General features: G+C 37.4%; 57 protein-coding genes and 1 pseudogene (1 of these 58 running past the window's edge). 12 read left to right on the top strand and 46 right to left on the bottom strand.

Going from position 1 to position 57,671, the window contains the following annotated elements:
* Together pucL and uraD are read right to left on the bottom strand one after the other, a co-directional pair.
* Positions 1-95: the beginning of a factor-independent urate hydroxylase gene (gene pucL / locus J2Y67_RS19005; RefSeq protein WP_310176494.1), read on the bottom strand. The gene continues 859 nt to the left of window position 1, outside the view; 95 of the gene's 954 nt are visible here — the first part of the coding sequence; it begins with the start codon at positions 93-95; its stop codon lies beyond the left edge, outside the window.
* Positions 96-617 (bottom strand): 2-oxo-4-hydroxy-4-carboxy-5-ureidoimidazoline decarboxylase, encoded by a 522-nt coding sequence (gene uraD / locus J2Y67_RS19000; RefSeq protein ID WP_310176493.1) that lies wholly within the window; start codon positions 615-617, stop codon positions 96-98.
* Positions 618-1,141: 524 nt separating this feature from the next.
* On the opposite strand from uraD, the gene J2Y67_RS18995 reads away from it, so the two are divergent.
* Positions 1,142-1,612, top strand: a complete 471-nt coding sequence (locus tag J2Y67_RS18995; RefSeq protein ID WP_310176492.1) for a nucleoside deaminase — start codon at positions 1,142-1,144, stop codon at positions 1,610-1,612.
* 450 nt (positions 1,613-2,062) lie between these two features.
* On the opposite strand, the gene J2Y67_RS18990 is transcribed toward J2Y67_RS18995, so the two are convergent.
* A complete protein-coding gene (locus J2Y67_RS18990; RefSeq protein WP_310176490.1) occupies positions 2,063-3,172 on the bottom strand; it encodes a YheC/YheD family protein in 1,110 nt (369 codons plus the stop codon).
* 288 nt (positions 3,173-3,460) lie between these two features.
* On the opposite strand from J2Y67_RS18990, the gene J2Y67_RS18985 reads away from it, so the two are divergent.
* Complete coding sequence (locus J2Y67_RS18985) at positions 3,461-4,603, top strand: YheC/YheD family endospore coat-associated protein (protein ID WP_310176488.1); 1,143 nt, start codon at positions 3,461-3,463, stop codon at positions 4,601-4,603.
* Between the two features lie 474 nt (positions 4,604-5,077).
* Here J2Y67_RS18985 and J2Y67_RS28050 read toward each other — a convergent pair whose 3' ends face one another.
* From J2Y67_RS28050 to J2Y67_RS28180, 3 genes are all read right to left on the bottom strand, one after another.
* On the bottom strand, positions 5,078-5,161 hold the full coding sequence (locus tag J2Y67_RS28050) for a hypothetical protein (protein WP_396954106.1): 84 nt from the start codon (positions 5,159-5,161) through the stop codon (positions 5,078-5,080).
* 31 nt (positions 5,162-5,192) lie between these two features.
* The gene (locus J2Y67_RS18980; protein ID WP_310176486.1) at positions 5,193-5,348 is read right to left on the bottom strand and encodes a hypothetical protein; all 156 of its coding nucleotides are present in this window, start codon (positions 5,346-5,348) and stop codon (positions 5,193-5,195) included.
* A 111-nt stretch (positions 5,349-5,459) separates the two neighbouring features.
* Positions 5,460-6,554: an Ig-like domain-containing protein gene (locus tag J2Y67_RS28180; RefSeq protein ID WP_463675866.1), complete on the bottom strand. Its 1,095-nt coding sequence runs from the start codon at positions 6,552-6,554 to the stop codon at positions 5,460-5,462.
* 808 nt (positions 6,555-7,362) lie between these two features.
* On the opposite strand from J2Y67_RS28180, the gene J2Y67_RS18960 reads away from it, so the two are divergent.
* From J2Y67_RS18960 to J2Y67_RS18950, 3 genes are all read left to right on the top strand, one after another.
* The gene (locus J2Y67_RS18960; protein ID WP_310176478.1) at positions 7,363-7,647 is read left to right on the top strand and encodes a hypothetical protein; all 285 of its coding nucleotides are present in this window, start codon (positions 7,363-7,365) and stop codon (positions 7,645-7,647) included.
* A gap of 32 nt (positions 7,648-7,679) precedes the next feature.
* Entirely contained in the window at positions 7,680-7,868 is a 189-nt protein-coding gene (locus tag J2Y67_RS18955; RefSeq protein WP_310176476.1) for a hypothetical protein, read from the top strand.
* 612 nt (positions 7,869-8,480) lie between these two features.
* The gene (locus tag J2Y67_RS18950; RefSeq protein WP_310176474.1) at positions 8,481-9,407 is read left to right on the top strand and encodes an alpha/beta hydrolase; all 927 of its coding nucleotides are present in this window, start codon (positions 8,481-8,483) and stop codon (positions 9,405-9,407) included.
* A gap of 106 nt (positions 9,408-9,513) precedes the next feature.
* On the opposite strand, the gene J2Y67_RS18945 is transcribed toward J2Y67_RS18950, so the two are convergent.
* From J2Y67_RS18945 to J2Y67_RS18925, 6 genes are read right to left on the bottom strand one after another with little or no spacing between them, the layout of a single operon-like run.
* Positions 9,514-11,139, bottom strand: coding sequence for an amidohydrolase (locus tag J2Y67_RS18945; RefSeq protein WP_396954105.1), 1,626 nt, complete (start codon positions 11,137-11,139; stop codon positions 9,514-9,516).
* 51 nt (positions 11,140-11,190) lie between these two features.
* The gene (locus J2Y67_RS28040; protein ID WP_396954104.1) at positions 11,191-11,367 is read right to left on the bottom strand and encodes a DUF3237 family protein; all 177 of its coding nucleotides are present in this window, start codon (positions 11,365-11,367) and stop codon (positions 11,191-11,193) included.
* Entirely contained in the window at positions 11,364-11,681 is a 318-nt protein-coding gene (locus J2Y67_RS18940; protein WP_310176472.1) for a cupin domain-containing protein, read from the bottom strand. The genes J2Y67_RS28040 and J2Y67_RS18940 overlap by 4 nt, the downstream gene beginning before the upstream one ends.
* 45 nt (positions 11,682-11,726) lie before the next feature.
* A complete protein-coding gene (locus tag J2Y67_RS18935; protein WP_310176471.1) occupies positions 11,727-13,145 on the bottom strand; it encodes an MATE family efflux transporter in 1,419 nt (472 codons plus the stop codon).
* A 49-nt stretch (positions 13,146-13,194) separates the two neighbouring features.
* Entirely contained in the window at positions 13,195-14,667 is a 1,473-nt protein-coding gene (locus tag J2Y67_RS18930) for an aldehyde dehydrogenase family protein (RefSeq protein ID WP_310176469.1), read from the bottom strand.
* Positions 14,668-14,680: 13 nt separating this feature from the next.
* A complete protein-coding gene (locus J2Y67_RS18925) occupies positions 14,681-15,967 on the bottom strand; it encodes an NAD(P)/FAD-dependent oxidoreductase (RefSeq protein WP_310176467.1) in 1,287 nt (428 codons plus the stop codon).
* 185 nt (positions 15,968-16,152) lie between these two features.
* On the opposite strand from J2Y67_RS18925, the gene J2Y67_RS18920 reads away from it, so the two are divergent.
* A complete protein-coding gene (locus tag J2Y67_RS18920; RefSeq protein WP_310176464.1) occupies positions 16,153-17,388 on the top strand; it encodes a MerR family transcriptional regulator in 1,236 nt (411 codons plus the stop codon).
* A gap of 186 nt (positions 17,389-17,574) precedes the next feature.
* Entirely contained in the window at positions 17,575-18,165 is a 591-nt protein-coding gene (locus tag J2Y67_RS18915; RefSeq protein WP_310176462.1) for a hypothetical protein, read from the top strand.
* Between the two features lie 109 nt (positions 18,166-18,274).
* On the opposite strand, the gene J2Y67_RS18910 is transcribed toward J2Y67_RS18915, so the two are convergent.
* From J2Y67_RS18910 to J2Y67_RS18900, 3 genes and pseudogenes are all read right to left on the bottom strand, one after another.
* Positions 18,275-18,790: a hypothetical protein gene (locus tag J2Y67_RS18910; RefSeq protein WP_310176460.1), complete on the bottom strand. Its 516-nt coding sequence runs from the start codon at positions 18,788-18,790 to the stop codon at positions 18,275-18,277.
* Positions 18,783-21,575 carry a DUF3289 family protein gene (locus tag J2Y67_RS18905; RefSeq protein WP_310176458.1) on the bottom strand — a complete coding sequence of 931 codons (2,793 nt, stop codon included), beginning with the start codon at positions 21,573-21,575 and terminating at the stop codon, positions 18,783-18,785. Before J2Y67_RS18905 ends, J2Y67_RS18910 begins: the two co-directional genes overlap by 8 nt.
* A 622-nt stretch (positions 21,576-22,197) precedes the next feature.
* Positions 22,198-22,473, bottom strand: a pseudogene (locus J2Y67_RS18900) (nitrilase-related carbon-nitrogen hydrolase); the annotation flags it as partial.
* Between the two features lie 272 nt (positions 22,474-22,745).
* Between J2Y67_RS18900 and J2Y67_RS18895 the strand changes: the two are divergent.
* The gene (locus J2Y67_RS18895) at positions 22,746-23,012 is read left to right on the top strand and encodes a hypothetical protein (RefSeq protein WP_310176456.1); all 267 of its coding nucleotides are present in this window, start codon (positions 22,746-22,748) and stop codon (positions 23,010-23,012) included.
* Positions 23,013-23,080: 68 nt separating this feature from the next.
* Here J2Y67_RS18895 and qoxD read toward each other — a convergent pair whose 3' ends face one another.
* The 13 genes from qoxD to J2Y67_RS18830 form a co-directional block, all read right to left on the bottom strand.
* A complete protein-coding gene (gene qoxD / locus J2Y67_RS18890) occupies positions 23,081-23,362 on the bottom strand; it encodes a cytochrome aa3 quinol oxidase subunit IV (RefSeq protein WP_310176454.1) in 282 nt (93 codons plus the stop codon).
* Position 23,363: 1 nt separating this feature from the next.
* Positions 23,364-23,960, bottom strand: coding sequence for a cytochrome aa3 quinol oxidase subunit III (gene qoxC / locus J2Y67_RS18885; RefSeq protein WP_310176452.1), 597 nt, complete (start codon positions 23,958-23,960; stop codon positions 23,364-23,366).
* A complete protein-coding gene (gene qoxB / locus J2Y67_RS18880) occupies positions 23,960-25,906 on the bottom strand; it encodes a cytochrome aa3 quinol oxidase subunit I (protein WP_310176451.1) in 1,947 nt (648 codons plus the stop codon). The genes qoxC and qoxB overlap by 1 nt, the downstream gene beginning before the upstream one ends.
* A 73-nt stretch (positions 25,907-25,979) precedes the next feature.
* Positions 25,980-26,885: a cytochrome aa3 quinol oxidase subunit II gene (gene qoxA / locus J2Y67_RS18875; protein WP_310176544.1), complete on the bottom strand. Its 906-nt coding sequence runs from the start codon at positions 26,883-26,885 to the stop codon at positions 25,980-25,982.
* Between the two features lie 95 nt (positions 26,886-26,980).
* On the bottom strand, positions 26,981-28,456 hold the full coding sequence (locus J2Y67_RS18870) for an aminotransferase class I/II-fold pyridoxal phosphate-dependent enzyme (protein WP_310176542.1): 1,476 nt from the start codon (positions 28,454-28,456) through the stop codon (positions 26,981-26,983).
* 40 nt (positions 28,457-28,496) lie between these two features.
* On the bottom strand, positions 28,497-29,240 hold the full coding sequence (hemQ, locus tag J2Y67_RS18865) for a hydrogen peroxide-dependent heme synthase (RefSeq protein WP_310176450.1): 744 nt from the start codon (positions 29,238-29,240) through the stop codon (positions 28,497-28,499).
* Positions 29,233-30,546, bottom strand: a complete 1,314-nt coding sequence (locus J2Y67_RS18860) for an aminotransferase class I/II-fold pyridoxal phosphate-dependent enzyme (RefSeq protein WP_310176448.1) — start codon at positions 30,544-30,546, stop codon at positions 29,233-29,235. Before J2Y67_RS18860 ends, hemQ begins: the two co-directional genes overlap by 8 nt.
* A complete protein-coding gene (gene hisC, locus J2Y67_RS18855) occupies positions 30,543-31,673 on the bottom strand; it encodes a histidinol-phosphate transaminase (RefSeq protein WP_310176446.1) in 1,131 nt (376 codons plus the stop codon). The genes J2Y67_RS18860 and hisC overlap by 4 nt, the downstream gene beginning before the upstream one ends.
* Before the next feature lie 210 nt (positions 31,674-31,883).
* Positions 31,884-33,320, bottom strand: coding sequence for a MocR-like pyridoxine biosynthesis transcription factor PdxR (pdxR, locus tag J2Y67_RS18850; protein ID WP_310176444.1), 1,437 nt, complete (start codon positions 33,318-33,320; stop codon positions 31,884-31,886).
* Positions 33,321-33,955: 635 nt separating this feature from the next.
* Complete coding sequence (locus tag J2Y67_RS18845; RefSeq protein ID WP_310176443.1) at positions 33,956-34,609, bottom strand: nitroreductase family protein; 654 nt, start codon at positions 34,607-34,609, stop codon at positions 33,956-33,958.
* Positions 34,610-34,684: 75 nt separating this feature from the next.
* Positions 34,685-35,812, bottom strand: a complete 1,128-nt coding sequence (locus J2Y67_RS18840; RefSeq protein WP_396954103.1) for an NADH-dependent flavin oxidoreductase — start codon at positions 35,810-35,812, stop codon at positions 34,685-34,687.
* 278 nt (positions 35,813-36,090) lie between these two features.
* Entirely contained in the window at positions 36,091-36,405 is a 315-nt protein-coding gene (trxA, locus tag J2Y67_RS18835) for a thioredoxin (RefSeq protein ID WP_310176442.1), read from the bottom strand.
* A gap of 419 nt (positions 36,406-36,824) precedes the next feature.
* Positions 36,825-37,244 carry an RrF2 family transcriptional regulator gene (locus J2Y67_RS18830; RefSeq protein ID WP_310176439.1) on the bottom strand — a complete coding sequence of 140 codons (420 nt, stop codon included), beginning with the start codon at positions 37,242-37,244 and terminating at the stop codon, positions 36,825-36,827.
* Positions 37,245-37,449: 205 nt separating this feature from the next.
* On the opposite strand from J2Y67_RS18830, the gene J2Y67_RS18825 reads away from it, so the two are divergent.
* From J2Y67_RS18825 to J2Y67_RS18815, 3 genes are all read left to right on the top strand, one after another.
* Positions 37,450-38,880, top strand: a complete 1,431-nt coding sequence (locus tag J2Y67_RS18825; protein WP_310176437.1) for a PQQ-dependent sugar dehydrogenase — start codon at positions 37,450-37,452, stop codon at positions 38,878-38,880.
* A gap of 469 nt (positions 38,881-39,349) precedes the next feature.
* The gene (locus J2Y67_RS18820) at positions 39,350-39,466 is read left to right on the top strand and encodes a YjcZ family sporulation protein (RefSeq protein ID WP_310176435.1); all 117 of its coding nucleotides are present in this window, start codon (positions 39,350-39,352) and stop codon (positions 39,464-39,466) included.
* Positions 39,467-39,522: 56 nt separating this feature from the next.
* Entirely contained in the window at positions 39,523-39,609 is an 87-nt protein-coding gene (locus J2Y67_RS18815; protein ID WP_310176539.1) for a YjcZ family sporulation protein, read from the top strand.
* Positions 39,610-39,656: 47 nt separating this feature from the next.
* Here J2Y67_RS18815 and J2Y67_RS18810 read toward each other — a convergent pair whose 3' ends face one another.
* The 7 genes from J2Y67_RS18810 to J2Y67_RS18780 all read right to left on the bottom strand — a co-directional run bounded on the left by J2Y67_RS18810 (position 39,657) and on the right by J2Y67_RS18780 (position 46,903).
* On the bottom strand, positions 39,657-41,090 hold the full coding sequence (locus J2Y67_RS18810) for an aldehyde dehydrogenase family protein (protein WP_310176432.1): 1,434 nt from the start codon (positions 41,088-41,090) through the stop codon (positions 39,657-39,659).
* A gap of 34 nt (positions 41,091-41,124) precedes the next feature.
* Complete coding sequence (locus J2Y67_RS18805; protein ID WP_310176430.1) at positions 41,125-42,759, bottom strand: acetolactate synthase large subunit; 1,635 nt, start codon at positions 42,757-42,759, stop codon at positions 41,125-41,127.
* A gap of 261 nt (positions 42,760-43,020) precedes the next feature.
* Positions 43,021-43,410 (bottom strand): cupredoxin domain-containing protein, encoded by a 390-nt coding sequence (locus J2Y67_RS18800; RefSeq protein ID WP_310176428.1) that lies wholly within the window; start codon positions 43,408-43,410, stop codon positions 43,021-43,023.
* A 150-nt stretch (positions 43,411-43,560) separates the two neighbouring features.
* On the bottom strand, positions 43,561-44,454 hold the full coding sequence (locus tag J2Y67_RS18795; RefSeq protein WP_310176426.1) for a C39 family peptidase: 894 nt from the start codon (positions 44,452-44,454) through the stop codon (positions 43,561-43,563).
* Between the two features lie 89 nt (positions 44,455-44,543).
* Positions 44,544-44,870: a hypothetical protein gene (locus J2Y67_RS18790; protein WP_310176424.1), complete on the bottom strand. Its 327-nt coding sequence runs from the start codon at positions 44,868-44,870 to the stop codon at positions 44,544-44,546.
* Between the two features lie 736 nt (positions 44,871-45,606).
* Positions 45,607-45,744 (bottom strand): hypothetical protein, encoded by a 138-nt coding sequence (locus tag J2Y67_RS18785; RefSeq protein ID WP_310176423.1) that lies wholly within the window; start codon positions 45,742-45,744, stop codon positions 45,607-45,609.
* 274 nt (positions 45,745-46,018) lie between these two features.
* A complete protein-coding gene (locus J2Y67_RS18780) occupies positions 46,019-46,903 on the bottom strand; it encodes a LysR family transcriptional regulator (protein WP_310176421.1) in 885 nt (294 codons plus the stop codon).
* Positions 46,904-47,005: 102 nt separating this feature from the next.
* Between J2Y67_RS18780 and J2Y67_RS18775 the strand changes: the two genes are divergently transcribed.
* Entirely contained in the window at positions 47,006-47,929 is a 924-nt protein-coding gene (locus J2Y67_RS18775; protein WP_310176420.1) for a carbon-nitrogen hydrolase family protein, read from the top strand.
* A gap of 167 nt (positions 47,930-48,096) precedes the next feature.
* Here the strand turns inward: J2Y67_RS18775 and J2Y67_RS18770 are convergent, their stop codons facing one another.
* The 11 genes from J2Y67_RS18770 to J2Y67_RS18720 all read right to left on the bottom strand — a co-directional run bounded on the left by J2Y67_RS18770 (position 48,097) and on the right by J2Y67_RS18720 (position 57,161).
* Complete coding sequence (locus J2Y67_RS18770) at positions 48,097-49,572, bottom strand: flavin monoamine oxidase family protein (RefSeq protein ID WP_310176419.1); 1,476 nt, start codon at positions 49,570-49,572, stop codon at positions 48,097-48,099.
* 531 nt (positions 49,573-50,103) lie between these two features.
* Positions 50,104-50,304, bottom strand: a complete 201-nt coding sequence (locus J2Y67_RS18765; protein ID WP_310176418.1) for a hypothetical protein — start codon at positions 50,302-50,304, stop codon at positions 50,104-50,106.
* 181 nt (positions 50,305-50,485) lie between these two features.
* Positions 50,486-51,427 carry a glycoside hydrolase domain-containing protein gene (locus tag J2Y67_RS18760; RefSeq protein WP_310176417.1) on the bottom strand — a complete coding sequence of 314 codons (942 nt, stop codon included), beginning with the start codon at positions 51,425-51,427 and terminating at the stop codon, positions 50,486-50,488.
* Positions 51,428-51,642: 215 nt separating this feature from the next.
* On the bottom strand, positions 51,643-51,819 hold the full coding sequence (locus tag J2Y67_RS18755) for a hypothetical protein (protein WP_310176416.1): 177 nt from the start codon (positions 51,817-51,819) through the stop codon (positions 51,643-51,645).
* 69 nt (positions 51,820-51,888) lie between these two features.
* The gene (locus tag J2Y67_RS18750) at positions 51,889-52,449 is read right to left on the bottom strand and encodes a thermonuclease family protein (RefSeq protein ID WP_310176415.1); all 561 of its coding nucleotides are present in this window, start codon (positions 52,447-52,449) and stop codon (positions 51,889-51,891) included.
* 2 nt (positions 52,450-52,451) lie between these two features.
* Entirely contained in the window at positions 52,452-53,441 is a 990-nt protein-coding gene (locus tag J2Y67_RS18745; RefSeq protein WP_310176414.1) for a replicative DNA helicase, read from the bottom strand.
* Positions 53,441-53,713 carry a replicative helicase loader/inhibitor gene (locus tag J2Y67_RS18740; protein WP_310176413.1) on the bottom strand — a complete coding sequence of 91 codons (273 nt, stop codon included), beginning with the start codon at positions 53,711-53,713 and terminating at the stop codon, positions 53,441-53,443. Before J2Y67_RS18740 ends, J2Y67_RS18745 begins: the two co-directional genes overlap by 1 nt.
* Positions 53,706-54,407, bottom strand: a complete 702-nt coding sequence (locus J2Y67_RS18735) for a conserved phage C-terminal domain-containing protein (protein WP_310176412.1) — start codon at positions 54,405-54,407, stop codon at positions 53,706-53,708. Before J2Y67_RS18735 ends, J2Y67_RS18740 begins: the two co-directional genes overlap by 8 nt.
* Positions 54,408-54,984: 577 nt before the next feature.
* Positions 54,985-55,989 (bottom strand): tRNA dihydrouridine synthase, encoded by a 1,005-nt coding sequence (locus J2Y67_RS18730; protein WP_310176537.1) that lies wholly within the window; start codon positions 55,987-55,989, stop codon positions 54,985-54,987.
* 177 nt (positions 55,990-56,166) lie between these two features.
* Positions 56,167-56,667 carry a CBO0543 family protein gene (locus J2Y67_RS18725; protein ID WP_310176411.1) on the bottom strand — a complete coding sequence of 167 codons (501 nt, stop codon included), beginning with the start codon at positions 56,665-56,667 and terminating at the stop codon, positions 56,167-56,169.
* Positions 56,664-57,161 (bottom strand): CBO0543 family protein, encoded by a 498-nt coding sequence (locus J2Y67_RS18720; RefSeq protein ID WP_310176410.1) that lies wholly within the window; start codon positions 57,159-57,161, stop codon positions 56,664-56,666. The genes J2Y67_RS18725 and J2Y67_RS18720 overlap by 4 nt, the downstream gene beginning before the upstream one ends.
* Positions 57,162-57,671: the final 510 nt, after the last annotated feature.

The following is a 57,671-nucleotide window of genomic DNA, read 5'->3' as shown; positions in this document are numbered from 1 at the left end:
GCTGATTCAGGGATGGACCGAACCGTTGTAAGTGGCTTTGCATAAGTACGATAAACCCAAACAGCTTCTTTTCCATAACTCATGATCCTTTGCATTTACTCATCTCCTTTTTCAAAGATATCGTTTAGACGGAACCCGGCGATTTTATAAACCTCATTTATTGCCGTAATACATTCAACCTCATAGTCACTGTCCACCCGTTCTTTCATCGCAGAAAGAATTGAATCTTTGTTTTGTCCCTTAACCGCCATGATAAAAGGAAACCCAAATTTCTTAACATATCTTTGATTAAGCGAAACAAACTCCTCGTATTCACCCTTAGAAAGTTTATCTAAGCCCACTCCTGCTTGTTCTTTTTGAGAAACCTCCGACATTTTTAATTTGGTACCGAGATCGGGATGGGAACGGAGCAGTGCTAATTGCAACGGTTCCTCTGCATTTTGGACCACTGTGGTCATGGCTTGGAAGAGTTCCTTACATGATTGAAAAGGCAGACAATCCCATGCTTTCTCTACCACCCATGGGGAGTGTTCAAATATCCAGCCAAAGGTGTTAACAAACTCTTCTTTATTCATTTGATTGACTTTCTGTAATGTTAACCTTCCTATATCATTCATCTCCTTATCTTTAAGCTTGAACATTTAACGGCACGAATGATCCCGCTAGCAATAAAGCGAGCATCCACCCCTTTCACCCCTTCATGCTCTTCCACCTAATCATTCCGCTATCTTACAAGGGCATTCACCTTTTAAAACTTTTTTCCTATAATAGCCAAAAGACGAACTATCGTCCACATTAGTGTCATATAATCTTACATAGAAATATCTTCATGTTTATTTACAAAAGGCGGAGAATCTGAAGAAAAGAATGAATTAGTGCTCGGACCAGTAAATTATTTCAATAAGGTGTATTATGTGAAGACTTTTAACGCGGTTATTTTAGAAATAGTCGGTCAGATAATCTGACAACAAGTGAAAAATTATGAGGCTGATATATAATAATTAGCTAAAGAAAAAGGAATGGGAACTCCATTTCTGGGCTGAGTGATATTAATAAATAAAACAAGATTGCCCCCTTTCATATCCAGGCGTTGTGTATGAATCGAAGGTTTACTTTAATATATAGAATAGGAGAGGTTGTTATGTCAGATTTTCCTTTTATGGAAAAAGCCATTGAGATCGCACTTCAGAATGTGCTCACTAGTCACGGGGGACCCTTTGGGGCGATTGTTGTGAAAGACGGGAAGATCATTGGGACAGGTCGGAATGAAGTAACGGCCTCGTATGATCCCACTGCTCACGCCGAGGTCCAAGCCATTCGAGATGCCTGTCAAAATATTAATGACTTTCAGCTGACTGACTGCGAGATTTATACCAGCTGCGAGCCCTGTCCAATGTGTATCGGGGCCATTTATTGGGCACGGCCAAAGGCTGTATATTTTGCCTGTACCAAACAAGATGCAGCTAAGATCGGTTTCGATGATCAATTCATATACGACCAACTCTCACTTCCAATCGAAAATCGAAAAATACCAATGAAACAAATTTACACGCCAAAAGGTGATTTACCATTTAGATCATGGGAAAAATCTAAGAATAAGATGGAATACTAATCTAACAAAAGAAGATGTTTAAAATGGAGAAATTTGTAAAACAAATCTCTGTAGCTGCCAGAAGAGAATTTCCGGATACGTTAAGCATCCAGATGATGACTTGATTGAACAAAAATAACCAATAATAGAATCCTTTCTACTGGTAGATTCATCGACAGTGTCGTTTAATTTATGTGTTTCCATGTGCAATGTACAAAAACACAAAAAGTGGAATAGTCTGAAAACAAAGAAAAGGCTCAAAACCTTAAGACTAAAGGATTTGAGCCTCTTTTAGATGATGATCTTTAAAAGGATCGAACCTGTGACCTCTACCCTGTCAATGATGGATATACTTTATGATTATAACAGTTTAATTATGAAAGTATTGGTATATTGAGGATTTCATTTAGTTCGTTTATGATTGAATTTTTGTTGTGGGAACAGTTTGTCCTAATTTGTCCTTCATGTCTTTTACCTCTCGTTCATTTTTTCCTGGGTCAACCACTTACTATATTCTAGAACATTACAGAACGCTTTAGAAACACTTTCTGGACCGTTTCCATGATATATCGACTTACGTCCTGGGGTAGTATTACTTTCAATCAGGTACAAATCGTTGTTTTGGCCTAACATTATATCAATACCCATTTCAACAAAAGTTCCGTATCTTTCTTCTACAGCAAGAAAAACTTCTTTTACTAATGTAGTTAATTCCTGTTTTAAGGCTTGCAGCTCGTTTTTTGAATAATTCAGTTGTTCTGAAAAGAAACTTTCTAAATTATATATCATTGGTTGAGAACGTGTATTTAGGATAGGAACTTTTTTATCCCCAACACGGACTGCTGTTCCGACAATTTCAATTTTATTGTGTTTATTTCTTTGTATCTCTACTCTCAAATCAATTTTATGATTTAGCGATTCAATTTTTTTCTGGATGATTGCTTTTTTTCCCTTTAATATTTTATTTAATATTTCTATAACTTCAGCCAGACTATCCATAGTATCTGTTATTAATTCACTTTTGTAATATTTGCACTGAAATTTATTATCAAGGGTTTGGATAACTTGGATTACTTGTCTGCCTTGTCCACTCCTAGTACCCTTTACATAAACCTCTTTGTACTTGTTTAACATTGTCCTTAAATTTTCTTCCGAAAAAATGACTGTATCAGGGAGATATTTTTTAAGAATATGATTTGCTTTAAAAATACTATACTGGTCCCATTTATCTATACGTGCGACTGGATTTAAAAAGATAACTTTTTCTTTTCGAAAACTATCTCTAATAAACTTATATTCCTTTCTGTCCATTTTCACATTTCTATTGTATATAACATCAGGATATGGAAAAATCTTTTGTGTCCATTCGCCACTTTCTTTGTCGTAAATGTAACCATTAATACATTTTCTGGCTATGTCAACGTTCTTTTTTGTGAAAAAATATAAAGTAGCCTTAGTACTCTCATTTGCTTTAAGCAAATTGCTATGGTAAAGAGAAGATTTATTTATTATTTTATTCAAAGAATAGATAAAAACACCAATTATCGGTTTTGGAAGGTTTTCTATTTGAGGTTCACTCATTTTTTAATGATCTCCATTCATAAAATTATATATATATATTTATTTATGTAGTTCCGATTTTAACTGTAACGGCTTATGCCTTGTTGTTATTTCAGCAATCGGTAAATGACCAGAATAATTGTTCAAAAAAATGGGTAAGGAAAATTTTCATAAATACAAAAGGAGTACTTAAGAGGATTTGCTGCGGATGCAAAAGAAAAACCATCTTTTAGAAGGGCACTTGCCATCGCGTTTTAAAATAAAAACCATAATATAAACTAGAAATTATACGATAAAAAGGAGATTAATATGGATTTTGATAAATATGATTCAGATAATAACTCCCCTTATATTGGCGTACATGTTAAAAGCAAGGTTATTAACTCTTTAATAAAACAAAAAGTAAGTCGCAATAATAAGAGACTCCAAAAAATGAATAAGATAGCCAAAACAAACCTATATTTTTTTTCAGAAATAGATGTAGACTATATCAGTAAAAAAATTAAAGGTGTCTTTTATAATACTCAAACAAGAAAATGGACTGTCGCTGATTTCCCATTTCCCGATGTATATTACAACCGGAGAGGAGAAAAAAAAGATAATAAGGATGTACAAACCGTGAGGGAAACATTCGAAAAAATGGGTATAGCAAAAATAAACAGTAATCATTTTTATAATAAATGGTATTCTCATCAAGAATTAGATAAAAATGAAGAATTACGTCCTCATCTGCCTAAAACAATTTTGTATAAAACTGAAAGTAATTTAGTTAATATGTTTAAAGATACATCAAGTCTTTTTTTAAAATCATTAAGGCAAAATAATGGAAAAGGGATAATGAGCGTAACTAAGAAAACTAACTGCTATGAATATAAATATTTTATAGAAAGAGGGTTAAAGGAAGGAACTGCAAGTACATTAGAAGAATTGATACAGATCATACTTTCATTCTATACAGATAGTGAATTTATTGTCCAAAAGCAGATTGATTTATTACAATATAATCACGCCACTTTAGACTTAAGATGTGATGTTCAACGAAATGGAAAGGGTGAATTAGAATGTGTGTCCTATGCGGTCCGTGTCAGCGCAAAAAACTCACATATTACTAACACCAGGACGAATCCAAATATTTACCCATTTGAGACCTTCTTCAAAGAAAAATTAGAATTTTCAGACGAAGAGATGCTTCGTCTGAAGAATAGATTAGAGAGATTGCTTTTCACCATTTATGAAAAATTAGAATTGAACTTTGGCAGCTATGGAGAAATGGGCATTGATATTGGGATTGATAAAGAAGGTCGATTATGGCTATTTGAATGTAATATGAAGCCAGGAAAGAATTCATTATGGGCTTGTGATGAACAAACGATTGACCGGGCATTCCTTAATCCATTAGAGTATGCAAAATTCCTTACCGCATCCTCCAGACAATCAGAAAGGAGCAACTAGATCAAGCTAGGCTTGAATGTGAAACAAATGATTATATTATTAAGTATGGGCTAAGTTGTGAGGTCTAGATGGCTTTCCAGGGCGATTTACTAACCCAGAGTCAGGATCAGTTATAACGACAGTGTTTGTCTCGGTTGAGAGCCCTTCTGGTTTTCGCCCCCGTTTCTTTTTGCCTGATTCTATTTTATCTCTTCTAACTCTTTTTCAGTTTTTTTCGCTTCTACTTCAAGAGTATTTAGATATTGAGAACGAGTCTTCTCCACTCTTACCTTTTCAATTTTACTCTTTGAAGCACTAGCCTTGATGTGTGTTGAATCAGTAACTACTACTTCCCCAGTAACTATTCCCTTCTCTATGCAGAGTTTATGATCAAAAACTGATTGGAAAACTGTATTATCATTAAATCCTGTTCCCGACCATTCTAACTAAATATTGAATGGTCGGGGACAGGATCCATAAATAAAGACCTAAAAATCATCGATAAGCAATATTTAAATTAACGTTTTGACCCAGCTGACGTTCTAAGTCAACATTAAATAAATAACCAATGAGTAACATTTTAAATAAAAGTAAAGGATCAATTGATTTCCTACCAAGTTTCGAATAATACTTTTCCATTTTGTTGTACATAAGGAGAAATCAATTTTCCATTGATTTGACGAAGAATTTGATTTGAAGTAACAAAAACATTTAAATCGATAAACACTAGTTTACTTTGATATTCATCTTTACTACCCATTGCCATAATAATTTCCCCAATAAAAAACCTGTATAGAATAAATCCTATAAGATTGTCAGCAGCCCCAATTAAAAAGCTAACCTCTCTTCGAGTCTATAATCAAAATTTTTTCCCGTCTTACTCGTCTGATGAACTTTCTTCAATATCATCTGAGTAACTCTCTTCGTCATCGGTTTGGAAATTAGGCTGAAACAGATCGATGGTGGTCACGGCGGGATTAAGCGTAATCATCACGACATCTGGAAGAACCAAGTAAACTCCCGACTGGACAGGTAACTGTTGACGATTCGGGCCCCCCTCAAACGGGATGACCTGCCGTTGCTCCGGGAGCAGACCTTCCTTCTCGTAGTTAACAAAGAGCAGATCACCGCCATTCACGGCCATATCGAATTGACCATCCTCGCGGGTAACGGTTTGCCCGAACTGCGGATGATCATGGATGCTGATAGTGACCCCTGACAAAGGTGCCCCATCTAGAGTCAAGACTCTCCCGCGTAATACGGTGGCCCGCTGAAGTTCAATGGTACCAGGTGCTACCCCTATCTGGACAGCATCAGGGCCGGAGTATAGAAACTCACTGGCAGCAAACACAGTCGTTGCAACGCTCATGTCCGCTGGCGGAGCCACAATGGTCTGTACTTCCGCCGTTGCCGTTGTCGAAAACCCGAAGACCGTTGCCGTTATCATTGCCGAACCCAATGCTAGGGCGGTAGCCAGACCTGTGCCATTTACGGTGACAGCACTCGTATCGGAAGATGAATAACCGGCCTGTGTAGTAAAGTCCTGGGTACTCCCGTCGGAAAACTGTCCAGTGACGATGAACGGTTGAGTATCTCCTACTTGAAGAGATACAGTGGCAGGCGAGATGCTAATACTAATCAAGACTGCTACTGCCTGCACTTCGATTGATGCGGTAGCTCTGAATGGTCCAAATGACGCGGTAATCTCTACCTCACCTGAAGAAATAACCTTAGCTAATCCCATGCCATCAACAGAAACGATATCGGGGTTAGAGGATTTGTAATGTGCTATTCTAGTCCAATCACGGCTGCTTCCGTCTGAGAAATATGCTGTGACCGTGAATTGCTGAGTATCTCCTACTTGAAGAAAGGCATGGTCAGGAGCAATGGTCAATTTTATAAGGAAAGGATGGGGTTCAGATCTTTTAGGTGGTTTGGGAGGCTTCGGCGGTCGTGGTGGTTTAGGCGGCATAGATATCACTCCTTTAGAATCAATATTTTAATTCTATGCCATATCTATCAACAATAAAATTTGTCCATCTGTTTTTTGTTTTGGCTCTTTTCGTAAACTTTGTTGCTTTTGGAGCTTAATAAGGTTCATTTACTAAGTTTGTAGGCAATTTTCGCAAATATTCATACGAAAAGATGCCACGAAGCATATAGTTATACGGGTTGATGAACTTATACGAAAAACAACAATCTATGCGAAAATAGCCTTTGTTTTAAATGGCTTTTCCATTCAAAAAAAATTGTAAACTGCTACTCTTTACTCCCATTTCAGAAGGCGAACATGTCGCAAACTTGAATAAAGGGGGGTAGGTCGATTGTTAACTTATAATATTCAACAATCGGAATCACTATGATCACATACACACACCTTTGGTCCAATATACAAAAAGAAGCCGCTCACCAATTTGAGCAGCTTATAAAATAAGATATATTCTTTTCAAATAGAAATCCTTGTGACCAATTTGTGACCAAAAACATTTAATCTTTGGACTTCTGCTCTTTCAGCAACGTATGGATATTCCTTAGCAGCTTTCAAAGATTTATGACGTCTGAGAGCTTCACCTAGACAAGAATTGTAAACTATCCGAGGAATCTTGAATTTCTTCTCTATTCTATGTTTTTTCCAGGCTAGGATGTGCATCTTTTCGTAAGAACATTTGCGGAAATTGCCTAGAAACTTTGTAAATGACTCTTAATTAAGTGCTAATAGCAACAAAGTTTACGAAAAGAGCCTTTGTTAATAGAAATTCAGAAAAAAGTTGGTGTAATCATTGAATAAAAAGAAACAAAAAAAGAAAGCAAGGAAGAAAGAACCGAGTACGTTCGGTACAGCACTAAAGCTATTCGGAAGTTTTTTCGTCATATTGTTTTTAGGCTGGTATATGATGGTCGATCATTTAGATGGGGAAACTTTTCATGATGTCGTGGAACTCCCCTTAAAGGAGAGCTATGCGAACGCAGTATATGGTTTGGCATTAATATATTGGGTCATAGGAATTCTTAGTGTCATTGTTATCTTGATATTATTGCTAAAAAGGAGCAATAGGAATTCATGACATCCTGTTTCTATAGTGTTTCTATTTTTTTAATGAGTTTGGGCTTTACGATTCAGTATATGGTTTTGTTAATTAAAGTTGGTGCTGAATCCTTATGGTGGTTTTATGTTGTTGCAGCAGTTTTCGGCTTCTTAATAGCTAATCTCTTAATCTATTTGGATAAAAGTAAATTACATACTGTTTTTATTGGACTTGGTGCTGTGTTAATACTCCTTAGCTAGATCCTTTTAGTCGCGGCAAACTCTGCCGATGGAAATTATATTATTACTCATCGGCATAACCTAAGAGGAAGTTTCTCGATAAAGACCATGGTAGGAAGCTTTCAAACATTGGGAATCATGATTTTCCTACTTATGTATGGTTTTCTATTGAAGCTTCGATTGGGTGAGGAAGAGTAAAGAATTAGGGTCAGTCCCCCGGTGAGGTAACGCTTTACCCCACCAGGGGACTGACACCTCGAACAGGTATTAAATGCACTTAACCTCATATTAATAACAATGGTTTGACCGTAACTGGTTGTTACCAGTGTTTTATTACCTAGAGATCGAACATTTTGATATGCATTGGAGAAAATTCAAACTGTTCGTCACCTTCACGAAAAGCATCCCCTTCATACTCAGTTGCTCAATTTCTTCGGGCTTCGATAATTCTTTTAACTTACCCTCCCATACGCTTAAATCCCTTCCTCATTTAGTTACAAGGCCAGTTTGCCTGGGTGGAAAACAAAACCTTTTCAAAAACCAAACAAAATGGGACATTATGTTTTTCCGTTTTGATGTCCATCGGCATATGATAAAGTACCGGTGAATTAAAAAGGAAAGGAGGAGTTGATGTTGAGTGAGGAAGAAAAAAGTAAAAAAGGTAAATCATTGTGGGGACCACTTTTGGCAGTACCCGCTGTATTTTTTCTTGCCCCTCTTGGGATCGGACTTTATCTTACTCATCCCTTCCCGGCAAAATCCACAAAAAATCCAATGGACTTCGGACTTAAATTCGAAGAGATTGAATTTTTCAACCGAAAAGATCAAGTAAAGCTGTCTGGTTGGTGGATTCCTGCCACTTCTAAGCAAAGCAAAAAAACCGTCATCACGGCACACGGTTATATGAATGAACGGGCCATGGAAGGGATTGAAGGGTTGCAACTCGCCAAAGTTCTTTCGAAACAAGGATATAATGTGCTTATGTTTGATTTTCGAAATGCAGGCAAATCGAAAGGAAGAACCACAGGGTTAGGGTACTTTGAAAAGCACGATTTATCTGCAGCGATTGAGTATTCTATTCAGAAAAAAAAGCAGAAAATGATTGCTCTGCTTGGTTGGAGTATGGGTGCTTCAACTGCGCTTATTGCCGGATGCGAACATCCAGCAGTTTCCGCCATCATAGCCGACAGTCCTTTTAGTGATTTAGAAGCTTTTTTAAAAGAAAATCTTTCTTATTGGACCAAATTACCCAAAAAGCCTTTTACACCGTTTATTTATCATTCCATGCGAAAACTCCTCAAAATTGACCCCACTGAAGTTTCACCAATCACTAATGTGAAAAACACGAAAGGAAAATCCTTCTTATTGATCCACAGTAAAACGGATGAAGCCATTCCTTATACCGAGAGTGAAAAACTCATTCAATCCATTTCATCTGATAACCATAAAGAATTGTGGCTAACGGAAGATGGTAAACATATTAATTCGTATCTTTTGAATAAAGAAGAGTATGAACATCGTGTTATACAGTTTCTAAATAAGTACTTAAGGGTTGGCTAAGAAACAAATTTTGATTTAATAAATAAGCCGCAATGAATGAAAATACATCCATTAGCGGCTTATTTTTGTATAAATTAAAATAATATTAGTGATATCTCTCATTGTTCTATGAAGTAATTGTCTCTTGTTCCCTTTGGTAAATCATTTCACCACCAATCAAGGTCATTTGAACTTGAATATCCTTAATTTTGTCTTCGGATACATCAAGAATACGTTCATTTAACACAACCACATCGGCCAGCTTCCCAACCTCAATGCTTCCTTTAATCTGTTCTTCAAAACTGGCATACGCCCCGTTCCAAGTATAAAGCTTAATCGCTTCGAGAACATTAATTCGCTGATTTCCTCCAATCACCTGATCGGATCCACTCTTTCGATTAACAGCCATATGGATTCCAAACAGTGGACTGTAATCGGTTACTGGACAATCGGAACTTCCTGCCGCTATGATTCCGTTGTCGATAAAATCGCGAACAGGGTACATATGGTTGACACGTTCTCCATAGTTTTTGACGTATCCATCTCCAAATTCATAGAAGAAAGGAGGGTTAGGAATCGGAACAACACCAAGGTCCTTCATTCGTTTCAATAAATCGGGCATGGTTATACCTGCATGCTCAATCCGATGACGGTGATCGGTTCGGGGATGCTTCTTTAAGGATTCTTCAATACAATTTAACACCATTTCAATAGCTCGATCTCCCTGGGCGTGAGCCGTAATCTGGAACCCCTTTTCATGGGCGTTTCCGAGGACTTGATTCAACTCCTCTTGAGTGAAATACATAATACCATAATTATCCTTGTTGCTGGTATAAGGATCCCTTGTCGCAATCGTCGGCCCGCTGCTGCTTCCATCAGTAAATACCTTAGCCGGTCCAATTTTAAATCTTTCATCCCCAAGTCCAGTAATAATTCCAGCTTGAATCATTTTAGCCACAAATTCCTCAGAGTGATTTAAAGCACAGACCATTGCGTAAATGCGTACCTTAACATCCCCGGCCTTAACAGCCTGCTGCATCACACGTAGATTATCGGGACCATACCCTCCGGCATCATGAATACTTGTAATCCCAGCGGCAATAAAATCATTTGAGGCTAAGGTCATCCCTTTCCTCAGCTCTTCCTCGGTAAATTCTGCCATCTGAAACAGGCTCATATGAGCATTTTCGAAGAGCACTCCCGTAGGAACTCCTTGTTCGTCACGAACGAATTTTCCCCCTTCCGGATCAAGAGTGTGTTTCCCGATATTGGCCATTTCTAATGCTTTACTGTTTACAACAGAGATATGGCCACACGTTCGGCTAATCATGATGGGATGATCCGTCGAGATTTCGTCTAATTCCCATCGGGTGGGATAACGCTGTTCTTCTATTTTAGCTTCATTAAAACCCCATGCGCGCACCCATTTTCCTTTTGGAGTTTTTGCCGCATTTTTCTTCAATTCTATGAAAATATCGTTCAACGATTGAATATTAGACTCTTTACAGTTCACCCCCAGCCGATTTGTACCATAACCAGTAAGATGCAAGTGCGAATCAATAAACCCCGGAAGCAAACTTTTTCCTTGTAAATCAATAATCTTCGTCTGATCGCCAATCCATTGTTTAACTTGCTGATTTGTACCTGCGGCAACGATGCGATTTTCTTTAACTGCGACCGCCTCCGCTATATCGTTCTGTTCGTTAACCGTAATCACTTGTCCGTTCAAAAATACAAGGTCCGCATAAATCATAGGTTTTTCCCCTTTCCCGGTTATGTCGATTGATAAAACTTGATATGGACGCTAGTTGGATTCGGCTCCCCTACCCCAGGCAAGCATGGCATACCTCTCCCCGGACGCTTCGAATGTCGGCGTCGTTCTGAAATAATAGGTTTCGGGGGACATATACTCTCCTTTTTTGAGCTTTTCGATAGCCTGTTCAGGATCATAGATAATCCCCCGGTTTACAACGTAGATCAAATGTCCGTCGTCCGTTTGAAGCGTATATCGGTATTTTTCAAATTGATCTCATGGTTCATTTTATAATTATTTTTCAAAAATTCTGGACATTCCCATTCACAGACAAGGCCCTTAGCCAAGGAAACGACCCATCCCTTTGTAATATGATACTTTTCTCCATCAACAGTAACAAACACTTCACCGTCTGTCACATAGAAAACTTCCTGTTCCTCTAGATGCCACGGTCCTTTATTCGGTCCGCCTACCCATGGTTCCCACATGTCAACGCCTAGTTGTTGCTCTTCTTCTGTTGTAAGCTTTTTCGCAAAAAACATGATGATCCTCTCTCTTTCTTATAGGTAATTATGAAGGTTTAGGTTTTATAAACGTGCTGTCTTTACATTCGTATCTCTTAAAAGTCTAAACTCTTTTTTCATAAAGTATATGGCAATGAGAACGCCTGGAATTTCTGCAGCAGGACCTGCGTACCATATACCTTCTACACCCCAGAATTTCGGGAAAATAAATAGAAACGGGAACGAGAACAACAGCATTTTGCTAACATTTATAAATGTTGCCGTCCAGTTTCTCTCTTGTGATTCGAAATAACCGGCAATAAGCAAGCTGACTGCATTAAGCGTAAACAAAGAATTGAATACAACTGTCGTCCAAATGCCCAATTTCTTCAATTCAGGATTACCGCTGGAGAAAAATGACACAATTGGATCTGCAAAAATGATGAGTATGGCTGTCACAATCACAAAGAAGGCAACTGTAAAAGCGAGTCCCGTCTTAATTGCTTGTTTAACACGATCAAGGTTGCCCGCACCGTAATTATAACTAATGATTGGTTGAAGTCCTGTCATCCCACCCAGCGCGGCTAATGCGAGCAGATTTGTAATGTAACCGTTTTGAATTGTGAAAGCGGCAACGTGCAACCCGCCACCGTAGCTTTGAAGTAAGTTGTTGAAGAAAATAATGGCAAAAAACATCATGAACTGACTCGAGAAAGATGCAAAACCTGTCCAAGCCACTTCACCGATTGTCTTTCGTTTTATTTTCATGTCTTTCCACTTTGGCTTAAGTTTTGTTTTGCCAAACCAGAAATAAAAGATTAGGAAAACAGGGATTGATTGAGAAATCGTATTGGCCCAAGAGGAACCCATCATCCCCATGTCATACTTCGTTACCATAATCCATTCTGTAATCCCAGCAACAACTGCTGCGACTAACCAACTGTTCATTGATAATACAGGTTTTTCATCGATATTGGTTAAAATACTTAATACAACGGCCAATATCGTTAATGGCAATGAAATCCATAGCAAGCGGCTGTATTGCACCGCATATGGAATCACTTCAGCACTTGCTCCGAATAAGGCCATAATTTTATTTTCAAAGACCACTCCAAGTACAGCTAGCAAAATGGAGAAGAAAAGAGTAAACCATAAGGTTTGTCCCATAATACCTCTAGCTTCTTCGACCTTCCCTTTTCCAAGTCGAAGTGAGATGACCGCTCCGGCCCCCACACCCAAAAGAACGCCAAACATACGGGTAATAACCATAACCGTAAATCCAATTCCGATCCCTTCGACTTCCAGCTCCTGAAAGCCGCTGACGAAATAGCCATCGACAACCGCTACAACTCCTAGAATCGCGTTAGCCATAATACCTGCCAAAGCAAACCGTAAATATAGTAATGGAATACTTTTGGTTCCCAGCACTGAAACATACGCTTGTTTATTCATTCCCCCTGCCTGTTCTATCTTCGATGACGGACGGTTGCCTGCTATTTCCATGAGCATATCTCCCCCTATTAAATAATATATCTAGCCATTTAAGCCCAGGTTAATTCGCATACCAGCCAACAGGCTTGGCATGCTGGTGGATATTAATTTGCTTCGTTTCCATAAAGTGCTCCAGTCCAACGGCACCTAACGCTCTGCCGACTCCACTTTGCTTATATCCCCCCCAAGGGCCTTCAACATAAGCAAGGTGATAACTATTAATCCAAGTAATTCCCGCACGCAATTTACGAATGACCCGTTTTGCCCGCTCCATATCTTCAGTAAATACAGCACCGGCTAGTCCATAAATGGAATCATTTGCTTTTTGGATGGCATCTTCCTCATCTTTAAATTTCTGTACAGCAAGGACCGGGCCAAAAATCTCTTCCTTCACAATACGCATATTCGCGTGTACATCAGCAAAGATCGTTGGTGCAATAAAGAACCCTCGATCAAGCCCATTTTCCGTTAAGCGCTTGCCACCGCATACTAATCTGGCACCCTCTTCGATTCCGCTTTCGATGTAATGTAAAACTTCCTCCATATGAGGCTCGGTGGTGAGCGCTCCCATTTCAATATTCTCGCTTTTCCCATTGCCAATTACAATTTTGTTGGCACGCTCTGCCAATCTTTCAACAAACTGATCATAAATGGTCTCTTGTACCAGCAACTGGGATGCAGCTGAACAAACTTGCCCGGCATTGTGAAAAATACCAAACATCGCATTTTCGACTGCTGTTTCAAGCTCCACATCATCGAAGACAATAAGCGGAGATTTACCGCCAAGTTCAAGTGTGATTTTTTTCATATTATTTGCGGCTGCACGCATGATACTTTGGCCTGTTTTTGTTCCGCCGGTAAAGGCAATCTTGTCAACATCATGGCTCTCGGCAAGCTCATTCCCAACTTGTGAACCAGGTCCCAAGACCAAATTTGCCACTCCGGCCGGAAGTCCAACCTCCTCGATAATTTCAAATAATTTGAATACGCTTACGGGAGTGACCTCTGCGGGCTTAATTACAATTGTATTCCCTGCGGCGAGGGCAGGAGCCATTTGCCAAACAGCTATCATAAGCGGGAAGTTCCAAGGAACAATGAGACCACAAACGCCAATCGGTTCATGAATAATAATTGTTTCTGAAGAATCAGCGCGTGAGTAAGATTCCTTTTTCATCCCCTTGATCAAGTCAGCATAATAGCGAAAGCATTGAATCGAGACCGGAATATCCACACAGGTGGTTGCACGAATAACCTTACCGTTATTTGCCGTTTCCAAACGGGCAATTTCAGCTGCCTTCTCTTCAAGGCGGTCGGCAATCTTATAAAGATAGCCAGCTCTTTCATCAGCCGATAAATCCGACCAGATCCCGCTGTCGAACGCTTTACGGGCCGCCTTGATTGCCATCTTCGCATCATTTGCCGATCCATCCGGAGACGTTGCAATCACCTCTCCGGTTGCAGGATTGATAATGTTTCTTCTAGCACCGGATAACGCTTCTACCCATTTCCCATCAATGAACATGTTAATTTTCATGAATCTCTCTCCTTTATCCAATCATATCAAGCAATTTGAAACTAATATGCGCCAGATTTACCAGCATCATTTTTTGATTATAGAACGGGAACGTTTTGAGGCGTTCTTTCTCAAATCGAAATCCGCCCGCATTTCCCGTAACAATCCATTGGGCCAACAACTTACCGAACAATGTCGAGAGGGAAGCGCCGTGGCCCGAATAGCCCGTTGCGAAATAGGCGCCTTCTTTCGATCTGCCAATTATCGGGAACGTATCAACTGTAACCCCGATAAATCCTCCCCAACGGTAATCAATCTTCCTTTCTGCCAGTTTTGGCATGATTTTAACCATGGCATCGTAAACACTTTGATAAGCGGCATCGCCTAAATTTGGGCGAACATCGCCGCCACCAAATACGATCCGATGATCAGGCGTACGCCGGAAATAATAAAGGAAATTGCTTGTATCAAAAATCATGCGATCATTGGGAATGACGGTATTCAACAGTGATTCCGGAAGCTGTTCAGTCGCAATAATCCGTGCCGAAATTGGCAGTACACCTTTGTTCAGTTCATTTAAGAGTTTTCCCGAGTAACCATCTGTAGCCACAATAATGTCTTTCGCAGTAACAACACCTTTTTCTATTACAACTTTCACACTGTTTCGACCGTATTCAATAGATAGTGCTTTCGAATGCTCAAAGATTTTTGCGCCGACCGATTTAGCTGCTTCTCCCAAACCAATCGCATAGTTCAGGGGATGAAACGAGTAACTTGTGTTGTCGACTAAGCCTCCATAATAAACGGGGGAATCGATCTCTTGAGGCAACTGATTCCGATCAAGCACGCTTGTTTCGTACCCGAAATATTTGTTTAAGTATTCACTTTCATGTTTCATTTCTTCAAAATGCTTGGCTTTGTAAGCCGCCACAACGTGCCCTGTCTTTCTGAAGTCACAGTTTATTTGATGCTCGTCAATGATGTTTTTTACCAGTTCAACACTATTCAGGGAGAGATCGTTAAGTTGTCTTGCCTCGTTTTCACCATACTTTTTGGCAAGATCCTGCATCGTTGGCTTGTAGCCTGGCAATACCATCCCGCCGTTACGGCCGCTGGCTCCATATCCGATCGTTTCTTGCTCGAGGACAATGACACTTTTCCCCATTTTGTGCAAATGATAAGCAGAAGAAAGGCCTGTGAACCCTGCGCCAATAATGACGACATCCGCTTCTTCATTTCCTTCAAGAAGCTTTCCATGTTCAAAGGTTTTTGCAGTCGCTTTCCACAGTGAGAGCGTATCCATCCGATCCATCTTATCCATAGCTTGTTCTTCTCCTTTTGCGATAGGTATGTTACAATACCATCGAGATTATTCAAAATATTCGAACTCTACGGAACAATCATATTACTTGAAGCTTCCTCCAAGTCAATAGCAATTTAAGAGATTTTTGAATTCGTTTTCATAAAAAAATGGAGTAACTCCACTTTTTTTCATTGGGGGTATCTATGAAAATTGGTACATTTGCAAAGCTTTTTCATGTTACGACCGATACCGTTCGTTATTACATTGAACTGGGATTATTAATACCGGACAAAAAAAACACCCAGTATCAAATGAACCAATCGTGCCTCGACGACATGGCTTTTATTACTAAACTGAAAAAGTTTCATTTTTCATTGCAAGAAATTCAACAAATTTTATCGTATCAGCGTGTCACAAATTTCTCGGACCATGAGGATATCGACTACTATAACAATTTGCTTATGGATAAAAAGACCGAGCTGAATAAGGAAAAAGAAGACATATCCAGAGCGATCCAATTGATTGAAAAAGCGGTTCAAACCCATTCATCTTCACCCAAAGAAGAGAATTTTACAGGGGTCCCGCTTTCCTTTGTCAATCTGCTCTATTGTCCAAAGTGCCGCATTCCACTTGAAATGAAAGAAGTGACGATAAAACAGGTTTACATTCAAACGGGGAAAATAACTTGTACCTGTGGCTACGAGGCAGCTATCGAGGAGGGTATAATCATTACCCCGAACTTGTACGAGACATCTCCTTATCCGTCTTATTTTTACGATAAAGAGACGATTAAAGAGATCCATCCCAGCATGATTAACTTATTTGAAAAAAGTAATTTTTGGTTTCAAAAAGTTCTGCAGAATGTTGTAGATTTGAAAAACAAATTAATCGTAGAAACAAACATTGACGCTTTCGTCACACTGCCCAAATATATCGATGTTCTTGAAACAAGCGCATCCTATGTTTTCAGTGGCTATTCGCTTGCGATGCTCAAGAAGGTTAGAAAAAGAATTGAGCGGATGAATCCAAAGCCAAATGCCCTTTACATTTTGAATTGTGATTTAAATCTGCCATTGAAGCCCTTTAGCATCGATGTTTTTGTGGATAGTTTTACATCAAATGATTTTTCACTGCTCAATCCGCAGTTCCCAATTCATGTTCTGAAAAACTATTTTCATAGCAATACTACAATTGTCGGTGGATACTCCTATTATGATCGCTCGGCCAAATCCTTAAAAAATATTTCACCATTATATCCAAATTCTCACGAGGGTATTTTATATCCAAACTACTTGGAAGAAAATCTATCAGCCTACGAATTTCAAATCACGCAAAGTGAAAATATCGGTTACTGTACAGATCCAGGTCTTTTTTTTGATTATCAAGTAATAGGCGAAAAATTCCACATGCTAATGTATTTGGCTAATACGGACAAATAGCACACAAAAGGGGCTGGAATTAAGGAAAAATTAAAAGGCATGAGTCCAGTTCAATACCGAACTCATGCCAAAGAAGCTGCCTAATATTTGTGTCTAACTTTTTGGGCTCAGATCATATGTCAAGTTCCCTTTTTAATTTTGTTGCAAAAATTATTGGTTTAATTGTAAATTAGGGGGGCAATGGAGATGAGTAAAAAAATTTTAATAGCCGCACTCTGTATGGGAATAATTGTGGTAATTTATTTTTTTGCACCGCGTCCTACTAGTCCTACTAAACCTACAATTTCTGCTAGTCCTACTATTCCTGCTACTTCCTTAGAAGAAAGAATCTGTGAAAGAGTATTAGCACAATTTGGCGATTGCAAAAAAATTCTTTTGTTTGATCCAAATTCAAATTTAGTTTTTGCCGAGAGTAGTTCGGGAATCATTCCTGTGCTTACCAATAAAAGGTTTACTGACTTTAAAAAGTTTATTTATCCAATGTTGGATTTCCAGGAGTTTAACGAGGAGAAAGTGGAGAGAGGACCAATAAGCTGGCAAGCCGAAAATAATGTCCAAAAGAATTTTTCTGTTATATACGGATTTGCCGAAGACGATGCAAAGACCATCATTATTAATAGTGAAGGCAATATACAGCCAAACAGGTTTTTCGTTCGGGATAACTTATGGGTTTGGTATGTTGCTTTCCAGAAAAATAAAGTTAAATTGCCAGTTAAGGTTACAGTTTATGATGCAGATGGTAAAATTATTTTTGGAGAAAATGAAAAGGAATTGTAAAGGGTTAACAGAATTAAGGTTACAATTTAATTTATCAGTCGGACATCACGATAGATTAAATTGTAACCGGCTGCAAATTTGTATTATATTTTAGTGTATGGTTAATATATCACTCAACAAGCTGATCCTCAATAAAACGCATACGCTTAATTACCTTCCCTTCCTTACTTTTGTCATAACTATAGTATTCTTTTTGTGGGTCGGCATCTGACCAAATTATTGATGCAATCAGATCATTATTATGATGTTCTATCCGATCTGTATTCATATAACTTTCATCAGGCTGCCAGTCTCTTGGCAAATCCTCACTTTCCCTATAGAAGTACATATAAAAAATCCTATTTTTGCCTTCTATTACCTTCATTTCGTCTTCCACCGGATGATCCTTACTGTATTTTTCAACTAATTCTTTCAATTCTATTAAATCTTTTGGTGGATTCAGAATCATGTAATGCTTTCGAAGAGTCACCACTTCTTCATCCTTTTTACCAATGGCCTCTTTTGTATTAGCTATTTCGAAAATCTTTGTTTCCCCACTTGATTCCTCATTTTTTGTACATCCAATTAAGAGAATTAAGAATATACCAATCATCAAAACTAAAATTTTTAAGTTAACTTTAATCACTCAATTCCCCCTCGATTGGTATATCCATTTCCATTAAAGTAACAAAGGGCTTATATTTCCCATCATATTTATCATAATGCTGTAAGACAAACCAGGCACGAAATCCTGCTAAGTTGACATACTTCTTCTGTACATCTGGCAAATCCAACCCAAAATGATCATATAAACGAACATGCATGACTCCTTTAAAGTGATTCTGTTCTACTGAAAAATCTTTTACGGATACCGTATTCCCCCAAGTATCATTTACTGTAATTGTAAGCCCACCTATATTATCACTCGTAGTGCTAAACGTTGGATACCTAGCTTCCTGATATATATAATTATAAAATTTATTTGTTTGCTTTGTATTTTCATCAAACTTAAGTGCTGCCAAATTACCTCCATTTTTCTCTAGCTCATTAACTAAGGCATTTTTGACCAATTCAACATAGGCTTTCGTTGTCTCATGCTCACTCGCTTCTTTAGTTAAAGTCTGGTTACTATACTTCGTACCAGTTCCCTCCTTAAAATGATCAATCATATCTAAAACAACATCTTCCATATCTCCCGTCGAAAATAAGAGTGTTGACATTGTCTCGAACTCATCAAAGAGAATACTTGGGAAATAAGATTCAAGTAATTGGAATCTGAACATCCAGCTAATGTCTTTTATTTTATTTTCTGTAAAATCATTTGTTTTCATATCATTCGCTACATTACCATTTTCATCATAGCCTTCTGGTCTATCTGATTGATAAATTACTAAATCGGATAAATCAGCGTACAACGGTCGCAAATCCTCATTATCAAACTTTCCATCTCCGTCACTATCTTTTCGGTCAGGAAAACTGGTTGGAAAGAAACCTTCAAAATGAATAGTAATTCCGAAAATCTCTATCGTAAAAGTTTTGAATGGACCCATTTCTTGACCATCGGTTAATCCATCTCCGTCAGTATCTTTCTTGTCAGGATTTGAGTAGATTATACCGTATGGTGTTTTCATTCCTAAAATTTCATAGGTATCATATAAGCCATCCCCATCAGAATCTGTTATATCAATGCCTCCATCACCTGATGTATCATCTTGGATATCAATTGAAGATTGACCGTACTTTCCACCTGTCCTCTTTGCAAGGTTGTTAAGCGTAGTTTCATTTACACCATCTGTCCTTGAGTAGTTTATTTCCCTTGTCCAAAGCTCCAACCATTTTTTCTTATCAACAACCAGATATTCACCAAAGTGAGTAGTTTCCATACTTATTGCATTCTTTCTGGTATCTAAAACAGCGTTAAGGCCTTCAAACATTTCCTCATCTTCATTATACCAAATGATGGCTAGATCATTTTCCAACGTGTCTCCTAGCTTCGATTCATCATAAGTAAACTTAATACTTGCTTTCTCAAATTCTGATTGCGTATTGATGCTTACAGGAGAACCAATAATACCGTGTAAATTAGTTGTTTTAATATTTACTTTGTTTGTGCTGCTAATTCTAGTCGTTTTACTAATATTATCCTTTGCACTAAACCTAACTTCTACACTTTTAATTTCTGATTTATCAGGCTGAATCAAGGATTTACTAATCGATTGTTTATAGAGTTCATTTGAATCCTTGATCCCGTCATGATCGCTATCTGCAGCATTCGGATTTGTCTTTAAGGCATATTCATCTCCATCACTTAACCCATCGCTATCCGTATCATACTTATTAGGTAATGAATGAAACTGATGTACTTCAAATCCGTCTATTAAACTATCTTGGTCTGAATCTTTCTTAATCAAAGTTGTTTTATGAACCTGCTCGTCTTTATTAATCAGGCCGTCTTCGTCGATATCTTCATCTGCATCACCTATACCATTATGATCTGTATCAGATTTTGTTGGGGAAATAAATGTTTTGATCTCATATTCAATATTATCCTTTAATCCATCACCATCTGTATCCTTTTTAAATGGATTCATTCCTTCCTGAAATTCTATTCCATCTGTTATGGTGTCACCATCCGTGTCAGAGGTAGATTCAAAGAACTCTGTGTTTAATGAATAGCCTGCTTTTTTAAGTCCGAATAACACTTGTTTATATGCATTTTGAAAGGATTTGGATGCAGGGATAGCTAGATCTTTTTCTAGAAACGCATTGGCTTTTTCAGACATTTTCACAGCATTGTTCAAATGAGCTTTTAGTTGTTTTCCTTTGTGATCCGTTTGATCAGAGATATCCATTAAAATGCCGATAGCATTTTTATTGACAATTTTATCCGATAAATAAAAATTAAAGAGTATATCTGCAATTAATACTTCAGTCGGTTCATTAAAATCGTTTTTTGATACAAACGCCCATAGGCATACTGTTAATCTATGTTTGATTTTCAAGAGCTGATCACTTTTAAGAACCACTCCTTTTATATACTCCTCTTGATACGCTTGTTCATATTCGTTAATCAATAGTTCAAGCACATTAAGTTCATTCATATCTTTTTGCTTAAAGTCTCCGGTTTTTTCAAATTCCTTTACCAGATCATCTAGGATATTAGAATCAATCTTAGCATTCGTATCTTTTATAACTTTTGTGAAACGCTTTAATTCATTTATTGCTACTTGATCATAAATTTTCCCTTCTCTGGTATCTTCATAGTATTCATATTCACTTAACCACTGTTTTACATTTTTTTCACTGGAATTCTTATGTTGTCCTTGATTAGCATGGCTATTACCCTTGGCAACCACTGCTTGCCCAGATTCGCCGAAAATCATTGCAAAGGTCAATAAAAAATTCAACATACTTTTTACTTTATTTTTCATCATAAAAATCTCCTCTAAAAAAATATTAATTTAACCTATAAAAATATAACTATATTGATAGAAGTGGCATCCATTTACTCTGGTAGATACTTATAAAACTGTTGCACTTTTATAACGCAAATTATTTGACTTAATGATAGAAACATACGATATCGTGGTTCCCATCCAAAGAAATATTGTCAAAATCCTTGAGATAATGTCATTAAATCAACTCCTTTATAAAGGCAGTGATAGGACTAATCATCAAAGTAAAAGTTATTAATGAGATAATATTTTCTTTAAGAAAATCCCTCCTAGATAAAGATTTGGAACAACAAACCTATTGTAACGATTTCCTCTAAATCCCAACAAGTTACAAAATACCCATCTATTGGAATATATTCGTAGGATTATACTTAATCTTGGAAATCGGATTTCGAAAAGAACGATTGGTAACAGTAACTTGTAGAATAGCAAATATAAAGAAGTGTATTAAGCAAAAAAAAGCTTGGAGTTTTACCAAGCTTTTTAACCTTTTATTTTCTTGATATATACTAAAATCTTTTAAGTACCAAAGGAAGCTGTAACAGCGATACTCCATCCAATCAGGACAAATGCTGAATGTGGTTTCGTACCCTATGTGTTATTTCTGCCAAAGTGTGCTCTCTTGTTTTTCTTTGTTAACTAACAATTTAAAAACATCCAGTCTTGAATAATGACCAACTGGATCAAAATCAAATTGGCTGTAGGCGATTTGTTTCATATCAAGGTCAGCAATAATGATATCTTCTTTTCCCCAAACAGGTTCAGTAATGTATTCACCCAAAGGTCCAACAATTGCACTTCCTCCATTACACATCACTTCGGGAGCAGACTTTAAATCATCATAACAAGCTAAATCTTCAGGATACATATCCTTACCTTAAAACAGACCATCCAAATACCATGAAATTCACCCATCCAATATCCTTGATACTAAATTCCTTCAAAAATGGCGAAAATAGATATTTCTTTTGTTCCCTATAAAATTGTTATTATTTAATTTTTGACAATTTTGTGAACAAAATGAATAATAGTATTTAAGGGTTAAGTATTCAATTTACAATTTCCATTACAAAAAATATCTTCTTGAGGAATTACCCAGTTGATTTAAATTTTTTCAATACTGCATTCTTACAAAGGTGGTTTATGATGAATACACGTTTGAAAATTTTAAACGCAACAAAGTGGACCGGCAATATAAAATTCATCACAGGTATGCTGATCTTTTTATTCGGAATTAAAAGTGATTTTAGTCCAGTAATTGGTATTGGGATCGGAACCATTATAGGAGCGGTTGTTTTTTTCCTTATGGGGATGTTTTTTATTGCAACAGAGGAGATGGTAGAAAACACTTCCAAAGGAATTGAAATTCCACCAGTAAAACCAAGAAATGGCTTGTATTTAGTAAAAAAATAAACCTCAACTGAAAGGGTCCTTTTCTAAATGAATGAAAAGAGAGCGTTAAAAACCGCCCCCCTTTCTACTTACATATCCCATAGGAAGATTAGCAATGTACCAAAAACCGTGATTAAGGCCATTCCAATCATAAAATAAACTTTTCCATAAATAATCCATTTATCTTCCGTTTCTCCAGCATGCATGAATACAACAAATTGCAGGAGAGCTTGGGAAAAAGCAGTAATTATGAGTACCGTCATACCTGCTGCAAAAGACAAACCTAAAAAGTAAACTGTTAGAGCGACTGCCGTTAGAACAAGGGATGAGACAAATCCTATTATTTGATTTCGCGGAAATAATTCGCTCATACTACATCATTCCTTTCAGATAGATGAAGCTAAAAATAAAAATCCAAACCACATCTAAGAAATGCCAATAAAGAGAGAAGATAAATGATTTATTGGCTGCTTCCGGAGTCAGACCCCATTTTTTTATCTGGCTAAGTATAGATGCTCCCCAGAATAAACCGAAAGAAACGTGTGCACCATGAGTTCCTAAAGTAGTCATTAAAATGGCGGTAAAGGCACTCGTTTGCAGTGTTGCTCCTTCATGAATATACGTAATAAATTCATCTATTTCAAAGCCCAGAAACCCAAGACCAAGTAGAAGCGTAATCACAAAAAATGTCAACATCGCTTTTTTGCGCCCAAGACGCATTGCATGAATGCCGAGCCCTATTGTAAAACTACTTGTCAATAATAGCAATGTTTCAATTATAACTGGAGCCATCTCAAACATTTCAGCTCCACTAGGGCCATTTCCAATTCTATGCTCTAATGTAAAATACGAAGTAAAAAGAGTGGCAAATAGCATAATTTCAGCTGCTAAGAAAACCCAAAATCCAAAAATATTCAATCCGTTTTGTTTTGTACTATATTCTAATGGAAGCGAGTGGTCGATTTTCATTAGTTAGCACCTCGCAATTTTGTCTCAGTTTCTTTAATTTCTTCAACAGAAATATAACGACCATGATCTTTTTCAAATGACCGATGGAACATACAAGCAAATATAGCAATGGTTGAAATAATCGCTTGAATCCACAATGAGAATATTAACGAGAATCCCCAAATAAAGAATATTGCGCTCATAATAAATGGAACTCCGCTGTTATTTGGCATATGGATTTTTTCTATTTTGCCTGAAAAAAGCTCATGAGCTTTTTTCTTAGCATCCCAGAATGCCTGACTGGAAGCAACATTCGGTGTAATGGCAAAGTTATATTCCGGGACAGGAGTAGGTGTAGCCCATTCAAGCGAACGTGCATCCCATGGATCTGCACTGATATTTCTAGGTGAATAACGTACACTGTAATAAACGTTATATACGATTAAAACAAAGGCTATGGCCATAAGACTTGCACCGATAAATGAAACCATATTTAATGCTCCGAAACCAGTTGACGCAGAATATGTGTACATTCGACGTGCTTGTCCATCTAAACCAGTGATGTACATTGGGAAGAACGCTAAACAAAATCCGATCGATAGAAACCAGAACGTCCACTTACCTATTCTTTCATTCAGCATAAAACCAAACATCTTTGGCCAATAGTACGTAAGTCCGGCAATCATGGCAAATACGACGCCAGGGATAATCGTATTATGGAAGTGGGCAACTAAGAACATGGTATTATGATATTGATAGTCAGCTGCAGACATCGCAAGCATAACCCCTGTCATTCCTCCAATTACAAATAGCGGAATAAAACCGATCGAATATAGCATTGGGACGGTAAAACGAATCTTACCTTTCCATAATGTGAATAACCAGTTAAAAATCTTTACCCCTGTCGGCACCGAAATAGCCATTGTGGTGATCGAAAAGAAGCTATTTGCAAGTGCCCCTTGACCCATTGTAAAGAAATGGTGAGCCCAGACCATACATGAAAGTCCTGAAATAATAACCATGGAGGCTACCATCGATTTATAACCATAGAGATTTCGACCAGCAAATGTTGAAATAATCTCACTATATATACCAAATGCAGGTAACACTAGAATGTATACTTCAGGATGTCCCCAAACCCAGAAAAGGTTGGCCCATAGCATATCGACCCCGCCATTTGTTGTCGAAAAGAAATGTGTACCAAACAGTCTGTCCATTGTTCCCATCGCAAGTGCCACTGTTAATACCGGGAAGACTGTTACAATAATAAGATTTGTAACTAATGAAGACCATGTGAACATCGGCATTTTCATTAAAGTCATGCCAGCCGCTCTCATCTTAATAATAGTTGTAATCATGTTAATACCCGTCATAAGTGAACCTAGTCCGGATATTTGAATGGATAACATATAATAGTTCGTACCGACCGATGGGCTATATTCATTCCCAGCAAGTGGAAAATAAGAAGTCCATCCTGCATCTGGTGACCCTCCGACAACAAAGGAGATATTAAATAGCATCGCCCCGAAGAAGAATAACCAAAAGCTTAATGCGTTTAATCTTGGAAAAGCAACATCACGAGCTCCAATTTGTAATGGAACAAGATAGTTCATAAAAGCAAAGATAAATGGCATTGCCATAAACATAAGCATGATAACCCCGTGTGTTGAGAAGACTTCATTATAATGCTGTGCATCAAGTAATTTATTATCAGGTACAGCAAGCTGTGCACGCATCATAATCGCGTCCACTCCACCTCGGAATAACATAATTAAGGCAGAGATTAAATACATAATACCTATTCGTTTATGGTCAACCGTGGTTAACCATTCACGCCATAAATAACCCCATTTTTTAAAATACGTTATACCTGCAATAATGGCAACTAAGGTAAGACCAATCGCAACCATTGAAGCATATATCGCTATACCTGGATGGGGTACTGCAAAACGTTTCAAGAATTCCATCCTTTATTGACTCCTTTCGGGAAATTAATCCATGTGTGTTTTTCAAGCGTTGTATTTATTAAACGCTCAATAATTATTGATGATTATCGTGTTTTGGTGTTTCATTTTTTGAATCCTGAGTGTTCCCTTCCACCGATTCAGATGATCCGCTATTGTAATGTCCTGGTGCAGGACTAAAACTTAAATGAGTACCTGTAAATGTCATCTGTCCAAGATGCCCTGGTTTTAATAACCCCTCAAATTTTTCCTCTGTTAGAGGTTTAGCCGTTTTCTTGACGTCTTTTACCCACTTATCAAAATCTTTTTGAGCCATTGCTGTGACATTAAACGTATTTTCAGCAAATCCCTTTCCGCTGAAACTAGAGTTGCGCCCCATCATTTCACCAGGTTTATCAGCAGCCAGGTTTAAAGTTGTAATCATATTGGACATTGCATATTTTTGTCCGCCCAGTTGCGGAATCCAGAAGCTTGTAATTGGTCCAAATGAATAAAGTCTAAATTCTAGCGGACGGTCTGTAGGAATATACAAATAGTTAACTGTTTCAATATTTTCCTCTGGGTAGCTGAAATGCCACTTCCAGTCAGATGTTGAGGCGTAAATTACTAAAGGCTCCTTATTCTCGTATCCTTGAGGTTTTGCTTCTACAATGTAGTTACTTTGAACAGATACAAATGATAAGTAAGCAACAATAATGACAGGAATACCTACACAGATTGCCTCGACCCAGTTCTTTCCTTCAATGTGAGGCGGTTCATAGTCCGGACTTTGCTTTCCGGCACGATACTTAATTAAGATATATGTCAACATAGCAAAAACCACGATAACAATAACTGACATGATGCCGATGGACAGCATAATATCATTGGCTTGTCTTTGGGCTTGAGGGCCTTTTGGATCAAGGACCATAAGTGGCTCACATCCCGTAAGTACTATGATAATAGTGAAAACAAGAATTAATAAAGCCGATTTAAATTTCATTCTTCTATCCCTTTCTTTCATTAAGATAATTACAAATAAAATGTTTGATAGAATGTGATTTAATTCACATACAATAAAAGCAGACTATCTCATTTTTATTTAATTGTTGGATGTTCTTTAATCACACGTATAGTTTTTAGTTCCTCATCGTCTGCCCCTTGAACAGGAAGGCCTGCTTCAATATTTTTTCTCGTATACAGTAAATTATCTTCTGTAATGATTTCTCCCGGTATAAAGATGGGAATCCCCGGAGGATAAACCATAACAAACTCTGAAATGATCTTTCCGGCAGATTGTTCAAATGGGACCACTTCCGTTTCAGCATAGAAAGCATCACGTGGTGTTAATGCTAACGAAGGAATCTTAGGTAACAAGACTGAAGAACTGTTTACTTTTTTGTCTGCTTGAATTTTATGTTCCTGCGATAATTCCGTTAATGCTTGTATAAGAATTTGTAAATCTTCCTCGCTGTCACCAGGTGTAACAATGCAAAGGATGTTATATAGGTCAGATAATTCAACTTCAATATTAAATTTGTTTCGAAGCCACTTTTCAACTTCATAACCGATAATTCCAAGCTCTTTTACTGATATTAACAGTTTGGTAGGATCCATCGCCACAGCTGCGCTAGATTCCAGGACTTCTCGCCCCATACAATATAGATGGTCAATTTGATTAATCTTTGAACGTGTTTTCTCTGCTTTTCTAATCGTGTCTTCCAGCAGTGCTTGTCCTTCCGTAGCTAAAGATTTTCTGGCAACATCTAAAGAAGCTAATAATAAATAAGAAGTAGAGGTTGTTGTAAGCATACTTAATATAGATTGGACACGTTTAGATGATACAAGGTTACCTTGCAAGTTTAAAATAGAACTCTGTGTAAGGGATCCTCCTAATTTATGCACACTTGTTGCAGCCAAATCAGCACCGGCCTCCATTGCGGATAATGGTAGTTCCTCATGAAAATGAATATGTGCTCCGTGTGCTTCATCTACAAGTACTGGTATGTTCCTAGAATGTGAAATCTTCACTATTTTTCTTAAATCCCCAGATACGCCATAATACGTTGGATTGATTACAAGCACAGCTTTTGTATCCGGATGTAAAACTAATGCTCTCTCAATAGAATCGGGTGTAATACCATGAGAGATACCAAAGTGTGAATCCACTTCTGGATGAATAAAAATCGGAACGGCACCAGAAAAAACAATCGCACTCATGATAGATTTGTGAACGTTTCGTGGAACTAAAATTTTATCCCCTGGTCCGCAAACTGACATGATCATAGCCATAATGGCTCCACTAGTTCCCTGTACAGAGAAGAAGGTATAATCTGCACCAAATGCTTCGGCGGCTAACTCCTGTGACTGTTTGATAATTCCTTTAGGGAGGTGTAAGTCATCAAGAGGCCCTATGTTGATTAAATCGATTGAAAGTGCATTTTCACCGATAAATTCTCTGAATTCAGGATCCATTCCGTTCCCTTTTTTATGACCGGGAATGTGAAATTGGATCGGATTCTTTTCTGCATGTGTTTTTAAGGCTGAAAATAATGGTGTCTCAAATTGTTTAATCAATGTGTTAACACCCTTTCTCATCATATATTTTGTAAAATCATAGTTGTAGTAGATGATTAAACAGTTCTTCAGACAGGTACTTTCCTACATAAAAAGAACCAAACTCGCCAAATCGTGCACTAACTTCATCGAATCGCATTTCGTAAATTAGTTTTTTAAATTGAATAGGATCCTCCCCAAATAATGCAACGCCCCATTCATAATCGTCCAATCCCACGGATCCTAAAATGATTTGCTTTACCTTACCGGCATATTGCCGGCCTATTAAGCTATGGCTTCGCATCATTTTCTTGCGTTCCTCGGTTGATAACATATACCAATTGTCACTTTCGCTGCGTAGCTTATTCATCGGGTAGAAACAAATATATTTCACATTAGGAACTTTGGGATACAAACGTTCTCTTATTTCTGGTTTAGCAAATGGATCTTCCCCTTTTGGAAGATAATTACTTAGTTCGACTACTGAAACGTACGATGTCGTTTGGAACGTATACTCAGCGAATTTAGTTTTATTAAATGCCAATTCTATTTGAGTTAGTTCATCAAGGGTGGGACGGAGAAACATAAACATAATATCAGCTTTATGTCCCAATATTTGATAGAAAGCCTGACTACCTTCTGATCGTTCTTGAATATCATTCCATTGATTCCACCATTCAATTAACTCATTAACCAGCTCTTGACGATTTTCATCATTTAAAGACTTCCAGCTTTTCCAATCAATCTTACGAAAATCGTTTAGACAGTACCACCCTTCCAATGTTTCTGTTGCATTAGACATAATTTTCAACTTCCTTTGTTAATAAATCTTTTATACTTATATAAATCAATTCAAAGAGTTCTTCTAAATCTTCTTCTTCTACACAAGAAAAGGCGATTCTTAAGTCTGTCGAGTTAATTGCTATTGTGCCTACTCCATATTGATTAAGCAAATGAAGTCTTAACTCTTCTGCATCTACATCTTTAAGTTTTAAACACATAAAATAGCCTGAATTAAATGGATAGAAACTCCAAACAGTCTGATACTTTTTATTTCGGACAATCTCTTTTACCTTTATGGCTCTTCGTTTCATTACTTCATGCTTTTCATGCTTTTCGACTTCGAAACGACTGGATTGCAGTGAGCGTAAAATAATTGTCTGAGACAGATGCGAACTACTCGAAATCGTTCCTCTAATTAAACCTTTTGTTTTTTGCTCTAGTACAGCTAATATTTCTGGGTTTTCGGAAGCAAAAGTTAGGAACCCTACTCTTAAACCCCATACATAATTCTCTTTTGTTGCCCCGTCCACTTTAATCGGTATTAATTTCGGATGAAGCCCTGCTAATCTACTAAACAAAGATTCTTTAACCGAATCCCCATAAAACAGCCCGAAATAGGCATCATCGAGGATTACTGCTACATCGATACCTAATTCTGCCGCTTCTTTTAATACCGAAATAATTCCTTGGACTTCTTCCTCACCTGGAGTATATCCTGTCGGATTGTTAGGGAAGTTAAGCAAAACGATGGCTTTACCCGCTTCCTTTTGTTCCATTAATCTTTCCTTAAGTGCCTGAACATTAAATTTATTAAACTCATCAAATAGGCTAAATGTCTTAAGTTCGCCCCCTCTTCGGATGTGAAAAATCGTCTGATAGTTCCCCCAATATTTATCTGGAAGGATAATCACGTCGTTTTCATCAACAAAAAGATCAGCTGCAACGCTCAACCCATGGGTTAATGCATTCGTTGTAATTGGCAGACCCATATGATTTTCCTTTAAGGAAGGATTATCTCTTAATAATTTCCGTTTCCATTCTAAACGTAAATCTAATTTCCCAGGTGGTGGGGCATAAGGGTATACTTCATCAGGTGAATACTCTTGTAAAGTTTCTTGAATATGATTAAAATGCATAGGTGCATCGTTTTCAATTGCAATTCCTATTGTTGCATTAAAACGTGTAGCTTTTTTGCTTGCTTCAGCACTTTGGCTTAAGATTCCTTTTGGATAATACAGTTTCTTTCCTAATTGAGATAATAAGTGATAGATAGTAGCATTATATTTTAATAAGTCATCGTTTAACTTCTTAGCAAGTTCGTTCATTTTACTTCCCCTTTAAAGTTAACTAACCTTAATTTTAAGAAAATAGAACTAATTGCTTCTATTAATATTGTATTCTCTTCCTGTGTACCAATAGATATTCGGATATGTCCCGGCAATCCCCATATATCGCCATAACGTACGATTACGCCAAGAGCTAAAAGCTTTTGATAAACCTCTTTTGCATATGCCCCAAACTCAATTAAAATAAAATTACTCATGCTTTTTGTATACTTTATCCCAAGTTCTGTCAGAGCATTGTAAAGCTGTTCACGACCTTTAGCATTCACTTGTTTTGAATGATTAACATGTTCCTCGTCTGTTATAGCGGCAGATGCTGCAGCCTGTGCAAGACTATTAACATTAAATGGTTCTTTCACATGTAGAATGCTTTGGATAATGGATTCTGGTGCCGCACCAAAACCTACCCTTACACCAGCAAGACCATAAATTTTAGAAAAGGTTTGTAATACTATAATGGGAAAATCGGAACGTACAAATTCCAATCCATTTGTATAATCTTCATTTGTAGCAAAATGACTATATGCACTATCAAAAACAACTAAAATATTTTTAGGTAGAGAATGAAGCAGCTCTTTTAGCATCGACTTTGGCATATAAGTACCAGTTGGGTTGTTAGGAGAACAGATATAAATTAATTTTGTATGTGCTGTCACTGCTGCTAAGGTCGTTTCAATATTAAATTGATATTCATGATCAAGCGGTACTGGAACGACCTTTGCACCCATCAGCTGTGCACCAAAATCATATTCACTAAATGAAGGAAAAGGAACAATAATCTCATCACTTGGTTCAAGAAAGGTTTCAGAAATTAATGTAATTAATTCATCTGCCCCGTTCGTAATGATTAATTGTTCCGTTTTTAAAGCCAGGCAAGAAGCAATAGTCTTCTTTAGCTCGACGGCATGTGCATCAGGATAACGATTCAGTTCATTCAGTATGTTAGAGACGGCTTCAATCGCTTTCGGCGAAGCGCCAAGGGGATTTTCATTAGATGCTAATTTAATTACTTGTTGCAAGCCTAATTCCTCTTTTACCTCCCATAAAGGTTTACCTGGTGTGTAGGGCTTAATACTTTCTAACGCCTTACGTTTAAAAATCTGATTCATTTGAAACACAACCTTTCCCTGAAAAGTGATAATTGTGAATCAATACACACATTCACATGAAAAAACATCTACATAAATAAACATATAAGAATCCACTTCTCCATATTATCGGATTTAAAATTTTTATGACCATCCAATGAACTACTTTTTTCACCATCCATTTGTTGTTTATCAAAAAGGGATCACTTCAATGACATGACCTTTCTAACTTCAAATATTAGTAGACGCAAGTGCTTCCGCAAACCTTTTAATTCCTTCATCAATTAATTCTTCATTTTCCCTAGCAAATGTAAAACGAACAAAATCTTTTTGAGAACCCATCGTATATCCTGGGACATAAATGACTCCCTTTTTGATGGATTCCTCCAATAATTGCGTTTCATTTACCTCTTCTTTTATCCCGCACCAAATATGAATACCGCCCATAGGGGTGGAATACTCAACTTCATCCTTTAAATACAATCCAAGACTTCTAATAATTTGGTCTCTTCTTCTTTCTAATTGTTTGTTTAAATTCGTAATATGAGAATGAAAATTTTCGGATTCTAAAAAATCATTTGCCATCCACTGTGTAAAACTTGCATGACCAAAATCGATTTGCTGTTTCGCATCTGAGAGTCTTTCAATCACAGAGGTTGGTCCTATTATCCAACCAATCCTTAATCCTGAAGCAACGATCTTTGATAAAGAGCTAATATATAAAACATTTCCGTTGACATCCATTGATTTTAAAGTAGAGACCTTTTCCCCTTTAAAGGATGTTAAACTGTAAGGGTCATCTTCAACTACGGGGATACCATGTTCTGAAGATATTTCAAGAATGGCTTTCCGTTTCTTTTCACTAAGTAAAGCACCCGTTGGATTTTGAAAAGCAGGATTCAAGAATATCATTCGTATTCGATGCTTTTTATGCAAGGAAAGTAAGTCATCCGGGTTGATACCCTCATGGTTTACAGGAATGTAATAAGGTCTCAGTCCTGCTGATTTAAATATTGGAAGATTATAGTTGTAAGAGGGATCTTCCAATGCAACTGCATCACCTTGTTTTAATAGGCATTGGACCACCAAGTGTAATGCTTGTTGTGCGCCAGATGTAATTAAGATAGATGAAGGATTGGTTTCAATTTTTCGATATTGCTTAACATGCTTTGCAATCGTTTCTCGCAAAATAGCGTTTCCTTGCGGATGATCATATCCCAAGCTTCCAATAAACGATCGAGAAGAGGTAATCTCTCTTAAGAAATGCAACGGAAATAGATCCTCTGACAATTCTCCGCTAGCTAGATTGATTAACTTATGTTCTACAGCTTCTTTCCTTATCCTCTGGGTTACAGGTAAATTAGGTAAAAACGACCCCGCTTCAATATACCTGTTCCAGGAAGGAATACGTTTCTTGGTAATTCCCCAGATATCTTTACTTATAGTCGTGCCGCTTCCTCTGTTTCTTTGAATTAGCCCATTTGATTCCAATTCATCATATGCAGCAACTACTGTACTTCTATTAATATTGAGATCCTTGGCTAAAGTTCTCTCAGAAGGTAATGGTTTATCAGGAGGAAAAGTACCATCCGCAATTCCGTTTTCAATATATTCAGCCAGTTGTTTATATATAGCTTTTTTGGCTTGGCGATCTGGTTTCCAATCCATATTTTTCAGTCCTTATAATGTAATGTAGTCTAATTATTATCTTTCTCTTTTTAAACTTTTAGTCGGTTGCTGAAGTTTCTAAAAAAACCTATCGTTTAAGACGATAGGTTTTTTGCGGATTACAAGGTAAAAAATACAATAAATACTCCCAGGCAATCAAAACGATAGGAATAAAGATGGCTTAAATTAAAGTTAAATTGGTAGTGTTTCTTTTTGTTGAACTACTGTAGTTTTCGTCCCTTTTTCCAGCTAGCAATGTAGCAATTATCGATATTACAATCACGATAATTACTAAGGTTGTTAAAATCTCCATGTAACACAGTTAAGCTTTAAATTAAGTGACGGAATATTGATAAAGTCTTAGTAATTCATTATAGTTGATTTATAAACATCTGAAACCATCCAATTTAACATAGTTTTAACCATCCACTTTTATTAAAAAGACTTGATATTAACCTTCATCAATCTATGAGTCAAACAGGAATTAAAAAGATTAATGAACTGAAGGAATTATGCTGAAATTTAACATCCATGTTAGACATTTGTGGAACTTTCCATTAATACAAGAATGCCCGCTAGAATTAATTTTTCTAGCGGGTTTTTTTATCTTTTTAGGTTTGACTACTGCATTGGAGTTAATCCATCTCCGGTAGCCCGTTCCAAAACGTCACTTCATCGACAGACAATCGTGTTGTAGGATGTCCTGGTTCCGAGGCTTTTCCTATGGCAATTAACATGATTGGCAGATAACGCTCCGGAATCCCGAATGCCTCCTTAAACTTTAATTTATCGTATCCGCCCATCGGCACTGTATCATATCCTCTTGCTTTTGCAACCAGCATGAACTGCATCGACACAAGTCCAGCATCGATCAAAGCGATATCCTTGATGACTTCAGAATCCCTATTTGAATACGATTTTGTGATGTTACTGACAAATGCATTTTTTACCTCTTCGGTCATAAAGCCCGCATCAACCGATTTCTGAAAAATTCGACCGGCTTCCTTATAACTCTCCATATCCCCCAATACCGCGATGATGGCTGATGCATCCACCACTTGCTGCTGATTTCGTGCAATCGGCAACAGCTTTTCTTTCAGTTCCTGGTCATCAATAACCAAAAATCTCCAAGGTTGCAGATTATTACTTGAAGGTGCCAAAACTGCCTCAGCCAACATATCCTTAATCTCTTGGCGGGGAATTTTCCACTCCGGATCATAATAACGCACTGACCGACGTTCTTGAATCACTTTATAAAAATCAATGGTTTGCTTCATAGTCTTTTCCATATTTTCATCATCCTCCATAGATGTTTAACAATTGTGTGAATACATCCTATTTTAAAAATCTCAATATCTGCCTATCTATTCCACACCCGGAAACCAGCCGGGCGAATGAATAATTTTCTCCCATAATGGATTCGGTACTTCTAGCTCATGTTGGTGATTCTTGTTAATTTTAGTTACGATTTCTGATTCTCTACCCTGCTCCACTTTTTGAACCCAGTCAGGGTCGATAATCAGTTCCCGCCCTAATGCAATTAATGGAACTCCTGTTTCCAAAGCTCTTAACGCATCATCTGCTGAATAAATAGAACCGACACCGATTAACGGAACTCGATCCCCTACACGATCCTGGATAATTTGAATACGTGAACGCGCATCCTCAATTCCTCGTTTAGGTTTTGACCAGAAATCCATCAATGACACATGAAGATAATCAAGGCCTTTTTTTGTTAGTGCATCTACTAGCTCTAGTGTATCAGCCATAGTGATCCCCGGTGTTTCAGGTTCCTCAGGTGAAAAACGATATCCAACCAGGAAAGGCTCTTTTGCATATGCAAAAACAACTTTCTTTATTTCATCAACAACCGCTAACGGAAAAGTAAGACGTTTTTCAAGAGTACCACCCCATCGGTCATTACGACGGTTCGAATGAGGGGAAAAGAACTGTTGAATCAGGTATCCATTGGCACCATGTATTTCAACTCCGTCAAAACCAGCTTTAATCGCTCGCCGAGTCGTTTCTCCAAAATCGCGAATAATCGATTCAATCTCTGTTTCAGTTAATGCTCGAGGAACGGGTTTTCCTTCACCATTTGAAGGAATATTGCTCGCACTAACAATATCTCCATTCGGCACTAGTTCAGGTGGCACCTCACGCCCTCCATGAAAGATTTGCAAAATTGCTTTTGCACCCCTTTTTTTAATTGCTGATGCTAGACGATGTAAACTTGGAATCATTTCATCACGATCCCCGCCAAATTCACCATGAAATCCTTTACCATTCACTGTCACATAGGTACATGCCGTAATAACCATCCCTACTCCATTGGAACGTCGTTTATAATAACTGACTTCCGCATCTGAGACGGTCCCATCAGGATTTGACGAGAAATTTGTCATTGGTGCCATAACAATGCGATTTTTTAATCGAATCCCTTTTCCAATGTTAAATGACTCAAATAATGATGCATATTTTAAATTCATCATGTCTTAACTCCCCCATTTTTTTAACCCTGTAAAAATCGGCAATATTCACTTTACTCACTCTACGCATTGAATTAAGTCTTTTCTTTTTTGGTTGCTGTGACTCTGCCGATCGATAAGGGTTATGCTACCTTGACAAATACTCCTGGCTTACCGTTTTCCCACAATCCTTGCTTTTCTAAATTTTTGTTGAAAATATCATAATTGGATCTTTCTAACTAACAACAATCTTGTATGCTCATCATAAAGAAATAGATTCCCTTATAGTTCAAAACTCTATTTTATGAGTGTTTTGAAATCAATTCTGTAAAGGCTTCTTTTGGTTGGAATCCGATTACCTTATCTACAGCAACTCCGTCTTTAAAAAGAATTAAAGTTGGAATGCTCATGACGCCAAATGTTCTTGTAGTTTCTGGATTTTCATCTACATTAAGTTTGATAATCCCAACTTTATCACCCATTTCACTATCGATTTCCTCTAACACAGGTGCAATCATTTTACATGGGCCGCACCATGGCGCCCAAAAATCTACTAACACTAATCCCTCTTTAATTTCTGTAGTAAAAGTTTGATCTGTTACATGTGAAATAGCCATTATTAATTCCTCCAATATCATTTTTTTAACACTTATTTGATTCTCTCGGAAAAATATATTAATTATCTTTTTGTACCGTTAATCCTAATTCTGTTTCCCCTTGGAAATTCCGATTTCTTATATTTAGAATTCAAATCGATTTACCAATGGTTTTTTCATATCACTTTCGACTACAAATACTTTTATAATTTCTCGATTAGAGTCCATGGTTTCAACATACCCGTGAATCAGTTCTGCCCCTCTTGAACTTCCCTGTATCCAATCTCCAATTTCAAATCAATATTTATTGGCCACGTCATCTACACCCCTTAAATGTAATAAAAAAAATTACAGTTTGTTTTTAAAAAAAGAGTCTTCTATCTAATTCGCTTTATACTGTAATAAAAAAATGTACAGTATAGATAAATGAAAAAACTAAATTATTGGCACAATTTAATTTTTTCTAAAACAGAACTAAGGGTAATATTCTCTAAATATTTTTCCAAATACAATTCAGCTTCATTAAAAATTTGATTCATAACCACCTGAGTATTAGACGATACTACACATTTTTGCGCGGGATCACCTGTACACCAGTTTGGTTTTAAGCTTCCACGCGAAACTGTACGATAAATATCTGCCAATGACACCTCTTGAGGGTTACAGTCGAGAATATAGCCACCGCCGATACCTTCTTTTGTCTTAACAAACCCTTGGCTGCGCAAACAGCTCATTATCTTACGAATCCGTGCCGCGTTTGTACAAACATTTACAGCAATAGACCCACTGCAAGCCATATGATCAGGTAGATAAGCTAAATAGACTAAGCAATGTACGGCTATTGTAAAATCACTGTTCACTTTGATCACTTCCTCCTCAAGAAGATTACTGTAATTTTAATATTTACAGTTTATAAAGTCAACAAAAAAACCTAATTCATTAATAAATTCCATTTTAGCCCAAAATTATGCCTTATCAGATTCCCCAGCCCTAATTTGATACTAATAGAACAGTTCTATTCATATTCTTTATAAAAGAAAACAATAGGAAGGAGTGTAAAGTTAGTTGAAAAAAGTAAAGGTTCGTTTACGACCCATTGTTAGTAAGATTAATTTACCCACTGTTATGAAAACAACGATACTTCCGGGAGACTCAATGGAGAGATTATTTATTGCAACCCAGGTAGGAGAGATTTTTTACATAGGAAATGGAGATATAAGGACTTTTTTAGATATTCGCCCGCGAATCATAAAACTAGGTACTTCTGAACAAGGTGTTTCTGGTGGTGGATATGATGAACGGGGATTAGTTGGGTTAGCGTTTCATCCAGAATTTCATTATAACGGTCTGTTTTATCTTCATTATTCAGTAGCCGGTACACAAGGTCCAGGGGCTCTTCAGGAACATTTTAAGCCTGATCCGTGTGATCCTAAAACCTTACACATGAGGTGGACAAATAGAGAAACTCAATATGATCATATTAATACAATTGAAGAATGGAGGTTACAATCGAATGGTCAGCCTCAAAAGCGACGGACATTACTTAACATAAGAAGGCCATTTTTTAATCATAATGGTGTAAATAGCTTAAACTTTTCACCTGAAACAGGAAAACTTGTTTTAACAACCGGAGATGGTGGAGCAGGCTATGATCCATTTAATTTAAGCCAGGATGATATGGAAATAGCCGGTAAAATCATTGAAATTGACGTAGGTAAGAATACATTTATCAATAATCCACCCGTCGTCACACGGTTTAATGAACTTCCAGCAACTATTCAGGAAACGCTTACGGTAATGGCCAAAGGGGTCCGTAATATACCAGGCATTTCATTTCAAAGGTTTTATAATCAGTATATCAAATATGTGGGTATTGTCGGACAGGATCTAGTTGAGTCGATTTTTTCATTCATTCATTATAAATCCATACCGGTTACTCAGCTTGTTCAAGGTTCTTTAAGAAACACCGAACCTGACCAAGATGGGTTTATTAACTTTGGCTGGAGAGGGTGGGAAGGTGTTTTTCCTACTTCAACTATAAGTGGCTGTTCTGAAAATCTGAGTTTGGATGTGAAAACCATTGCTTATTACAATGAAGCAGTAAACACTTCAGCAAGGCGTCTTCAGCCTCTAACGAGTTATTTTCATAAAGATCCCCGCCCCGATAAGTTTGAAGGAACTTCCCTTACAGGAGTTCAAGCCTATATGGGGAATGGAATCCCCGATTTAACGGGAAGCGTTGTATTTACTGATCTTGCCCGAAATGAAGAATCCCGATCTCCGGTTACAGGGGCTTTAGCTTATACCAGGGTAAGAACAGATGGCAAACTAAATGATTTTAGTGTGATTGAAACCGATTATAATTTTGGGTCGGGGTCCGCTTATTATGTTAGTTTGGGAACGAATCTTGATCAAACCAGACTATATTTAGGGGTCCATGGTTCGATGAAAGTGACGGATTTTAACCAAGGTACTGTTTTTGAAATTGTTCCATGATTTATACCTTTTATTAAGTGAAATGGATTAAAGAATACAAAAAAGCCCTACTATGGGCTTTTTTTGATTGAAACGATCTCTGACAAGTCTATGTGTTAAGGAAGAATACGGGTTTTCGGCTACACTCTAGACTATGCAACAGTTTAACCTGAGTACCCAACCGGTTAAGCCTTATTTGGGGGAATTTTGAAGAACAGACCAAAAATAATTCATTATAAATCAGCCCTTGTCCATTTCATTTCATGATCTTGTACATATATTATGATAACCACCAGCATAAAACCAACATATTTTACATTACCTTCTTTTATTTAATGAACGTTTGCCTATAAAGCAGACGTTTTTTTGCATTTATAAGCAAATCGTATATTTTTCCTTTTCAATATGATATTTGTCCAAGCGATTCTTGTCTTTTGAAATACTATACATAGTGAAAGTTTTATTTCGGACATTACAGGTGGTGATAAATATGTGCTTTGGATACGGTGGTTTCGGGTACGGCGGCTTTTACGGAGGCAGTACATTTGTTTTAATCGTAGTATTATTTATCCTTTTAATTATTGTTGGTGCGGCTTGTGTTTATTAATAAACCAATACACGTTCTAGCGGGAAGAAAATTGTTAATGCTGGAGGTGTAATAGAATGGACGGAATTGGAAATGGTTTTGCGTTAATCGTTGTATTATTCATTCTCCTTATCATCGTTGGTGCATCATTTATGTTCTACTAATTATAAGATGGATGGAGCAGGAAAAAGGCCCTTTATCGGGCCTTTTTTTAATCATCGCTTAATTTGAAACTAATAAATTTTTGCTCCATCATTTCTTTCATCGCATATTTTATGCCTTCTCTTCCGACACCGCTGTCCTTCCAGCCGCCATATGGCATGTTGTCAATCCGAAAAGTTGGAATATCATTTATAATGACTCCACCTGTCTCTAAACGTTGTGCTGCATAAAAAGCCTTTTCAATACTAGGGGTAAAAATTCCTGAATTCAATCCGTAACGGGAATCATTGGCGTCATTGATCGCTTCCTCCAAAGTAGCAAATGGGAAAATACAAACGATCGGACCAAATATTTCAGAACGAAATACTTTTGAATCACGGTTTACATTCGTTAAAACGGTTGGTGCCATGATATTCCTCTCCACCGTCCCGCCATACTCAATTTTTGCCCCTTCCTTAACCGCTTCATCCACCCAGCTCTGCAGTCTCTCCAAAGATTTTTTCGAAATAACCGCCGTAATGTTTGTTATTTCATCCAGTGGTGAACCGATGACAAGCTCTTTCGTTCTACGAATAAATCGATCTAAATATTCTTGATAAAGGGATTGATGGACATAAATTCGCTGGATGGAAATACATACTTGACCATTATAAGAAAAGGATCCCATCACACTAGGTTCGATCACTTTGTCAAGGTCGACCCCTTCATCAATGATCAACGGGGAATTTGAACCCAGCTCAAGCGTAAGTTTACGAAACCCTGCCTGTTGCTGAATAATATGACCAACTTCAACACTGCCTGTAAAGGTCACATTTTTTACATAAGGATGACCTGTTAAGACTTCACTTAACACCTCCCCTTTGCCTGGAATAATGTTAAGTACTCCATCGGGCAAGCCGGCCTCCTGAAAAATCTCGGCAAGCAATAAGGAGCTTAATGGTGTTTGTTCAGCTGGCTTTAAGACAATCGAATTCCCCGCCGCAATTGCCGGACCGACTTTGTGTGCAACCAAATTAAAGGGGAAATTAAACGGGGTAATGGCCGTTACGACACCAATGGGTGTATGGATCGTAAATCCAAAGCGATTTTCCCCGCCTTTCGCCGCATCCATCGGAATTTGTTCACCATAATTACTCTTTGCAGCTTCTGCCGCAAATTGGTAGGTTTGAACCGTACGGCTCATTTCCTCACGGGCATTCCGAATCGATTTAGCCCCCTCAAGTGCCATGATTTTCGCACATTCCTCACTACGTTCTTCTATGATTCTTGCGACTTTTTCTAAAATTTCTGCCCGGGCATGTGCCGGAAAAGATTTGAAGTTTTGAAACGCTTCATATGCATTCGTTACAGCCAGCTCGGCATCGGCTGGTTCTGCTTGTCCGATTTCGGCCAATTCCTCATTCGTATGGGGATTATATAATGGTTCATATGTTTTTGCTTCCTGCCACTTCCCACCTATCCATAATGGCCATTTTTTCTTCATCCTTCCTTTTCCTCCTGTCTAATAACGAATCGTTCTATAATCTACAAATGTAATCCCCAAGTGTTTTCGATAGCTTTACATTCTCTGAATAATCGACATCGACATCTATTAATACAATATCCTGACTTGCGATTGCCTTTTCTAAAGCAGGTAACAATTCATCAGAATGACTTACTTTCATTCCTTTCACGCCGAAACTGGTTGCAAACTCTAGAAAATTGGGGTCGGTAAAGGTAATATCATTTGAGCGATTAAATTTATTTAGTTGTTTCCACTCGATTAAACCGAATTTTGAATCATGGAAAATGACAATTACAAATGCTAGTCCAAGGCGTTTTGCCGTGGCCAGTTCAACACCATTCATAAGAAAACCGCCATCCCCAGTAACCGCTATGACAGGTTTTTCAGGATATGCTAGTTTTGCCGCAATCGCACCTGGCACCGCAATCCCCATTGAAGCCCATCCATTTGAGATAATGGTATGATTAGGCTTTTCCGGCTGATAAAGCCGGGCAATCCATAATTTATGTGCACCAACATCCGAAATGATAATAGCCTCGCCTTTCTCAGCTTTTTTCAAATCGGCAATAATTCTTTGTGGTTTTATAGGACTTCCTGACATCTCATCCGATGCATGAAGTTTTTCAACCAGTTGAGCTTTTAACTTTTTAACTCCTGGCCATAATTCTTTTCCTTCAACTAGAGGACTTAATGCTTCTAACCCCTCTTTTACATTCCCGACTAATTCTGCTTCCAGAGGATAGTAGGCGTCCACTTCTGCAGGAAGACTATCAATATGGATAATCGGATTCATTGCCCCATCATTCCAATATTTTGGCAAATATTCAACAAAATCATAGCCGGCAGTAATAATCAGATCTGCTTGGTCAAATCCACAAAGCACATAATCTTTCGCCTGCATCCCCACCGTATAAAGGGTTAAGGGATGATTAGAAGGCAAAACCCCTTTTGCCATAAAGGTATTTACAACCGGTATATTCTTTGCTTCAACAAATTCCCTTAACGCATCCGTTGCTCCATCGCGAATGACTCCGTTCCCAGCCAAAATGATTGGTTTCTTCGCACGATTAATGGCCATCGCAGCCTTTATGATTTCGCTTTTTGTCGGACTTGAAGCTGGATTTGGTGTAACAGGAAGCGGTTTACCCTCCGTTTCTTCCATGGCAATATCTTCGGGAAGTTCAATATGAACAGCACCAGGCTTTTCAAGGACAGCTCTTTTAAAAGCTTTTCTGACGATTTCAGGGATGGTATGGGCTACCCTGATTTGTTGATTCCATTTCGTTACTTTCTCAAAAACACCAATCATATCGACATATTGATGTGATTCCTTATGTATTCGTTCAAGACTAGCCTGACCCGTGATCGCAACAACTGGAGCATGATCAAGAAAGGCGTCCCCTATACCTGTTAGTAAATTGGTTGCCCCTGGTCCAAGTGTTGCCAGACAAACACCGGGTTTTCCTGTCAGTCTGCCATAAACATCCGCCATAAAAGCTGCTGCTTGCTCATGATGAACCAGAATGAATTCAATATCAGAACCAATAAGAGAGTCAACTAAGTCCGTATTTTCCTCACCAGGAATTCCAAATATGTATTTAACCCCTTCATTTTCTAAACATTTCACAAATAAATCTGAAGCCTTCAAATTAGCTCCTCCAATCATTTAACTCAGGTTAAAGGTATGGTTAGTTTTTTCTTGAAGCTATGAATTTATGTAAGATAAGAGAGGAGAGTGTGAAGATAGGGAATTTATAAAATCGATAGACCAGTTTCTTATGCGATTAGTTATTGGATTTAGGTGTTATCGTGCATTGCAGAGGAAAAGTAGCTGTTATAATGATGTCTGGTTCATAATAAGTAAATTACCGTTGCCTATTAAAAAAGCAAGGCCGATTGGCCCTGCTTTTTATTTGACGATTACTTTTCCAACCATTCCTTCCTTCAAATGGTACCGACATATTAGTTCATATGTACCGGTCTTATTCGGTGTCACGGTAATCGTTTTTTCTTTTCCCGGCTCGACTTCGGCGTCAATTCCAAGATTTTTCACTGTGAAGGTGTGTTCTTTCTTCCCTTCGTTTTTCAATATCATCTGTGTTGTTTTTCCATTGAGAATGGTGATGTCTTTCGGATTAAAGTAATTATCGTTCAACCTGACTTCAATTGCTTTCACCGTCTCCATAGGCTGAGTTACATCACTGGATTCGGCCAATACGCCGAGTGACCCCAGGGTTGTCACAACCACAATCATTGCAAGCAACACGACCAATCCTGTTAACCTCTTTTTCACAGACATTCGCAATCCCTCCTTTCCTTAGCACTATTGTTTTCGAATTCATAAAATATTATCAAAATAAATTTGGTTCCCTCCCTAGTCATCCAATCCATAAATGAAAAGAGATTCAAAATTAATGAATCTCTTTTTTTTACTTCTCTTTTAAATTATTTATCGTACTACAACTGCAAATTTTAAAGCATTATAGGATCTTTCAAAAACACTTTTACTTACCCAATATTTATTGTTTGTGCTTTTACTGTTTGGATCTGCAACATAGTAACTGCCTGTACTTTTATTGTAACCAATCAATGTTACAACGTGCATATTGTCAACCATATTTACCTTTCCTGCACTTCCCATATACCACTTAGCCCATGTTGGTTTTGCAAAATTTAGTGTAACGTATACAACTACTGGATTTCCTTTATCTAGTTCTTGTTTTAATTGAGTAGTCGTATACCCTGTTGCATTCACAACTTTACTACTATATTTTCGGCCAAAATTGGTTAAAGGTTTGGGGAAAATGGATTGGAATACACCATTTACATTTTTGTATGGTGTGCCTGCATATCCAAGATAGGGATTATTCTTGGTTTTTGGCATCTTATCAAGCAATGTTTTTAAACTTTGACTGGTATAACCTTTATATTTTAAAGCCATTAATAAACTAGCACCTTCACAGCCAAATGGGGCATAGGTTGGTGTTAATTGACTAACAAATGGCACGTTTAATTTTACTGGTTTGATAGTCGCTGTGCTAACTTTTATAAGATATTTTGAACTTGCGTAACCTATGTAACTCTTATATTTGACTTTATACCAACTGCCACTTTTTGAAATATAAGTAACGGTTTTTCCTTTTGGCATTACGATCACTCGAGAAAATTGCGTTCCTGGTCCTTTGCGTAAATTCAAATTTGCTGTTGTTTTATAAGTCGTAGTTGTAGCTGCTTCAACTGCAGATGCTCCTAAAACATTAGACTCAAACACATTTGCATGTGGTAAAACACCACTGGTTAAAATTGCAGATGCGATTAAAGAGCTAGCTACTATTTTTTTCATAAAAATCCCCCTATAAGATGAAGAGACTTTACATCTCATCATTTTAATTTCTCTCAAAACGTCTAGGTAGATCTGTCGCTTTGAACTTTTCAAACTTTTAATAAAAGTTTATCCAAATCACGTACTTGATCATATGCTTTTAATAGATATTCAGGTACAAGCGTTCTCCCATGTTCCCAAGCATTCTCTTCGATTTCTGCTAAAAGTTGTTCCTTTTCTTCTTCTTTACCATAAATAAGAGTCTTTAAAACTTGTGTATTTTTCCTAAATTCTAAATAATAACCGAGCTCATGATAAAGAATAATTTTCATAAAGTTTTCATCTGTTTCTTTAATTTTAAAATTAATTTTAGCGTTATATCCGTTAATTTGTATGTAGTTAAACTTTATCGTATTTGTCGATACGTTATAACTCATCGGTGCAGTGAGTTTATGGCTGAATTCAACATTTATATTTAATTTGAGCTCTTGTAATGTATTTTTAATTATCCTCTCAATATCCCATATATAAAGCATTATTCTTAACCCTTCCTAAAAACATTTCAACAATCGCAAGAAACCTTAACTTGCTTCATTTATTATATCCTTACTAAAAAGTTGTTTTAATCTATATTGAAGCATGTTATCTTTTTTTGTAATTTCATAAACGAGTTTTTACGTAAGCTTCCTCACATTCCCACAATATGTAATTCTGATTTTAAGTCTTTCATATGTAACTCTCCTATTGAATTGGATGACATAAACAAAGCAAATAAAAAATTGGTCACGTTGAAGTCATTTTAACATTATAATAGACTGCAAAATGTAACAAGAGCCAATTATCATAATTTGTTATTGAACTAAACTGCCATTAACTAATTAATGACTAAGAAAAATGGACTGCTAAATCAGTCCTTCATTGTACAATTCTTGAGTCCGATTGTTGAAGAAGACTTATTTATTAATACTTTTCAGGAATAATTTTTTTGCCTTTTCAAAACTTTATAGTTGCAAAATAAAGCCTTACACAGATAAAAGCCTCCTTTCACAGAGCTCCGGCAATGTAAAGCAAACAACTCCATAAAAAAACAGAGTATGAGAAATTTCCCATACTCTGTTTTTATTGTTCTCCGCACCAGATCAGACCTATGGCTTTCCTACAGGTCTAATGTGCTTAAAACGGCTCGATGGCTTTCTCGTTTTTACCGGTTTGAGGCTGATTTTCAATACTTCTTTCCTCGATTTCCTTAGGAATTTCTTTAAGGTGTTTATTAACTTCTTCTACTTGATTAGTAGTTCTCATTTCATCCAATTTCAAAAACCTCAATTCATTAAAATATTTTGACAAATATAGTATGCAGCAATAACGAAGATTTTATGTCCGCTAAGTCCGACCTGCCTGCTGTGCCACAGAGTGTTTTTATATGACATTGTTATTCCTGCAAAAAACATCGAGGATGATGAATTTTTGAAAGACGTGGCTCTTAAAATCTTTTACAAATGACAATTCAGTGACGCAACGCTGATCATTTCTAAATTTATGTAAGGAAACAGTTAATAATAATGTTCTATTTTTTTCTTTTACATCATTCTATTTTGTATACATCCGACACTATTTTCAAAAAAGCTTTCAAAGCACGTGTTTTATAACGATTTTTCTTCACTACAATTCCAATTTTCCAAGGTATATATTGACTACTGATTTGTTTTACACAAACATTCTGTGAGTACATTTCGGTTAAAGGACTTGGAATTATAGCAACTCCTAGTTCATTACGAACTAATGCCATTAACAAATCCCATTGCGTTGTACTATATGCAATATTTGGTATAAAATGCTCCTTTCGACAACTTTCCAGAACCACTTGGCTCAAGGCAAATGAAGTATCAAACAATATCCAGTCATCCTGTTTCAGTTGCGCAAGTGCAATCTGCTGTTCATTTTTAAAAGCGTGACTTTTTGGCAAACAGGCAACAAATGGTGCTTCAAAAATAAGGTGGCTTTCTAGTTCCTTACTTTGTGTAGGTATTACAACAAAGGCAACATCGACTTCACCTTTTTCAACGAGCTTTTCTACATTCAAACCTCCCTCTTCAACAATTTCAAGTGTAACCTCTTTATACTTCTTAGTGAAAGCTTTCGCCATTTTCGGAAAGAAAAAGGTTCCAATAATTTGCGGCAGTCCGACTTTTAAATGTCCATGTATATGTTCATTTATATCTTCAAGCTCTATTTTTAACTCCTTCATTTGCTGTAGCATTGTAATTGCTTTTTCATAGACAAGCTTCCCTTCATCAGTTAAACGAAAAATCCGATTGGAACGATCAAAAAGAGTTACGCCAAGCTTTTTCTCTAACTTTTGAATTGTTTTAGATAGGGATGGCTGTGCGATGAATAGCTTCTCACTTGCTTTGGAAAAACTTCCACATTCTGCAATTGTTTTAAATACCTCAAAATCTCGTAAGTTCACTCTATCTCTCCATTATGCCTTTTGGGCATATTTAATATGATTAATATATATTGTACATTATAAACGAATCCTTTTACACTCTAGGAAACAGGAGGGATTCAGATGTCAAAATGTAAAGTTGCTGTTGTTCAAGCAGGGTCAATCGTAATGAATAAAGAGAAATGTATTAAAAAGGCAGTAAAGTTTATCCTTGAAGCTGGGGAACAAAGAACCAATATTATTGTTTTTCCAGAAGCGTTTATTCCAGCTTATCCACGTGGGATGAGCTTTGGGGCGGTAGTAGGAAATCGTTCAGACAGTGGACGTGATGACTTTTTACGTTATTCAAAAAATTCCATAATCGTACCAGGTCCTGAAACTGAGCAATTAGGTGCTGCTGTAAAAAAAACAGGTGCTTATACTGTTATTGGCATCATTGAACGTGATCAGGAAACAAGTGGCGGTACACTTTATTGCACAACCATTTTCTTTGGCCCAGACGGAAGATTGCTGGGTAAACATAGAAAGCTAAAGCCAACAGGTAGTGAACGTCTCATTTGGGGTGAAGGGGATGGCAGTACGCTCCCGGTTTTTGATACGCCTTTTGGCAAAATTGGTTCTCTAATTTGTTGGGAAAACTATATGCCCCTAGCACGTGCTGCTATGTATGAAAAAGGTATTCAGATTTATATCGCACCTACTGCTGATTCACGTGATACTTGGTTTGCTTCTATGCAACATATTGCGATTGAAGGACGCTGCTTTGTTTTATCTTGCAATCAATATTGTACGAAGGATATGTATGAGAAGGATTTACTAGAAACAGAGGGGATACAAAAAATGCCAGTCGAAATCACACGAGGTGGTAGTTGTATCGTAAATCCACTTGGAGAATTTTTAGTAAAGCCTGTATTTGGCAAAGAAGAAATACTTTATGCCTCTCTTGACTTAGATGACATTTCACGAGGTCATTTTGATTTTGATGTAGTGGGACATTATGCACGAAAAGATGTGTTTCAATTAATCGTCAATAAAGAGAAGCAATAAATCTCTTTTAGAAATTAATATATTTTTTGTTTAATAAGAGAGTGCCTGCCAACAGTAATCAGTGTTAATGTACAAAGGTTCAGGCACTTTCTGTTTAAACCTTACAAAAAATTAGAAGTTTTCTTTTTCAATTGACCTCCCGGTTACTTTTGTTACTAAAATTAGGATTAAAAGAAAGTTTTTGGCAAGTCATTTACTTCATATGCGGCATGTATTCCAGACTCGATTGCGCCTTGGATCCAAGCGTGAGTAGAGGCGTGTTCGCCTGCAAAATGAACCCTTCCTTCGGGTGTGGAAATATAGGGAGTTAATTCTTTTATCTGTTCTGGTTTCAACATCGTGAATGCTCCCGCAGAAAACGGATATCGAACCCAGCTGTGGCTCGTTCCTCCTTGAAAATCGCTATAGACCTGTTTACCGTGAATCTCTGCTAAATTTTTTAATACATACTCCAACCGTTTATCTTCATCCAAACTATCCCATGGTATAGCATCATCTTCCCATGTATAACTGCCTAAAATAACACCGGGTCCATTTGTACCAATTCCGTTGCTAGGGTATTGAACATATTTAATAGGAAGATCAGTAACAGTTTGCCCACCATATAAACCTTGTTTCTCCCAGAACCTGTTTTTAAACTGGATACCCGTCTTTGTAGATCCTACATATTTTAGCTCCCGAATTGCCTTCCATTTATTTTCAGAAAATGAATGGCGTGGCTCAATGTCTACAAATTGCAGTACTGAAAAAGGAATAGTCACAATGGCAAGATCTCCAGTAATTTGAAATGGTTCTAAGATTCTATGGACAGAATAAATAGTTACTTGATTGTCGTGCTGTTTAATTTTCTTTACATTTTGTCCGTAAAAAATATTATCTTTCAATTGATTGATAAATGCTTTAGGAAGTTGATCGTTACCACCCGTTATTTCATAAAAAGTGACATCAGGGGTAAATAGGATTAACAGTTCACGTAATATCTCCAAAAAAGAAAGCTCAATAAGTCCTTCCAGTGTAAGAATTACTTTAATCATTTCGACAGCTCCAGGAGATAATGTAACTCCGAAAGGATTATATCTCAAATAGGTATCCATTGAGTATTTATCCAATTCCTTAATGGCCCAAGGCCAATTTCTTAATGGGTTTTGGTTAATAAAATCGGTAACCGGTTTTATCGCTAAGTGAAGCAACTCCTTAGCTGTTTTACCTTTTTCATGTGGGAGAACAGTAAATCCCAATATATTAGGGTTCTGTTCATACGCCTTTAGACGCACTTTGCTGCCTTTTACAAAGATAATATCGTTGGGAGTCGAATTGATGAACCGATTAACAGGGAGTTGGAATTTTTTTATATATTCTAAAGTCAATAAATGAGTACTGGGAATACGCATCGCACCTGCCTCAAGGTATTGCTCATCCCTAAAATCTCCCCGTAACGTATATATTCGTCCCCCAACCCGATCTGTTGCTTCAAGGATCGTAACATTGTGCCCAGCCTGCTTAAGTAGAGTCGCTGAAACCAGGCCCGCCATACCTGCACCAATAATGATGATCTTCTTGGGTGTTTTGGTTGTTTTAAGTCCATTTCTTATGATTGAAATCATTTGATCAAAGGATAACTTAGGAAATATGCGATTTAACATGCTTTTCCTCCCCTACAATTCAAAGGACCAGGAGCTGATAAAATATGGTTTACTGTCATTTTATTCAATCAGAAAAGCCAATTAGTATAGGTAATAAAAATTAATTTATCGATCTACTTTAATTACTTAACAACCTTAAAGTCCATTAATAACAGTTAGCCTAGAAATCCTTTTTTGTTTCTAAATCAATTTTCCTATAAAACGAACCATCTATCGACGTAAAGCGTCTACAAAAAACTGGAATCAAAGAACTTTTTGTAATAGTAAAGGAGGCAATGGCCTTGTAAACAAGGGCCAAAAGTCTTGTTATACTGGTCAGCTTTGGGATAAAGATCCTTACAATTCTTTAGCTGTTGTTTTTATTTACAGTTCAACTGGTAAAGTTATAGCTCAAGCGCAGACCGGTCGTCACTAATTAATTTGTAAACAACAACTTGATAATCAGGTCAGTTGAGAGTAGCAGGACCCTCGAATAAATTTTATTCATGGTCGAGGTTAAAAGGCAACACAGCGTTAGCGAAACACTTATGGCTACCCCTTATTAAAACAGTTCAAAAAAACCGGCTTACCTATTAAAGGGGCCGGGGTTCTGCTAGGGTGTATATAACTATAAAAAGCCATCTTTTTCATGTCTAATTCCTCCATTGTCTTAACTGCAGTAATCTCTCCTCTTTTCCAGCGACTGTATACTTTTTTAAATTCTTCTGTAAACTTAGCTTTTAAGCCGCCCAAACTTTACCCCCATTGTAAAACCATATCTATATTCCTTCACGCAGACGTTTTCGAATTCGTAAAATATTATCACGATAAATTTGGTTCCAACGTGCTTCAAATAGTAACTCTTTTATTTGAAACATTGACTAAAAAAAAGATCGACTCTCATGACGAATCTTCTGGAATCCATTCTTTCCATTTATTTCATTCTAATTTTTTGTCCTGGTTGCAGTCTTTCAGGATTCACTTCCGGATTCACCCTATTTAGAGTGCCATGTTTCATTCCCCATACCTTTTCAAGGTCCCAAAAAGTATCGCCTTTTTTAATGATATAGGTATCAGGTTTTGATACAGAAGGAACCTTCCGTTTTATTCTTAAAGGCTGACCAGCATAGATAACATCAGGATTAGCTAGATGGTTTAATTTAGCAAGGTCGTCAATTGATAATCCGTATTTTCTACCAATTAGAGTAAGATTTTCTCCAGCTATTACAATGTGAATTTCTGGAATGTCATCTTCCTTTATGGCTGCAGTTGGTTTTGGCGTTTTTCTTTTCGGTACTGCAACTTCCCCCCATGCGCCCGGATCCTTTTTGATATCATTCTTGTCTATAGCAATTCCGGCGACTTTGACATCATTTTGATACTGGTGCTTATGGATGTGATCCGCCACTTTTCCGTTGCTCCAAGCAAATGTCTGCCAGTAATAATCTACCTTATCTTTTACTGCCATCATAACGACATAAGAGCCATATAGTCCGACTTTGTAGTCCTTTAATGTGGAATTTAGACCCTCTACATAATCGAGGATCCCTTTCATATGGCAGGCTTGGACATCGAAATCAACCGCAAAGTAAATGGCACTTCCGACAGGTTGCCCTACTAATTTTGCGCATCTTTCCGCTTCCATTGCATCCGCAATTCCTTGGGCCTTCGTATGATAACCTGGATAGTTTGCACTTTTTTGAGCGATACTGATTAGCTTTAATCCTACCTCTTGAATTACCTTTGCTTCAGCTGCATCAAAAGTTTTCCAACTATTGCCGAGATACCGGGCCACGTATGAAAAACCTGCATCTTTTAAATTTTTTGCAGTTGCAGCTGTTAATTTTGTAGCGCAATCAAACCCATTTCTTGTCATTACTTATCCTCCCCTTTTCCGATTTTAACCTCCAAGGACTTTTGTCTATAAAATCCTCTTTTTTAGACAGTTCTCCTTCATCCATCTGACTTTTGTCTATAAAATCCACTTTTTTAGACAGTTCTCCGCCTATCCATCTGACTTTTGTCTATAAATCCACTTTTTTAGACAGTTCTCCTTCATCCATCTGACTTTTGTCTATAAAGTCCACTTTTTTAGACAGTTCTCCGCCTATCCATCTGACTTTTGTCTATAAAATCCACTTTTTTAGACAGTTCTCCTTCATCCATCTGACTTTTGTCTATAAAATCCACTTTTTTAGACAGTTCTCCTTCATCCATTAGACTTTTGTCTATAAAATCCACTTTTTTAGACAGTTCTCCTTCATCCATTAGACTTTTGTCTATAAAATCCACTTTTATAGACATTATCGAAATACTTTGTGTTGTATTTTATTCCTTTTAAGGTTCACACCCAACGAATCCCCTGTAAGTAACATAATTAGACCGAGTCCAAATATTTAATTTTCTTTTCTTCGCCTGATTTTCATCTTCCTTAAATAGACGAAGATATTTGTAAGGTGGGTCCATGATATAAGCCACCCGCGCAAATCCCTCTTTTAATAGTGTTTCCTGCACCGATTTTCCATCCACATACACATAAGCGAGCAACCGTCCATATGAATCTCTCATGCTACCTTTATCAAACTCAATGGTGACCTTTCCGCCCTCCAACAACTGTTTATTCCGATAATATGCCTCTTTCGAATAAGGCTGAACACACATTCCTGGCTTTTTTGATTCTGGCGTATCTACCAATAAATAACGAACGGTCTCTGTTTTCCCGTTAATCTTCACTTTGATCGTGTCCCCATCAATGGTTTCCAATAGAGATACAAGCACTTTAACGACATTCAGTTGGATTCCATTACTAGATTGAGGAGCACCCTTTTGTACTTCTACTTGATTTCCTCGTGTAATGATTTGTTGAGGAGGATAGGTAAGTAGCGTCGCTGCTGCCATGATCACACCTCCAATAATTCGGTTTCGCATGGGTAACCATCCTTCCCTTCTTCTAAATTAACAAACTGTCCATACTGTTTAAGGAATCCAAGTTCCACACTTCCCGTAGGACCGTTCCGATGTTTCGCAAGAATCACTTCCATCCTGTTTTTCTGTGGTGAATTCTTCGTGTAATAGTCATCCCGATATAGAAAAGAAATCAAGTCCGCATCCTGTTCGATTTGTCCACTTTCCCTTAAGTCGGAAAGGATCGGCCGCTTGTTCTGTCTCATTTCAACCCCACGGCTTAGCTGGGAAAGAGCAATGACCACGACATTTAGTTCCCTTGCCATGGTTTTTAATGCCCGGCTGATTTCACTAATTTCTGCTTGGCGATTTTGTTTGTATTTTGGATCTCCTTGGATGAGCTGAAGATAATCAATGACCACCAGTATCCTTTTCGCGCCATATTCCCTGCGCAATTTTCGAACTTTGGACCAAATATAGGCGATATCCATCCCTGCCCGATCAAATATATGTAGATTTACTTTTGAAAGCATCCCTAATGCATCTGAAAATTGCTCCCAATCTTTGTCCTGAAACTCTTTTTTGGGATTCTTCATTTTAAAGCTGTCAATCCTGCCGGTATAACCCGTCATCCTTTTTACTAGTTGTTTTTTTGACATTTCCAATGAAAAGCTAACGCTCACATCCTGTATTGCTGCATACAAAGCCATATTTAGAGCGAAAGCCGTTTTTCCCATACTGGGTCTTGCTCCAATAATGATCAAATCGGATTCCTGGAAACCGCCGGTCAACCGATCTAATTGGGTGAAACCAGAGGGGATTCCGACGATATCACCTGTATCTTGTTCGCAATCGAGGAATAGATCGACAATCGATGAATGGATGTTCCCGTCATCTACATCCATTTGATTGTCTTCAATCGCCATTAGGTCATGAATCGCCTCTTTCAGTGTAATGCTGATATCTTCCTCCATCGCCCGCTGCATCACTTTCCATTCGCAGGCTTCAGTCTTTTATAGATGATCTTCCTTGTTTCCTCCACATCTGGAATCGTTAACGCTGATTTTTGGGTTAGGTCACTCACTTTTGGCGGAACCGATGATTTTTGGGCAAAAGCAAACAGGTTTTTCTGCACTTTTTCCAATGAATACTCTTTTAATACTTCATGCCACAGGTCCAATTTCTCCTGGTCCACGACAAATTGCTCATAAAAAACATGGATTTTCTTTAATAAATCAAACGTTTCCCGCTTAATCATTTAGATCAAACTCCTCCTCGCTAAAGGCCTTTTTAAAAGGTTTCTGATTGAGATAAGCTTCAAATTTCGGGCCAAATAAGGTTTCCGGTCGAAGATATTTACTCATATACGGGTCCTGTAGCCATTCTGCTGCTTTTAAATCTATGACTTTTTTAAAATCATCGACTATATACCCTTCAAGAATCCGTGTTCGAATGATTGCTTGGGTTTTTGCCGAACTGGATCGGTAGGCTGAGTTTGTTTTGTTATTGAGATATTGGATAATTTCAATAACGGGCTCGGTTTTCTCTGAAGCTGGAGTAACTATTTCTTCTATGACTTGCTCCGTTTCATTGCACGGTTCTTCCTTCTTTGGCAAACTTGGCGCTAATTCTAGTGCTTCTAACCGTTCATATTCAATGGTGTACCACTTGGTTTTATCCATTTTACTTGTATTCCAGTTCCCTGAAAGCAAGAGTCCTTGATCTTCTAGCGAGCGAAATATCCGTTTGATTGTGCTTAGTGACCAAAATGAAAACTGTTCCTGCCAATCGTTATAGGTATTGTAAATCCATTTACGTCCCTCAATGATGTGAGTGCTTTTGTCGACCCAATAATGTAACTGTTGCAGGACGATTGCTTCATTTAGTCCAATCATGTTAGCTAATGATGGGATTACCATCATCGGATTTTCGTACACTAATAAATTACTCATCTCTTTATTCCTCCCTTTCAAAAGTCCAAACGATTAACCTGTTTACTTCCGTTTTTGGATTCATCGATTGGTTCATCATCTTTCACTAGCTATATAAAGAAAAATGACAAAAAGAGACAGGCTAAATTAAAAAAGCTTTAATAAATATGGCAAATGGGTGAACGAATGGATGAGAAAGGATTTTCGTCTATAAGGGGGATTTTTAAATTTTTTTGATGGGGAAAACAAGAGGTTTTTTCTATGTAGTTTTCTTTGAGTTAATCTCTGAAGTAATCTCTGGTATTGCTTGGTTCAGACTTGTTCCCTCCATCGTGTCAATCTGAAATTTTTAATTGGTTCAGGTTGACCTTATATGAGGATCAATCTGAACTACTCTTAGATTCATTTTGAGTAGTTGAAAGTTCCTTTTTAATTTCTAATTTTTCAGTTAAAAAAAATTAGTTGCCAAACATGACAACTAATTTTTTATCTTTTATAGAATACACAAACGCACTCCACATGTGCAGAGTACATGTGACAACACAAGGGTACATATGAGTTGATGTACTTCATTTTTCTCTAACTTATTGAGAGTTACTCATTTCACTGTCCCCGTCCCATCAATATTTTTCTCAAAGTGATCAAGCAATGCACGTACTTCATCTGTTGATTTCGTGTTCATCAATTGATTTCTTAATTCACCAGCTCCACGGAATCCTTTGACATAAATTTTGAAAAAGCGGTGCAGCCCTGTGATTGAACGCGGTAGTACTTCTGCATATCGATCTTGAAGATCAAGCTGCAGTCTTAAAAGATCAAGGTATTCTTTACTGCTATGCTCTTTTGGCTCTTTTTCAAAAGCAAAAGGATTTTTAAAAATACCTCGCCCGATCATAACGCCATCAATACCATATTGTTCAGCAAGTTGCAGCCCTGTTTGACGGTCAGGAATGTCCCCATTGATTGTTAGTAGCGTATTTGGTGCAATACGGTCACGTAATTTTTTGATTTCCGGAATTAGCTCCCAATGCGCATCTACTTGGCTCATTTCCTTTCTTGTACGTAAATGAATAGAAAGGTTCGCAATATCCTGTTTTAAAATATGCGTTAGCCACTCCTCCCACTCATTTATATCCTTATAGCCAAGTCGTGTTTTCACGCTGACAGGCAGTCCTCCCGCTTTTGCTGCTTGAATAAGTTCTGCCGCAACGTCTGGACGCAGAATAAGGCCACTACCTTTCCCTCTCGATGACACATTCGGTACAGGGCAGCCCATATTAATATCGATGCCTTTAAATCCTAGCTCTGCCATGCCAATACTCATTTGGCGGAAATATTCGGGATGATCCCCCCAAATATGTGCAACCATTGGCTGTTCATCTTCTGTAAAAAGCAAACGGCCACGCACACTTTTCATGCCCTCTGGATGACAATAGCTATCAGAGTTTGTAAACTCTGTGAAAAATACATCCGGTCGACCGGCTTCACTTACTACGTGACGAAAAACAACATCTGTCACATCTTCCATTGGTGCAAGTATAAAAAATGGTCGTGGTAAATCACGCCAAAAATTATCGATCAATTCAAACTCAAATCCTCTCATTATGGATATAACTTCACGCACTCGGCCAAAAAATATAAAGCCAAATGTTCCACTTCTTTTACACTTATATCATGCTTTATAACTTATTATCAAACACAAATACACTTGGGCATTTATTATTTGTAAAAAATCTTTGTAATTAAATATCTAGCTCCATTTAAAAAGTCCCCCAAAATGCTATGCTCTGGGAAACCCTCTTATTGTTTCTATTTTTTTTCTCCCTATTGCGAAAAACCACCTACAAAATAACCGTGTAATAAAAAGCGAAAGACCTATTGTTATCCAGCTGATATACCATTCCCAGTGGAGGTATTTGATTAGATGGGTATAGTTTTCAATCATGACTTCAACAATTGTCAGAAAAGAACTATATCCAGCATAATAACCCAATTGAATAAGTTTTCCTTGGTTATTTGGATACCATACAATAAAGGCGGCACATATTACTGGAAAAGCATAATACTCATATGTAAAGCTCGTCCGATTGATCGAAGCAAATAGTCGAATAGGATATTCAATCAGCCCCAACTCTACGACCAAAAGACCGATAAGAAAAGTAATAATTTGATTGAACAAAAAAGCTACTACCGCGAGTCGGATTTTATTTTTTGGTATAAAAAATAGAATACCCGTTGCCACAACCCACACGGATAATAGGATCCACCATTCGATTCTCATTTACTTCCCCACCGTTCTGATTGGAACAAGGCTTTGTCCTTAAAGAACCAATTACAGCAAACTTGACTTAAGTAAAAGAGAAACCCAATATAAATCCACACCCCAAACCAAGGCAGGAGGTCATATTCTAATAAATCTGTATACCTCTCGAGAACAATATCATATAACGTGATAATAGACACCCAAACAAAAAAGTATGTCATCCTATACCCTAGGCTTCCCCTTCTCTTCTTATGGACGTAATAGATGGAAAACAATACTGGATAAAAAAAATAATCGATTGTAAAAGGGAGATCTGTCGCTTTTGGGAATTCCCGTACAGGAGCTCTTAGCAAATCAAGTTGAAAAGAAGGCATATCGCAAAGCCAGATGATGCCTTGAAACATCAATAACGCCAAGATTCCTCTGCGCCGATCATTGCGCGGAATAAACAGAATCAAGCCAACAAAGCCGGACAACCACATTGCTACCAGGATGATACGCTCCACTAGCATGTCTTTAGAAACTCCCCTTCATATTTATTAGGAATTCTTAACGAAAAGATCATTTAAACTACCCATCGATAGAATTTACGGAGTTGATTTAAAAAGTGATATCCAATCATAGTATTAACTAAACATTGGCAGAATTATCACAACGCAGGAAACCTGAAGCCTAAACATCCACCTCTTTTTGGTGTTGCCTGGCACTTTTAACTCAGGTGTATTTTGTTCTCATTGCCTTTATATTGTAAATGCTTTTTAATTGATGGTTTATGCCCGCACACTCGTGACTTCAGTCGTGAGTTAGGGCATATTTTTTTTGAAAATAAAAAGCGTTTTACAGGACAAGTGTTCTGGTTTTTGGTAAAATATTCTTAACAAATAGAGGTGAGTCAAATGGCAAAAAGAAAAACAACCAAAGAAAAGGATGAAGAATTAGCTAAAGAAGGTAAAATTCTACGCCATTATGGGCTCAAACTCCGATTAGAACCAAACAAAAAACAAAAGGAACAAATTCATCAA

It is taken from the genome of Neobacillus niacini (assembly GCF_031456445.1).
Taxonomy (GTDB): Bacteria; Bacillota; Bacilli; order Bacillales; family Cytobacillaceae; genus Neobacillus; species Neobacillus niacini_I.
Note: the sequence above shows the minus strand (reverse complement) of the source record. Positions and strands in the feature narration are given on the sequence as shown.

Coding starts and splice junctions, on each gene's coding strand:
- uraD (WP_310176493.1), bottom strand. CDS start 617: ATGAATGATATAGGAAGGTTAACATTACAGAAAGTCAATCAAATGAAT.
- J2Y67_RS18995 (WP_310176492.1), top strand. CDS start 1,142: ATGTCAGATTTTCCTTTTATGGAAAAAGCCATTGAGATCGCACTTCAG.
- J2Y67_RS18990 (WP_310176490.1), bottom strand. CDS start 3,172: ATGAGTGAACCTCAAATAGAAAACCTTCCAAAACCGATAATTGGTGTT.
- J2Y67_RS18985 (WP_310176488.1), top strand. CDS start 3,461: ATGGATTTTGATAAATATGATTCAGATAATAACTCCCCTTATATTGGC.
- J2Y67_RS28050 (WP_396954106.1), bottom strand. CDS start 5,161: ATGTTACTCATTGGTTATTTATTTAATGTTGACTTAGAACGTCAGCTG.
- J2Y67_RS18980 (WP_310176486.1), bottom strand. CDS start 5,348: ATGGCAATGGGTAGTAAAGATGAATATCAAAGTAAACTAGTGTTTATC.
- J2Y67_RS28180 (WP_463675866.1), bottom strand. CDS start 6,554: ATGCCGCCTAAACCACCACGACCGCCGAAGCCTCCCAAACCACCTAAA.
- J2Y67_RS18955 (WP_310176476.1), top strand. CDS start 7,680: ATGAGTTTGGGCTTTACGATTCAGTATATGGTTTTGTTAATTAAAGTT.
- J2Y67_RS18945 (WP_396954105.1), bottom strand. CDS start 11,139: ATGATTTATGCGGACCTTGTATTTTTGAACGGACAAGTGATTACGGTT.
- J2Y67_RS18940 (WP_310176472.1), bottom strand. CDS start 11,681: ATGTTTTTTGCGAAAAAGCTTACAACAGAAGAAGAGCAACAACTAGGC.
- J2Y67_RS18935 (WP_310176471.1), bottom strand. CDS start 13,145: ATGGAAATAGCAGGCAACCGTCCGTCATCGAAGATAGAACAGGCAGGG.
- J2Y67_RS18930 (WP_310176469.1), bottom strand. CDS start 14,667: ATGAAAATTAACATGTTCATTGATGGGAAATGGGTAGAAGCGTTATCC.
- J2Y67_RS18925 (WP_310176467.1), bottom strand. CDS start 15,967: ATGGATAAGATGGATCGGATGGATACGCTCTCACTGTGGAAAGCGACT.
- J2Y67_RS18920 (WP_310176464.1), top strand. CDS start 16,153: ATGAAAATTGGTACATTTGCAAAGCTTTTTCATGTTACGACCGATACC.
- J2Y67_RS18915 (WP_310176462.1), top strand. CDS start 17,575: ATGAGTAAAAAAATTTTAATAGCCGCACTCTGTATGGGAATAATTGTG.
- J2Y67_RS18905 (WP_310176458.1), bottom strand. CDS start 21,575: ATGAAAAATAAAGTAAAAAGTATGTTGAATTTTTTATTGACCTTTGCA.
- J2Y67_RS18895 (WP_310176456.1), top strand. CDS start 22,746: ATGAATACACGTTTGAAAATTTTAAACGCAACAAAGTGGACCGGCAAT.
- qoxD (WP_310176454.1), bottom strand. CDS start 23,362: ATGAGCGAATTATTTCCGCGAAATCAAATAATAGGATTTGTCTCATCC.
- qoxC (WP_310176452.1), bottom strand. CDS start 23,960: ATGAAAATCGACCACTCGCTTCCATTAGAATATAGTACAAAACAAAAC.
- qoxB (WP_310176451.1), bottom strand. CDS start 25,906: ATGGAATTCTTGAAACGTTTTGCAGTACCCCATCCAGGTATAGCGATA.
- qoxA (WP_310176544.1), bottom strand. CDS start 26,885: ATGAAATTTAAATCGGCTTTATTAATTCTTGTTTTCACTATTATCATA.
- hemQ (WP_310176450.1), bottom strand. CDS start 29,240: ATGTCTAATGCAACAGAAACATTGGAAGGGTGGTACTGTCTAAACGAT.
- J2Y67_RS18860 (WP_310176448.1), bottom strand. CDS start 30,546: ATGAACGAACTTGCTAAGAAGTTAAACGATGACTTATTAAAATATAAT.
- hisC (WP_310176446.1), bottom strand. CDS start 31,673: ATGAATCAGATTTTTAAACGTAAGGCGTTAGAAAGTATTAAGCCCTAC.
- pdxR (WP_310176444.1), bottom strand. CDS start 33,320: ATGGATTGGAAACCAGATCGCCAAGCCAAAAAAGCTATATATAAACAA.
- J2Y67_RS18845 (WP_310176443.1), bottom strand. CDS start 34,609: ATGGAAAAGACTATGAAGCAAACCATTGATTTTTATAAAGTGATTCAA.
- J2Y67_RS18840 (WP_396954103.1), bottom strand. CDS start 35,812: ATGATGAATTTAAAATATGCATCATTATTTGAGTCATTTAACATTGGA.
- trxA (WP_310176442.1), bottom strand. CDS start 36,405: ATGGCTATTTCACATGTAACAGATCAAACTTTTACTACAGAAATTAAA.
- J2Y67_RS18820 (WP_310176435.1), top strand. CDS start 39,350: ATGTGCTTTGGATACGGTGGTTTCGGGTACGGCGGCTTTTACGGAGGC.
- J2Y67_RS18815 (WP_310176539.1), top strand. CDS start 39,523: ATGGACGGAATTGGAAATGGTTTTGCGTTAATCGTTGTATTATTCATT.
- J2Y67_RS18810 (WP_310176432.1), bottom strand. CDS start 41,090: ATGAAGAAAAAATGGCCATTATGGATAGGTGGGAAGTGGCAGGAAGCA.
- J2Y67_RS18800 (WP_310176428.1), bottom strand. CDS start 43,410: ATGTCTGTGAAAAAGAGGTTAACAGGATTGGTCGTGTTGCTTGCAATG.
- J2Y67_RS18795 (WP_310176426.1), bottom strand. CDS start 44,454: ATGAAAAAAATAGTAGCTAGCTCTTTAATCGCATCTGCAATTTTAACC.
- J2Y67_RS18790 (WP_310176424.1), bottom strand. CDS start 44,870: ATGAGTTATAACGTATCGACAAATACGATAAAGTTTAACTACATACAA.
- J2Y67_RS18775 (WP_310176420.1), top strand. CDS start 47,006: ATGTCAAAATGTAAAGTTGCTGTTGTTCAAGCAGGGTCAATCGTAATG.
- J2Y67_RS18770 (WP_310176419.1), bottom strand. CDS start 49,572: ATGTTAAATCGCATATTTCCTAAGTTATCCTTTGATCAAATGATTTCA.
- J2Y67_RS18760 (WP_310176417.1), bottom strand. CDS start 51,427: ATGACAAGAAATGGGTTTGATTGCGCTACAAAATTAACAGCTGCAACT.
- J2Y67_RS18755 (WP_310176416.1), bottom strand. CDS start 51,819: ATGGATGAAGGAGAACTGTCTAAAAAAGTGGATTTTATAGACAAAAGT.
- J2Y67_RS18750 (WP_310176415.1), bottom strand. CDS start 52,449: ATGGCAGCAGCGACGCTACTTACCTATCCTCCTCAACAAATCATTACA.
- J2Y67_RS18745 (WP_310176414.1), bottom strand. CDS start 53,441: ATGCAGCGGGCGATGGAGGAAGATATCAGCATTACACTGAAAGAGGCG.
- J2Y67_RS18740 (WP_310176413.1), bottom strand. CDS start 53,713: ATGATTAAGCGGGAAACGTTTGATTTATTAAAGAAAATCCATGTTTTT.
- J2Y67_RS18735 (WP_310176412.1), bottom strand. CDS start 54,407: ATGAGTAATTTATTAGTGTACGAAAATCCGATGATGGTAATCCCATCA.
- J2Y67_RS18730 (WP_310176537.1), bottom strand. CDS start 55,989: ATGAGAGGATTTGAGTTTGAATTGATCGATAATTTTTGGCGTGATTTA.
- J2Y67_RS18725 (WP_310176411.1), bottom strand. CDS start 56,667: ATGAGAATCGAATGGTGGATCCTATTATCCGTGTGGGTTGTGGCAACG.
- J2Y67_RS18720 (WP_310176410.1), bottom strand. CDS start 57,161: ATGCTAGTGGAGCGTATCATCCTGGTAGCAATGTGGTTGTCCGGCTTT.